The sequence below is a fragment of the Oscillospiraceae bacterium genome (assembly GCA_015065085.1).
Classification (GTDB): Bacteria; Bacillota; Clostridia; order Oscillospirales; family SIG627; genus SIG627.
This window is the reverse complement of record SVQW01000013.1, coordinates 1-57,671: the sequence shown is the minus strand read 5'-3', so window position 1 is coordinate 57,671 and position 57,671 is coordinate 1. Positions and strand designations below refer to the sequence as shown.

Here is a 57,671-nt window from a genome sequence, read left to right as displayed (position 1 = left end):
GATATGACCATGACCAGAGGAATGTTCATTACCGTTCTGGGACGTATGCACGGACTTGATACCTCCAAGTATGACGGCAATACAGGCTATGGTGACGTTCCCGCTACCGAGTATTACGCCCCATATATTCAGTGGGCGAAGAAAAAGGGTATCATGGCAGGTCTGAGCGACGTGACCTTTGCGCCCGAAGATCCCATCACCCGTGCAACAATGGCGGTTGTAATCAAAAACTATGTTGACAACAGCGGATTCAAGTTTACCATTTATTCCGAAACCGAGGGCTTTAACGACCTTGCAGGTCTCGACGAGGCTACCGTAAACGCTATCAATACCGTTAAAAATGTAGGTATTGTAGGCGGTAAGGGAGAAGGCAGATTTGATCCCAACGGCATTTCCACCCGTGCAGAAGTAGCTACCGTTATGGAGAGAGTTATAAAGGCTGTTCTGGGCGTTAATGTTCCCGCAGGAGCTTACACCAACGAATATATCGCTCGTGACCGTATACGCCTTGGTGTATGGAACTTCACAAGTGCTCTCGGAACACCCGAGGGTATGAAGGACCTTCGCGACCTTGGTATTGACCTTATTGTTCACGGCCCCGGCGGTTCTACCGGAGATGTTGTCCTCAACTATGCCGATGTATACGGTATTGAGGTATACATGCATGACTACTATACTCTTAACGCATCTCCCAAGGATGTTGATAAATTTATTGAAAATACAGATCCCAAGGTGGTTTCTGCAGGATATTCACATCATCCTTCCTTCTCGGGTCATTATATCACCGACGAGCCCGGAACGGATTACTTTGCGGCACTTGGTAAGGTAGTGGATGACTATGAAGCACAGATGCCCGGCAAGCGCGCATTTATCAATCTGCTTCCCATGTACGCAAATGCAGCTCAGCTCAAGTACGGTGCTTCTGCGGCGGCAATCGAGTACTATGATGCAGACCCCGATCTTTACAGAAAGCATTGCCAGGAATGGTTTAATTCCACCGCCACCGATTACATCTGCACCGACATTTATCCTCTCAACTGGACAGGTGCCATGAAGACAACATATAACAACTATGTTGAATCCATAAACCAGATAGCTTCGGTTGCACGCGAGGCAGGAAAGGAATTCTGGTGTTGTATCCAGACCTACGGATGGCAGGCTAATAAGCGTACTCCCGATGAATCCGAGTACAGATGGCAGTGCTACTGCATGCTGTCCTTCGGATGCACAGGTATTCTTCTGTGGCAGTATTACAGCAGTAATCCTCAGTTCCCGTCCCTTGTAGATAACATGACTCTGGAGCCTACTCAGGCATATTATGACTGTCAGCCTGTTATGTGGGAAATGAGAAACCTTTCCGATACTTACATTCAGTACAAGTATCTTGGCACCTATACTTTAAATGCAACCAAGCCGTACCAGAAGATGACGAATGAATACACCGGCTTTGACGGCATAACAGTAGAATCTGACAGTGCTCTGCTTGTAGGTTGCTTTGAACAGAAAGACGGCAGCGGTGCAAAGGCGATGACCATTGTAAATATGGAAGAATTTGAAGAATCACTTGCTGTATCAGCAAATCTCAAGGTTGACCCTGCTAAGAAGGTTACAGTCTATAACCGTGCCGAGCCTAAGGTTGTTGAACACAACGGTGAAATTGAGCTTTGGCTCAATTGCGGCGACGGATTGTTTATAACCATCGAATAATTAACAAAAAACAAAAAGGACACTTTTACAAAGTGTCCTTTTTGTTTTTTTTATCTAATGCATACAAATTATGGTGTGTCCGCTTCGCAATATGCACAAAAGATTCTGGAATGTTGAAAAGACAGCAATATGTTTTTTGGGTTTTGCGCCGAAAATGTGCTTTTTGTTGCAAAAAGATTGACATTTATATTTGTGTGTGATAGAATTTTAGTGTAAAAAAATATAATGTTATAAGGAGAAACACATGAAAAAAATCTTACTTTTTTCACTGCTTGCGGTGATACTGTGTACTGCTGTTTTTGCGGCACAGCCGGGTTATCTGTTTGCACCAAGTGATCTCAATCGTGTCGAGTATTCTAATCTCAGTAACGATTGCATCTTGCAGTATGGAGACCGTTACCTTAAAATTGTAACCGTTGAAGGTCCTGCGGAAGGTACCAACGGCGACCCTTTCATAGTTGTTGATACGGCACTTGATGCCAAATATGAGTGGATAAAGCTGCGCATTAAGAATATGTCGGATGCGAAAATGTTTGAAATGCATTTCGCGTCTGATGCCACCGGCGGAAGTATTGCAGCTGAAGCTTGCACTCATTTTCCCATTTCCGCAAGAGATACCGAGTATAAGGAATATATTTTCAACGTAAAGGAATATAATCTTGCTTCTCAGAATGTTAATGCCGACGTTAAATTGAGCGAATCAGCCTGGAGCGGCAATATTTCCAAGGTGCGTTTTGACTCTATGTGGATTGGCGAGCCTTCGGGTCAGATGCCCAAGGGAAGTGAAATGGAAATCGACTACATTGCTTTCTTTGACTCCAAAGAGGCGGCTGAGGCTTACGTTCTTCCCGAAAAGGCTGTAAAACAGCCTATACAGGCGGCTGAAAGCTGGGATGCAGCCAGCCCCAACTTCATTTTTGACAATGCTGACGAGGTTTCAAAGTGGGTTCCTGTTGGTGTTTCCGTTCAGTACGAGCTAGGCAACATGAAGATTGTTCCCACAAGCGTCGATCCTCAGATGACCCGTTCCTTTGAAACACCCTTTGCGGCTAATGATTATCCATATTTTGCACTTCGTTATAAGGCACATACTACCATTCCGAACGGCGGATTTTTCTTCATAACCGATGAGGTTACAGGCTTCTCGGGAGTTACTTATACCAACTACGATATTGATATAAGCAACAAGTGGACCAATGTTATTATGGATATGCGCGAGCAGGAACACGGAAATTGGAGAACCAACATTCACCACATCCGTCTTGATGCGGTTAACGGCACAAAGGATGACGGCGACACTCAGATGTACATCAACCGTATGGGCTTCTTTAAGAGTGCCGAGGAAGCAATGGCATTCCTCAGCGAGGGCGGCGGAGATGATTTTTCCAAGACCACCGTATTTACCGATATCGACTATAAGACAATTATTCCCGGCGGAACCGTAACCGACTCCATTAACAAAAACGAGTTTTTGCTTCAGAACACTCAAGCAGACAAAAACTCCGTTGTCACCTACACCGACGCAAACGGCAAACAGAACATTGTTGCACTCAGCTACACCAATGACTACGGCTACACCTCCTACGTTGCAAACAAGCCCGGTACATATGCAATAGGCGCAAATCATAAGGATTATGTTGATATTGCAGGACACTGGGGCGAGGGATACATAAACTTCGTTTCCGACCGTGCGCTGTTCGGCGGTACAAGCCCCACAGAATTCAGCCCCGAGGTCACCATGACCAGAGGAATGTTCATTACCGTTCTGGGACGTATGCACGGACTTGATACCTCCAAATATGACGGCAACACGGGATATGGCGATGTACCCGCAGGCGAGTACTATGCACCCTATATCCAGTGGGCAAAGGCTGAGGGTATTATGGCAGGTCTGAGCGATGTGACCTTTGCACCCGAAGATCCCATCACACGTGCAACCATGGCGGTTGTAATCAAAAATTACATTGACAACAGCGGATTTGAGTTTACCGCATACTCAGAAACAGAGGGCTTCAATGACCTTGCCGGCCTCGACGAAGCTACCGTAAACGCCATCAACTCCGTTAAGAACGTAGGCATTATAAACGGTAAGGGCGCAGGCAAGTTTGACCCCAACGGTGTTTCCACCCGTGCCGAGGTTGCCACTGTTATGGAAAGAGTTATAAAGGCCGTTCTGGGTGTTAATGTTCCTGTCGGTTCTTACACTAACGAATATATAACCCGTGACCGTATCCGTCTGGGTGTATGGAGCTTTGAGGGTGCTTTTGCTACCGAAAAGGGCATGAAGGAGCTTCGCGATCTGGGTGTTGATGTTATTCTCAACGGAAGCGCAACCGCTTCTGCTTCCACCAGAGATACAGTGCTTAACTATGCCGATGTATACGGTATAGAGGTTTACATGACCGATTACTATCAGTACGAAAAGGACTATGTCAACGTTCCTTCCGTTATTGAAAACTCCGATCCCGTAAAGGTTGCCTCGGGCTATTCCTACCATCCGTCCTTTGCAGGTCATTATATAACCGACGAGCCCGGTACGGATAACTTCCCGCTGGTTGGTTCTCTGACTGATGACTATGAGGCGCAGATGCCGGGAAAACGTGCATATTCCAATCTGCTTCCCATGTACGCAAATGCGGCACAGCTCAAATACGGCGCAGGTGCGGCGGCAATTGAGTATTATGACTCTGACCCCGACCTGTACCGCAAGTATTGCCAGGAATGGTTCAACAACACTTCTACCGATTATATCTGCGTTGATATTTATCCCTTCAACTGGGAAGGTACATTCAAGACCACCTACCGTGATTATGTTGAAAGCATCAATCAGGTTGCTACCGTTGCACGCGAGGCAGGAAAGGAATTCTGGTGCTGCATCCAGACTTACGGATGGCAGGCTAACAAGCGTACTCCCAACGAGTCTGAGTACAGATGGCAGTGCTACTGTCTCTTGTCCTTCGGATGCACGGGTATTATGCTGTGGCAGTACAGAAGCAACCCCGAATTCCCCGCACTGGTGGATGTAGGTACTCTGGAGCCTACCCAGGCATACTATGACTGTCAACCGGTTATGTGGGAAATGAGAGCGCTTTCCGATACCTTTATTCAGTATAAGAATCTCGGTGCTTTCACACATAATGCTGCTGCATCTTACCAGAAGATGAGCGGCGAATACACCGGATTTGATACTATCAAGTCTGTTACATCCGACAACTCTCTTCTCATCGGATGCTTTGAAAAGAAGGACGGAAGCGGAGCAACTGCATTTACCGTTGTAAACATGGAGGAATTCTACAGCGAGGCATCTGCTTCGGCAGTTATCGGCGTTGACCCTGCAAAGAAGGTTACCGTTTATGAAATGGGCAAGCCTGTTGAGGTTGTCAATGACGGTACTATTGAGCTTATGCTTGAGTGCGGTCAGGGTGTATTCGTAACCGTAGAATAAACGGTTATCCGCAGGGTGCAGTCTGCACCCAAAAGCAGTACAGCGTGAAAATGTAATAAAATAATCATAACGGCAAGGCTTTTAATGTGGCTTTGCCGTTATTTTATTTGAATTTCCTCATTGCTATGTATTGACAAAATACGCGATTAATGATAAAATATAGTGGATAGTAATTATTTGAGAATGGAGGCAGAAAGTTGTTAGAAAATCATGTTGGTAATGTTCAGCTGATGCAAAGGCTCAACAGACTTAAGGTTCTTAATATAGTGCGCAAGCACACCACAATTCAACGTGCCGATATTGCCAGACTTTCGGGGCTCAGTCTTTCTTCCGTAACAAATATAGTAAATTATCTTATGTCACTGGGGCTTATCCTGGACAGTGCGCGTGAAACCGAAATACACGTAGGACGCAAGGCGGCGATTCTTGAGTTCAATTATGCTGCGTACAAATTTGTTTGCTGTGCCGTTACGAAGAGCGAGATAATCACGGTATTGTGTGGTCTGGACGGCAGAATTTTTGACAAATGTCAAGCTGATATTCCCGACGGAAATGAAATAGAGGACGTTATTTGCCGTCAAACCATGGAAATAATCAATCGAAACGGCAGAGACCGTGTGTTGGCGGTAGGAATAGCTATTTCCGCAATGGTAACGGATGGCGGAAACACAGTGTTCTCATCTTCACTCGGATGCAGTCTGCACGGTTTTTACGACAGAATTATAGCTAAGGTGCAGCTCCCCGTGATTGTAGAGAATCTTAGCATAACCAACGCCGTATATTATGCAGATAAAAAAAGGTTCATCGATAAAAAGAATCTTTTGTTTATAGATTTTATAGGCGGAATAGGCGCTGTACAGCTTTTCTGCGGAGAGGTAAACCGTGCTTTCGCAGGTGAGATAGGGCATACCACCATTGACCCGCACAGTGACGAAATGTGTGTTTGCGGTAATCGCGGATGCCTTGAAAGGCTTTGCAGTGTTGAACGTCTTATGCGACTTTCGGGCGCGCATACCATTGATGATTTGGTGGAAAAATACAAAACGGGCTTCAAGCCGGCGGTTGATGCGGTGAAGGAATGCATGGAATACCTGGGTATTTCGGTTGCAAACCTTGTCGATACTCTGGGACCCGACAGAATTATACTTAACGGTGCCGATATTTTTGACAGTCACGAAATTTATGAGCTGTTTATTTCCAATGTCAAGAACCGTGCATACGGAAAGCTGGTTGAAAAAACATCCTTTACCCTTACACACATCGAAAATGTCGAAGTTATATGCGGAATGGCGCTTCATCTTTGCGATGTGGTGTTTGACATATCTTTTGATAAAGGCATAATAGAATAAAATAAACTGATATAAAGAGGAATAGTATGACACAACAGGAAAGAAATGAATTAGCCGAGCTTTTGTATCCAAAAGCTACTCTTACAACAGACGAGGTTGAACGTATGTTCCCCAAGCGTCAGCTTCCGGAGGGCGCAAGGGTAACACGTATGGCGCCCAGCCCTACGGGCTTTGTGCATTTCGGAAATCTGTTCCCGGCGCTTACCAGTGAGCGTCTTGCTCACCAGAGCGGTGGTGTTATGATTCTCAGAATAGAGGATACAGATGCTAAGCGTGCGGTAGAGGGTGCGGTTGAAATAATAATTAACTCTCTTAAGCACTATAACATTATCTTTGACGAAGGCGCTACCATGACCGAAGACATAGGTATCTACGGTCCTTATTACCAGAGCAGACGCGCCGAAATATACCAGGCTTTTGCCAAAAAGCTTATCCGCGAGGGTAAGGCATATCCCTGCTTCTGCACTGAAGAAGAGCTGGAACAGCTCCGCGCACAGCAGGAAGCTTCCAAGGAAAACTTCGGTTACTACGGAAAGTTCGCAAAGCACCGCGATATGAGCCTCGAAGAAATAAAAGCTGAACTGGCTCAGGGCAAGCCTTTTGCACTTCGCTTCAGAAGCGAAGGAAGCCTTTCCAATAAAATTCCCTTTGATGACATTATAAAAGGTCATATCGAGGTTACCGAAAACGACATTGACCATGTGCTTCTAAAGTCCGACGGTATCCCAACTTACCACTTTGCGCATGCTATTGACGACCACTTTATGGGCACTACCCATGTAATACGCGGCGATGAATGGCTTTCCACACTTCCGCTGCATCTCCAGCTTTTTGATGCACTGGGCTTTGAAAAGTTGAAATATATGCATATTTCGCCTCTTATGAAAATGGACGGCGATTCCAAACGCAAGCTTTCCAAGCGTAAAGACCCCGAGGCGGCGCTGACCTTCTATCAGGCACAGGGTTATCCCGTGTTGGCAGTGCTCGACTATGTTATGATGCTTCTTAATTCCAATTATGAGGAATGGCGCATTCAGAATCCTGCTGCGCCATACACCGATTTTGAGTTCAAGGCTGAGAATATGAGTGTTTCCGGCTCGCTGTTTGACATTGTAAAGCTTAATGACGTAAGTAAGAACATAATAAGCACCATGACATCACAGCAGGTTTATGACTATGTTGCCGACTGGGCTGATGAATATGACAAGGACTTTGCCGCACTTATAAAATCCGATAAGGACTACGCAGTTCGTATCTTCAGCATAGGACGTGGCGGCGAAAAGCCCCGCAAGGACCTTGCAATGTGGAGCGAAGCCAAGGCATATATGGGATTTTTCTACGACGAGCTTTATGAAATCACCTGTGATTTCCCTGAGAACATCTCTAAGGAAGACACAAGAAACATTCTCGAAAGCTACAAAAACATTTACGTTCAGGGCGAAACTCAGGAGGAATGGTTTGGCAGAATTACTGCTCTTGCCACCGAAAACGGCTTTGCCGCCAAGCCCAAGGAATACAAGAAGAACCCCGATGCATATAAGGGACATGTGGGTGATGTCAGCATGATACTGCGCATTGCCGTTTCCGGCAGACAGAACTCTCCTGATATGTATGAAATAATGGAAATACTGGGCAAGGAGCGTGTTATCGAGAGAATCGACAACGCACTCAAGGCTCTGTAAGAGGTGCAAAAATGGAAGAGATTAATAACTTTATACACGATATAATCGATGCTGACCTTGCCGAAGGTAAGGTTAACGAAATTCATACACGTTTTCCTCCCGAGCCTAACGGTTATCTTCACATCGGAAGCGCTAAGGCTATATGGATAAACTCCGGTACAGCGCAGAAGTACGGCGGTAAATTCAATCTGCGCTATGACGACACCAACCCTGCCAAAGAGGATGACGAGTACGTAAAATCTATATATGAAGACCTTACCTGGCTGGGCGCAGTGCCCAACGGCGGTGTTTTTTACGGCTCTGACTATTTTGATAAGTGCTATGAGTATGCCATAAAGCTTATTAAGGACGGCAAGGCGTACGTGTGCGACCTTGATGCAGATCAGATGCGCGAATACCGCGGAACCCTTACCGAGCCGGGCAAGGAAAGCCCCTACCGCAATCGCAGTGTGGAGGAAAACCTTGAACTGTTCGAAAAGATGAAAAACGGTGAGTTCCCCGACGGTTACTGTACTCTCAGAGCTAAAATCGACATGGCTTCCCCAAATATGAATATGCGCGACCCTGCCATTTACCGTATTTCCCGTGCTGAGCATCACCGTCAGGGAAACAAGTGGTGCATATATCCTCTTTATGATTATGCACATCCTATTCAGGATGCATTGGAGGGTATTACTCACTCTCTGTGTTCTTTGGAATTTGAAAACCACCGTCCTCTTTATGACTGGGTTGTGGATAATATCGGCTTTGAAAAGAAGCCTCATCAGTACGAATTTGCACGCCTTAATGTTACCTATACCGTAATGAGCAAGCGCTATCTGCGTCAGCTTGTTGAGGAAAAGATAGTTGACGGCTGGGATGACCCCAGAATGCCCACTCTTTGCGGTTTAAGACGCAGAGGCTACACCGCTCAGTCTGTCATCGAATTTGTTAAAAAAGCAGGTGTTGCCAAGGCATACAGCCTTGTTGATATAGGACTTCTGGAATTCTGCATACGCGACGAATTGAACCTTACCGCTCAGCGCCGTATTGCAGTTATGGAGCCTCTTAAAGTGGAAATAACCAACTATCCCGAGGATAAGGTGGAATACTTTGAAGTTTCCAACAACCCCAATGACGAAAACGCAGGTACACGTAAGGTCCCCTTCACGCGCGAGCTGTATGTTGAAAGAAGTGACTTCCTGCCCGAAAAAGCTCCTAAGTTTTTCCGTCTGTATCCGGGCGGTGAGGTGCGTCTTATGGGCGCGTATATCGTAAAGTGCGAGTCCTTTGACACCGACGAAAACGGCAATGTCACAAAGCTTTACTGCACTGCGGATATCGAAACCGCAAACGGCAATCCCGCCGACGGCAGAAAGATAAAGGGAACTATTCACTGGCTGAGTGCACAGCACTGCATAGACAGCGATATTATGCAGTATGACCGTCTGTTTACCGTTGATAATCTTACCGTTCTTCCTGAGGGCAAAACCTACGGCGACTATCTCAACAAGGATTCCGCAATAAAGCTTACCGGCTGTAAGCTTGAAGAGTCGCTTAAAGACGCAAAGCCCGGTGACAAATTCCAGTTTGTTCGTACCGGTTATTTCTGCAAGGACACCAAAAACCCCGATACTTTCAACAGCATTGTATCACTTAAAGAAAGCAAAAGTAAATAATGTGACCCAAAAATTATATACATTAAAGGAGATTTTATTATGTTGAGCAAGTTTAAGTACAAGGAGTTTTATTTTGAGGAACGCAAGGCAATAATCTACTATCCCAGCTGTGAGCCCAACGGCAGAATGCTTCTGAAAACCGAATATCTGTGTGCATTCCCCAACTTTGATGCGGCAATGCTGGACAGAGGCTATCATCTTATCCACATTTTCAAGGAATCCTGCTGGGCACCGGATTACGAAACCGAAAGAATGGCAAGATTTGTAAAGTACTGCGCAAATGAACTTAATGCCTCCGAAAGATGTGTTGTTGAAGGCATGAGCTGCGGCGGCTTGCAGGGCGCTAAGCTTGCAGAGCTTCATCCTGAATTGGTTGCCGTTCTGTATCTTGATGCGGCGGTTCTCAATATTCTCAGTATGGCAGGCCTTGGCGAAATTAAGTGCGATGAGGCGGATATGGTTTATATGTGGCGCGAGCTTGTTGCAGCTTACGGCGTGAACCGCTCCACTATCATCAACTTCAGAAAGAGTCCAATTGATAACATGGCTCCTTTGATAGAAAATAATATCCCCGTTATCATGCTTTACGGCGCGGCCGATAACACGGTTGTTTATGAGGAAAACGGCAAAGTGCTGGAGGATTACTACAAGGAACACGGCGGTACAATCAAGGTTATTGCAAAATCTATGTGCAAGCATCATCCCCACGGTCTTGATAATCCCGCACCTATTATTGAGTTCTGCGAAAAGCACTACAAATAAAACCTGAACATAATAAAAAGCAAGAGTGAAAATTCACTCTTGCTTCAGACTCCCGAGAAAGTCGTGATACCGCGACTTAAAAAAATTATATTTCAAAAAGACGAAAATAAATTAAAGAACAAATTAACAGCAGGTGATACATCGAATATCACCTGCTGTTTGTCGCTTTTTGCCGCTTCAAGCCCTGTCGTACCTTTGTACGCCGACAGGCTTAAATCGGCAAAATATCCCTGACTTTTCGAAAGTCTCACAGTGTGTCGATAGTTTATCGACACACTGAAGCAAGAGTGAAAATTCACTCTTGCTTTTTTCTTTTGAACAGATTATCTGTGGTGCTTTTTCTTCTGCCACATTACCCACAGAGGGCAGGCAATGAAGTTGGAGGAATAGAAACCGGAAAGCATACCCACAGCCATGGGAAGCGCAAAGTTCTCAATGGACTGGATGCCGTTGAGGAATGCGAAAACATAAATAACGGTAATTGCCGCGATGGTGGTGAAGGCTGTACCGATCGAACGGGACATGGACTGCGTAATGGAAAGATCCATCAGGTCTTCAACCGGCATTTTTGCGGCGATACCTGCGTTTTCACGGATACGGTCGTAAATGATAATGGTGTTGTTGATGGAGTAACCGATAATTGTAAGCATAACTGCTACGAAAATATCACCAACCGGAATCTTGAAAATAACGAAGGTGGAAAATACCATAATGCAGTCATGGATCAGAGCAAGAACTGCCATAACACCTGCAGAAAGACCGGAAATCTGCTTAAATCTGAACCAGATGTACAGAACTATCAGAATGGAAGCCAGTACAATAGCGATAATACCGTTACGCAGGAAGCGCGCACCGATGAAAGGTTCAACGATGTTGGTTTCGCTCAGCTCAAAGCCGTAATCCGGATAAGCTTCCATAATAGCCTTGTGGAGAGTGTCCTGTTCTTCTGCGGAAAGACCATCGTTGCCTGCAAGGTTGAGAACCAGCTTGGAATGGTCGGTATTCTCGTCGGTTGCCTGAACGGTAACGTTTCTGGAAAGAGTTTCGTTAACAAGCTTTTCGATGGAGTTTTTCTGCTGTGCATCAAGCTCGCCGTCGTAAGCGTATTTGATGATTGCACCGCCCTTGAACTGAATGTCAACGTTAACGCCGTTGATAAACAGTGCTGCAACGGAAGCGATAATGAGAACGATGGAAACGATAAAGAATATTTTTCTGCTCTTAAAAACTTTCAATGTCTTTGTATTCATTTTGCTGCCCTCCTGTTACCATACAGAACTGTGGATTGGAACGGTTTGTACAGGCTGAGAGATGTAACCATAAGGCGGGAAGCCAGAATGCCTGAAACAAAGTTGAGGATAACACCGGTAAGCAGTGTGTATCCGAAGGAGTAGATAGAGCCGGAACCGAATATCATAAGAACGATAGCAACTATCATGGTAGTTACGTTACCGTCGAGGACCGCGGTAAACGCACGTGCGTAACCGTTCTTTATAGCGGCAACGAGGCTCTTGCCAAGTCTCAACTCTTCTTTGATACGTTCTGAAATAATGATGTTTGTGTCAATGCCCATACCCAGCGCAAGAATGATACCTGCCATACCGGGCAGAGTAAGAGTGATCTGAGGAACTGAAATGAACAGAATCTGCAGAATAAGCTGAGAGATAAGACCGAGGCAGGCAACAAAGCCGGGCAGACGGTATCTGATCAGCATGAACAGCGCAATAATCACAAATGCGATAGCACCTGCGGTGAGCATTACGTTAAGCGCACCTGCACCAAGGGTGGGGCTGATGGTGCTGTAATTGGAGGATTCAAGTGCAAAGGGGAGAGAACCTGCGTTGATTTTGTCGGACAGTGCCTTTGCTTCTTCATAAGAGAAGCCGTTGGTACCGCCGGTAATCTGTGCCTGACCGCCTGCGATAGCGGTTTCAACAACGGGAGCGGAGATGAGGTTTTCGTCCATGTAAATACCGATCTGCTTACCGATGTTTGCGCTTGTCGCTTCGTAGAAAAGGCTTGCACCCTCAGAATCAAATTCCAGACCTACGGCATAACCGATATTAGCCTGCTGAACGGTACTTCTTGCAACGTTCTTACCCTCGAGAACAACGTTGTTTGCGCTGTCGCGGAAGGTGAGCATTGCTGTTTCACCCAGCTCGGCGATGGCCTGCTGAGGATTAAAATTGCTTTCACCGGATTTCCAGGGGAAACGAACGAAGATTTCCTTGTTCACTTCGTCAACCGTTATTTCACGGTCGAAAATGTTCTGGTTGTCCATTCTGGTTTCGATGATGATTCGTGCGGATTCCAGCTCTTCAAGACTTGGATCGGGATTGGGGTTTTCTTCGGTGGCCTTTGCTTTGAATACTGCTTCAACGCCGCCGCGTATGTCAATGCCGAAACGCATATCCTGTGCGCCCTTAAGGTCGAGAGAGCCAACCTTGAAGCCACATACCGCGATGGAAAGAAGAAGCAGAATAACAGCAATTACCAGGAAAAATGTCGCTTTGTTGATGTTTTTCATAATTGCTCCTTTATTTTTAAATATTTTTTAGCGTTGGTGTATGGTTGAATCGCCGGTTACTTCATTCCGTCCGCATCCATAAGGAATTTAATCCTTAAGTCTGTGGGTTTTATGAATAAGCTTATGAAAATTGTCATAAGCGTTATCAGTATTATGGAAATGAGACTTAATTTATTAAGTGAGAAAGGCAGACCTCTCAAAAGATATATCCGCGATGACGGGGGAGCGAGAGAGGTACTTTCGCTTATGGGCGGAAGAGCTGCAGAGGCACTTGCAAAAGTCACATATGATGTGACAGATAAAGAAGCCTCATAATCGTCACTTGAGGAATCAAAGCCGAAAATTACGACCGCCAAAGCGCACACGAAAAGCGCGGCAGTAAAACATATTTGCTTTTTCATGTGCTCACTCCTTGAGTTGATAAATGAAATTAAGCTTTGTAGTCTGTGGGATAGTCGAACATCCATCTCAGTCTCATGATATTAAGACGGTGTCTCATGAATGGATGGAATTTATACGCCAAAGCGCAAAGCTCAGGGGTAACTGCAATTTCCTCGATGGTTGTAACCGCGCCTGCACGCTTGAAAAGGTCAACCAGGGTGTCGTAGTCGGGCAATTCCTCTTTGATTATATTGCGTATCTCGGGCCATTTTTCTTCAAACAGCTTGGGGTCGACCTCATCTGTTACAGTGGGAGTGTTAAGCTTCATCATGTCGACGGAAAGGTTGGGACCGTATGCATCCCTGATCTCTTGCCAGTCGAGATTTTCCTTGTGAGCCTTTATGGATTCAAGCTTTGCCATTTCGTGATAGGTCTTAGCTACAATCAATGTGGCAACACCCACTTTTTTGCCATGGTAGTCTGAAATATGCCCCTCTTCCAGCTTTTTGCTTTCCCAGAAGTGGGAAATTATGTGCTCGCAGCCGGATGCCGGACGGGAAGTACCTGCCATTTTCATGGCAATACCCGTAAATATAAGAGCCTCCATAACTGCACCGGCACTTTCTTCGTTTTCGAGAGTGATTTTGTCCGCCAATGAAATTATGCGTCTTACAGCTTCACGTGTCAGATTTGCGATGTTTTCGCAGTAATACTCGCCTGTGAGTATGTTGGATACGCGCCAATCCACAAGTCCCACGCATTTTGCAATCATATCTCCGAAGCCGGCGGCTTTAAGCTCGACGGGAGCGCTTGCCAGTATTTTTGTGTCGGCAATAATGATTTCAGGCTGCTTTGCGGGACAGGTCAGCTTGAACGCGCCCTCGGTAATGGGGGAGGAGTCGGAAGCGTAGCCGTCCATTGATGGAGCAGTGCCGAAAATAGCAAATCGCTTACCCTGGCGTGCAGCGGCATAACGGCAGATATCGTCCACCGAGCCTGTGCCTATTGCAAGAATTGCATCCACATTGGGGCAAAGAGCCTCTATCTCCTTTACCTCGCGTATATCGGCAGTACGCATGTTATCGTAAATTCTGGCATCGAATACAAATCCGTGTGCCATAAGATTGTCAAGAATACCTTTGGATACGCGCATAGCGTTGTTATCGGACACGACAAGTATGCGTTTAGGAAAATCGTACTTTTCCAGAATCTCGCCCACCTTGTTAACAAGACCGCTTGCTATTTCGACGGCCTTGATGTCAACGGTGTGGGTTCTTCCGCAAGGACAGTTCTCGGTGCTTTTGAGAATTTGTGAAAGATCCATTTTTACCTCACCGGTTAATTATTTAAGCATTTCGTAAAATGCGGCTTCAGCTTCGCCAATCTTGGAAATATCCTTACCGCCGGAGAATGCGCTGTCGGGACGTCCGCCGCCGCCTCCGCCCAGAATGGGGGAGATTTTCTTGAGAATAGCGCCTGCATTTGCGCCGTTTTTAACTGCGTCCTTACCGCAAACCGCCGCAAGGGAAACCCTGCCTGGCTGAGCGGAATAAAGAACGGCAACAATGTCGGCATATTTATCTTTAAGCTTGTCGCCTGCGGTACGCAGTGAATCGGGCGCCATGCCCGGCATTTCACAGAACAGAGCCTTGAAGCTGCCTGTCTGCTGTATTTTTTCCTCAATCTTAGCAGTTTCAGCCGCCGCAATCTTGGAATTAAGCTCTTCTATTGTCCTCTTCAATTCATGCATTTCGCCCTGGAGCTGTTCTGCCTTCTTTGCAATCTCGGAGGGGTTGTTTGCCTTTAATACCTTTGCGGTGTTTATAACAAGCTGGTTTTCACTGTAATAAAGGTCAAGTACGTTTGTACCTGTGGTACCCTCAATACGGCGTACACCTGCCGCAACGGAGCTTTCGGAAATAATCTTGAAAAGACCTGCTTTTGCAGTGTTGTCAAGGTGTGTACCTCCGCAAAGCTCGGTGGAGAAGTCACCCATTTTTACCATGCGAACAGTCTTTCCGTATTTCTCACCGAACAATGCCATTGCGCCGTTTTTCTTTGCGGTTTCAATATCGGTTTCGCAGGTTTCAACGGCCATACCGCTGAGAATAGCATTATTGACAAGTGCTTCTACCTTCATAAGCTCGTCATGGCTGACAGCCTGGAAGTGAGAAAAGTCAAATCTTACACGCTCTGCGTCAACATAAGAGCCTGCCTGCTCAACATGGTTGCCCAGCACCTTTCTCAGAGCCGCCTGAAGCATGTGAGCCGCGGAGTGGTTACGCATTATAGCCGCACGTCTGTCGGCATTAACCTGAGCTTTAACAGTGTCGCCGACCTTTACGGAGCCGTTTATGATTTCGCAGATATGAATATATTTCTTGTCGGCACTCTTTTTGGTGTCTATAACGTTGAGCTGTGCGGTTGCTGTGGTGATAATACCTGTGTCGCCCACCTGACCGCCACCTTCACCGTAGAAGGGAGTTTTGTCGAGAAGAATGGAGAAATCGCCCTCGCTCACTTCGTCAACAAGCTCGTCACCGCTGATAATGGCAAGGATTTTGCCGTCATCGCTGAGATTGTCGTATCCTGTAAATACTGTTTCGGAATAGCTTTCAAGAATGTTCTTGGAAGCCTCGTTCCAGCCCGCAGTGGCACGAGCGTTTCTTGCACGTACTTTCTGCTCGTTCATAAGAGCGGTAAAGGTTTCTTCGTCTATTGTAAGTCCCTTTTCCTCAGCAATTTCGCGTGTGAGGTCGATAGGGAAGCCAAAGGTATCGTAAAGCTTGAAGGTATCTTCGCCGGAAAGCTGCTTCTTGCCGTCCTTCTGAGCGGCTTCAATAAGGGAAGAAAGAATGTTAAGACCTGCATCGATGGTGGCATTGAAGCGGTTTTCTTCGATTTCGATGACCTTTTTGATGTAATCAGTCTTGTCAACAAGCTCGGGGTAAGCGCTCTTGTTTTCGCCTATAACAACGTCGCAAAGCTCGAAAAGGAAAGGCTTATCAATGCCCAAAAGCTTTCCGTGGCGTGCCGCACGGCGCAGAAGTCTGCGCAAAACGTAGCCTCTGCCCTCGTTGGAGGGGACAACACCGTCACATATCATAAACGTTGTGCTTCTGATATGGTCGGTGATAACACGGATGGAGACGTCGTTGTCTGCATCGTCGCCGTATTTTTTGCCGCTGATGGTACAAACGGTGTCCAGAATTTTTCTTACGGTGTCAACCTCGAAAAGGTTGTCCACACCCTGCATTACGCAGGCAAGACGTTCAAGACCCATACCGGTATCTATATTCTTGTGTGCCAGCTCGGTGTAATTGCCTTTTCCGTCGCCCTCAAACTGAGAGAATACGTTGTTCCAGATTTCCATGAATCTGTCGCAGTCGCAGCCGGGTTTGCAGTCGGGAGAACCGCAACCGTATTTTTCGCCGCGGTCAAAGTAGATTTCCGAGCAGGGACCGCAGGGACCGCCGGTTGCAAGCTCCCAGAAGTTGTCGTCCTTGCCCAGTCTTACAATGTGCTCTTTGGGAACGCCCACTTTGTTTGCCCAGATGTCAAACGCCTCGTCATCTTCCTCATAGATGGAGGGCCACAGTCTGTCGGCGGGCATTTCCATTACCTGAGTAAGGAATTCCCATGCCCACATGATGGCTTCTTCCTTGAAGTAGTCGCCGAAGGAAAAGTTGCCCAGCATTTCAAAATATGTGCCGTGGCGTGCGGTTTTACCAACGCGCTCGATGTCGGGGGTTCTGATGCATTTCTGGCAGGTCGCCATTCTGCGGCGAGGCGGCTCCTTCACACCCTGAAAATAGGGCTTGAGGGGTGCCATACCTGCATTTATGAGAAGCAGAGATGCATCGTTCTGCGGAACAAGCGGAAAGCTTTCGTGGCGCAGATGTCCCTTGGATTCAAAAAAGGATAAGAATTTTTCTCTTAAATCATTAAGTCCTGTCCATTCCATAACGTAAAATTCCTTTATTCTATAAATTTTATTAACTGATTTTATGTACGGGCAAACCGCCCCACATTAAATATTACTCATAAACATTATTATACTACTATTTTAAATTTTTTTCAAGGTCTTTACATATAATAATTCAATTTTTTTCATTATTATATGCAAAAAAACGGTACGGAAGGTTATTCCGTACCGAAAAATATTAAAGGCCGTATTTTTTGATAACCATTTTTGCCAGATCGCACATGAATTTACTGCTTTCGTTTATGAACTCTTTACCGAAATTCTTGAAAAAGTTAGCGGCTTCAAAGTTGAAATTGCCCTTATAGCCTGTTTCACGCATAGCCGTAAAGAAGCTGTCCCACTTGACAACGCCAAGGTAAGGCAGTGTGTGGGAGTCAACGATGCCGTCTGTGTCATGTATGTGGAGAGTTGCAGTGCGGTCACCAAGAATACGGAGTGCTTCTGCGGGGTCGTCATCCGTAAGGCTGGTGTGTCCAACGTCAAGACAAACGTAGAAAATGCGCTCGCCTGCCATTTCGTTGAGAGTGTCGACATAGTCTGCAAGCTCGTGGGCATGGGAGCATACGGTAGCACATTTTTTATTGGTTGCAGGGTCTACCGTCCACATATTTTCGGTGCATATCTTAACTCCGCACTTTTTTGCAGTGGGGATAAGTGCCCCGTAAAGCTCCATGTTTACCGCTTTGCACTCCTCAACACCGATATCGTAAATGCGTCCCTTGGTGCAGGCGGGATGTATAATAAGATATTCACTGCCGAGTGCGGCGGTTATTTCAACGGATAAATCAAGAAGCTTGAGTATATTTGCATTTGCTTCGGGGTTGCTTGAGGTATACGACGGAAAAGGAGCATGAACCTGTCCTATCTCAATGCCAACGGTGTCGGCAACTCTTTTTATGTCGCTGAAATATTCCAGGACCTCATTTTTGGGTCTTGAATAAAGCTCGCATATCTCACCCTTTGCGGTAGGGCCGTAGTCATTGTGGGTAAACAGGGAATAGTCCAACGCGTCAAAGCCTGCGTCCTTAAAAACCTTAAGGGCGTTTTTTTCGCCGAAAAGCTTGAAATGGTAATCTGTTGATGTACTGATTTTCATACTTTTTCCTCCTTAAAGGCTATATTTATGTGTGATTTCACCGTCATCATTGGTGAAAACCGCATTTATTGAATTGCTTGTAAATTCAAATCCTGCCGCATTGTACTTGAAGTTGCGCAGATCGGGATTTGAAGCAACCACCATGGTGCAGGGCTGACCCACATGATCGAATTCTCCGCCCGGCTTTCCTACCATGTGTGCGTGCATGTGACCGCAAATCATGATATCCGGCTTTACGTTTTCTCTGAGCAGTGTGCACCACTCGCGGTAAATATCTTGCTCAATATCAAACGGCTCTTGCTGAATGTAGGAAAACGGAACATGTGAAATTACCAGCTTGTGCTTAACACCCGGCGCGGCGTACTCCGTTTCGGCGTTTTTTATTACCTGACGGATGAATTTTGTTTGCTCGTTTCTGAAATGATGACAGCAGTTGGTGTGGCCGTATGCATCATGGCTGTCGTCCTTGTCCTCGCCGCAGTCCACCAGTATGCCCCATATTGCGCCCAGACGGAATGTGAAGTAAGACCTTCCGTTATCCGTAGGAGTGTAATCGGCAAGCTTTTCGGCGTAAATACCGCGCATATCGTGATTTCCGCGGGACAGCACCACGGGAATGTTTCCGTGGGTGATGCGCTGTGCTATCTGGTAAAATGCGTCAAAATTCTCGATTTTTCCGCTGTGGTCGGGCACATCTCCGTTGAGAATGAGAAAATCTATCTTACCGCATTCCTTCATATATGTCTCGCAAGCCTTTACGGGCTGTTCCACCATGTTGTGTGCATCGGAAATGTGGTAGCATCTGGGATTTTCGGCTGTAACGGGGAAGAAATCGAAGCTTTCCTGTTCTTCCTCCTCTGTCTGGGTGAAGTAAGGCTTTCTTTCAATTATTTTGCGCCAGCAGACGGTATATTTCTTTTCTCTGTCCAAAAGCTCCATGGGAACGCTTATGCGGTGGGTGGTTACGGCAGAGCGGATAATTCCGTTGGAATGGTCGTAAAAAGTCTCTTCTCCAACTTTGACCCACATAAGGGTCTCGCAGTTGACGGGAACCATTATCTGATAAGAATCGTTTACTGCAAACACAGCAGGGCAGGTTTTCATTACGCTCATAATATACTCCTTAATTTCTTAAGCTGTGAATGGGAGCGGGGATACGTCCGCCGCGTTTAATAAATACCTCAGGAGAAGCAGTGTTTATGGGCATTATGGGTGCGGCGCCAAGAAGTCCGCCGAATTCTACACTGTCGCCTACCTTTTTGCCTATTGCGGGGATTACACGTACGGCGGTGGTTTTGTTATTTATAACTCCTATGGCGATTTCATCGGCTATAAGTGCGGAAATAACTTCTTCGGTGGTGTCGCCCGGAACAGCTATCATATCAAGACCTACCGAGCATACTGCTGTCATGGCTTCCAGCTTTTCTATGCAAAGTGAGCCACATTCTGCCGCACTTATCATGCCTGCATCCTCTGAAACCGGAATGAACGCACCCGAAAGACCGCCTACATGGCTGGATGCCATGGTTCCGCCTTTTTTGACTGCATCGTTAAGCATGGCAAGACAAGCGGTGGTACCGCAGGCGCCGGTCTTTTCAAGACCTATTTTTTCAAGTATGTCGGCAACAGAATCACCTATTGCAGGTGTGGGGGCAAGCGAAAGGTCAACTATACCGAACGGAACGCCCAGACGCTTTGATGCCTCATATGCAACAAGCTGACCCATACGGGTGATTTTGAAAGCTGTTTTCTTGATTGTGTCGGCAATTTGTGTAAGGTTGCAGTTGCCTGCCTTTTCAATAGCGCTTGCCACAACGCCGGGACCCGAAACACCTACATTTATAACGGTTTCCGGTTCTCCCATGCCGTGGAATGCACCTGCCATGAATGGGTTGTCATCCGGTACATTTGCGAACACAACAAGCTTTGCACAGCCGATGGAATTGTTGTGTGCAGTGTTCATAGCTGTCTGCTTTATAACTCTTCCCATCTGTGCTACGGCATCCATGTTGATACCTGTTTTTGTGGTGGCAACATTGATGGAGGAGCAGATTCTTTCCGTTTCGGTAAGTGCCTGAGGAACGGATTCAATGAGCGCCGCCGCACCGTTGGTATAGCCTTTGTGCACCAGTGCGGAGTAGCCTCCGATAAAGTTCACGCCCAGAGTCTGTGCGGCACGATCAAGTGTTTTTGCGATTTTTACATAGTCATCACTTGTGCATTTACCGCCCACCAGAGAAATGGGAGTGAGAGATATTCTTTTGTTTATTATGGGGATACCGTATTCCTTTTCGATGGTCTGACAGGTAGGTATGAGATCCTTTGCGGTGCGGGTGATTTTGTCGTATATGTTGTCGCACAGCCTCTTGGGGTCGTCGCTTACACAGTCGAAAAGGGAAATACCCATGGTTACGGTACGTATATCCAGATGCTCGTCCTGGATCATGTTTATTGTTTCGAGTATTTCGTTTTTATTGATACCTAACATTTTGTCAACTCCTTATTTTTAATGCGTTATTATATCTTGTGCATAGAGTTGAAGATATCTTCATGCATGGTATGTATGGAGAGATTATTCTCCTTGCCGATGTTGTTCATCATGTCAACAAAATCAGTGAAAGCCACCTTCATTGCATCTATTTCCACCAGCATTATCATGGCGAAATAATCCTTGAGAACGCTTTGTGAAATATCAATGATGTTTACGTTGTTTTCAAAGCATTTCTGGGAAACCTTTGCAATGATTCCCACACTGTCTTTACCTGTTACTGAAATTACTGCCTGCATTTTTTTCTCCTTTAACTGTTATAAACTGAGTAAAAACGATTCGAGTCGCTCAGCAATTTTTTGATGTCCCGGGTCGTTTGGGTGCAGACCGTCGGGTGCAAATTTTATTTTATTTTCTTCCACATGGGGAACTATACCGCTCGTAGCATATATGTCAAGAACGGGTACGGAATAATAACGTGCAACGCTAATCAAGGCATCTACGTATTCCGAAAGGGTTTTACCCGTTACAGCGTTGCGTCGATGAATAGGGTCTTTTTCACGCTCGCAGTGCGGAGGTGTCATAACAATGACGGTTTTGCCGATGTATTTTTTGACAAGTCCGCTCAAAAGGACATGGCATGCACCGTAAAATGTGTTTACGGTACGGTCATCAAATTCACCAAAATCCGCAGTTCCGTGAAGAAAATCGTTTATACCGCCAAATACAACCGCAAAATCCGCGTCATTGTCCATACTCGTGTAGCGTACGGAAAATGCACCGCCGTTTTGCTCCAGCTCCTGGTGAGCAATACGCGAGCCGTTTATGCCGTAGTTTACCGCTTCACCAAGTTCAAAATTGCGCTTGAGATACTGATGATATATGTTTTCGGGGCAGGACGGTCCCACCTGTCCGTAGGTGATGCTGTCGCCCAGGAAAACAAACTTCTTGCCTTTGAAATATGATTTTTCCATAATCGAACACTTCCTTTTAAAAATCGCTTGCCGTAAAGAACATTTTGATGGGCTTCACAGCCATTTCACCCTCGATTTCCATAACCTCACCCAATGCGAAAAAATTGTTTTGGCAGGTATACAGCAAAACTCTTTGACCCAGGGAGAGATTTTCTTTGATTTTCGATGTAAAAACATGAGCACCGTTGAGTGCCAGCGTAGAAAAGAAAGGGTTAAGACGTATTCTTTCAAGACCGTCAAAAAAGTCTTCAATGGATACAAGGGTCTTTTCGAGCTGTTCCTTTTCTGTTTCTTTGAGAGCTTCCAGCGTTATGCTTCCGCCAAGCTCAAATCCACCTGCTTCCAGTCTTTCCAGCGATGCCATTGCACCTCCGCATCCCAGCTTTTTGCCGATGTCGGCACAGAGGGTGCGGATATATGTCCCTTTTGAGCAGGAAACCGAAAACTCACAGAAATCCTGTCCGATTTCATGAATTTCGATGGATTCTATTACCACACGACGCGGTTCACGTTCAATTTCGCCGCCGAGTCTTGCTATTTCATAAAGCTTTTTTCCATCCTTTTTTATGGCTGAGTACATGGGCGGAATCTGCATATATTCCCCCACAAAACTCATTACCGCCTGTGTTATAACGCTTTTGTCCGGCAGAAAATCGCTTTTTGTAAGTACTTTTCCCGTGGTATCCTCGGTGTCGGTAGTGATACCCAGCTGAAGCTTTGTGCGGTACTTTTTTCCGTCACATATCATGTATTCGCTGAGCTTTACGGCGCTCCCGACAAGTATGGGAAGAACTCCCGATGCCATGGGATCCAGCGTTCCGGTATGCCCCGCTTTTTTCACGCCGAATACGCGCTTGACGATGCTTACCGCCGTCTGGGATGTAATGCCCGAGGGCTTGTATAAATTAAGTATTCCGTTCATCTTTGTATTACTGTCTCACGATACATATTGACTATTTTTTCTTCTGCCTCCTGTGCTGTTCCGCTTATTGTACAGCCCGCCGCGCGCTTGTGTCCGCCGCCACCGAAGCGTGAGCATAACAGTGCCGCATCCACATATTCCTTGGTGCGTACGGAGATTTTGAACACTCCGTCGCCCTTGGGCTTAATGGAAACAGAGGTTTCCACTGTGTCAATCTGACGGGCAAGCTGAGAAAGGCATTCCATATCTTCGTCGCTTACGCCCAGTTCTTCTTTAAGCTCGTCCGTTACGGTGCATATGCCCAGCGTGTTCCCGAAGTACATGTGAAGGTTTTCCAGGGCATATTTTTCCACCTTAAGCTGTCCCATGGACTTTGTATCAAAATGCCTGAGATTAAGCTTTGCTGCCGTTTCCCGCGGGATATAACGTGAAAGATATGCCGCTGCCAGAAATGTACTTTCGGTAACCGACTCGTACTTGAAGCAGCCCGTGTCGGTAGCAATAGCTGTGTACAGACACTTGGCAAGATATTCGTCAAATTCCGCATCCGTAAATACGGCAAATTCAAAAATTATCTCTCCACAGGCGCCTTTGTCGCTTTTCACAAACTTCACCTTGGCATCCACATTGTTTCGGGTGTGGTGGTCTATGGCACAAATTACGGGCAAATCGATTTCTGTACCTATAAGCTCGGGAGCGGCAACATCAACCGTTACGGCGCATTCGGGAGTGAACTCGGGAAAAGTAAGCTCTGTTATATAGTCAAATTTGTCGGAGATGGTGTCATTGCATACCACCTGTGCCTTTTTGCCGTTTCTGAGAAGAATATACGCAAGGGCATATGCGCTCCCGACGGTATCTCCGTCGGGCCGCGCATGGGTGATTATGCTGATGTTGTCAACCTTTTCGTCCAGAAGACATTCTTCCATACGGCTGTAAAATTCGCAGTCGGGTTCATAGCTGAAGGGTATGCTGTTCATGGCTTCTCCTTAATCATTCGTCATCATCATTCCTGATGTCCAGTGTCTTGAGAATGTTGGAAATATCAGCTCCGTGCTGAGGCGAATCGTCGAAATAAAATTTCAATTCGGGTGTAATGCGAAGATTCAGACGCATCGCAAGCTCACGGCGTATAAAGCCCGTGGCACTCTGAAGTCCCTTTTTGATTTCCTTTTCGTCGCCGCCCAGAAAGCTGTAATATACTTTTGCAAATTTCAAATCAGCCGTTACCATGGCAGAGGTTATGGTAATAAAGCTCTGTTGTATGCGCGGATCCTTAACCTCACGCAGAATGTCTGCAATTTCTCTGGCAACGCTTTCGTTAATTCTGTTTTTTCTGTAATTACCGGGCAAAATTATTCACCTGCTTTAATTTCTTCCATCATGAATGCCTCGAATACGTCGCCGATCTTGATATCGTTGTACTTTTCAAGACCTATACCGCATTCATAGCCCTGTGCAACTTCCTTGACGTCATCCTTGAAACGGCGCAGAGAGGAAATCTTGTCCTCAAAGATAACTATGCCGTCACGGACAATACGGATGCCTGCGTTACGTGTAACCTTACCGTCGGTAACATATGAACCGGCGATGGTGCCTACGTTGGGAACATGAATGGTCTGACGCACTTCAGCGGTACCCAGAATGACTTCCTTGAACTTGGGAGCCAACATACCATTGATAGCGGCGGTGATTTCTTCAATGCATTCGTAGATTATTCTGTAAGTTCTCATGTCGACCTGCTGTCTTTCGGCAGAATCGATTGCACCCTTGTCGGGACGTACGTTGAAGCCGACAATGATGGCGTTGGAAGCGGCGGCAAGCATAACGTCATTTTCACGTATGGCACCTACACCGCTGTGGATAACGCGGACGCGTACTTCCTCGTTGGAAATCTTTTCGAGAGATGCCTTGACAGCCTCGGCAGAGCCCTGAACGTCAGCCTTAACGATAATGTTAAGCTCCTTGACGCCGTCCTTTATCTGGTTGAAGAGGTCATCCAGCGATACCTTGGAGTTCTGCATGAATTCTTCCTCTTTTTCCTTGTCGCGGCGCTGCTGTGCAAGCTCTCTTGCCATTCTTTCGTCGCTTACTGCGTTGAAAATGTCGCCTGCGCCCGGAACATCGGAAAGACCAAGTATCTCAACAGGAACCGAGGGACCTGCTTCCTTAACGGTTTCACCCTTGTCATTTGTCATGGCACGGATACGTCCTACGCAAGTACCTGCAATAACGGTGTCGCCTGCATGGAGAGTACCGTTCTGTACCAGTACGGTAGCAACGGGACCTCTGCCCTTATCCAGCTTTGCTTCTATAACGATACCCTTTGCGGCACGGTTGGGGTTTGCCTTAAGCTCGGCAACCTCCGCCACGAGAAGTACGTTTTCAAGAAGGTCATCGATACCCTGCTTTGTAACTGCCGAAACGGGCACGCAGATAACATCGCCGCCCCATTCCTCGGGAACAAGTTCATATTTTGTAAGCTCTGTTTTGACATTTTCGACGTTTGCTGCAGGTTTATCTATCTTGTTGATGGCAACGATAATGGATACACCTGCCGCTTTTGCATGATTTATAGCTTCTATGGTCTGAGGCATGATACCATCATCTGCCGCAACAACCAGAATTGCGATATCGGTAGCCTGAGCACCTCTTGCACGCATTGCTGTGAACGCCTCGTGACCGGGGGTGTCAAGGAAAGTGATGTCCTTTCCGTTTATGCTTACGCGGTACGCACCGATGTGCTGTGTTATACCGCCCGCTTCGCCTGCAGTAACGTTTGCATGGCGGATAGCGTCAAGCAGAGAGGTCTTACCGTGGTCAACGTGACCCATAACGCACACAACAGGACTTCTTTCAACCAGTTCTTCGCTGGTGTCCTCGTGTTCGTCGATAAGCTTTTCCTCAATGGTGACAACAACAATCTTTTCAGCCTTTACACCGAATTCGTCCGCAACGATTGCGGCGGTGTCAAAGTCGATGGACTGGTTGAGAGTAACCATCATACCCAGAGTCATAAGCTTCTTGACAACCTGTGCGGTGGTGATATGAAGCTCACGTGCAAGGTCGGAAACTATCATCTGGTCGGGAAGAGTGATTACAGAAGGGAGCTGAGGCTTGATAGGCTCGCTCTTTTTCTTGAAGCCGGGCTTTCTGTCGGGACGGCCATTGTTCTTCTTGAATTTCTGCTTTCCGCCGTCATTGTCGCCGCGGCGTCCATCGTTCATGTGGTCAAGAAGCTTGTCATCGTATTTGGAAAGGTCTACCTCTGTACCTCTTGTATCGACAACGCGAACATTCTTGGTAACATCCGCAAAGCCCTGCGCGGTTCTGTTAATGGTGTTCTGAGGCTTTTTGGGTTGATTTTGCTGTTCGGCGGGCTTTTTGGGCTGATTCTGTTGCTGAGGCTGGCTCTTTCCTACCTTCTGGGTAAATTTGTCAATAGCGCTCTGAGGCTCGGGCTTCTTAACGGGAGGTCTGTCACCATGCACCTGCTGTGCGGGACGGTCGTTTTTCGCCTGAGTATTCTTGCTGACGTGCTGAGCCTGCTGAGGACGGTTATCCGCGGGCTTTTTGGGTTGATTCTGCTGTGCTGCGGGCTTTTTGTCGTCCTTGGAGTGAGCGGCTTTTTCCGCATTTGCGGGCATTTTTTCGGGTTGCTTGTTGGCAGACTGCTTCTTTTCGGGTACTTTTTCCTCTGACGCCTTCTTATCGGCAACAGGCTTTTCAACCGGTTTTTCTTCCTTTGCCGGATCGGGCTTTTTATCCTTCTTTTCGAGTGCGGTGTCGGGATAATTTACCTTTATCTCACCTGAAAGGTATTTGTCGATATCCTCGACGGGAGTAGCTTTGGAAAAATATTCATATGCGAAGTTTACCTCTTCGTCACGCAGAGCGGACATTCTGTTCTTAACGTCCATTCCGTTGTCCTCGAATATTTTAACCAGATCTTTGCTTTTAACGCCAAAATCTTTGGCAAGTGTGTTAATTTTGTTCTTAGTATCTGCGGACATATAATCCCACCTTATCAATCATTTTCCGTCATAACGGAGAGCTGTTTTTTTATAAGTATTTTAAAGTTTTCATCTGTTACAGCCACAGAGGTTATGAGCTTTTTGACGCCCATGGCTGCCGAAAGCGATTTCATGTCGGAGTACTCCACAAGCTCTGCTTTGTAGTACACGCAGGTGTTAACCAGCTTTTTTTTGCTTCCCTGCGAAATATCAGATGCAGCAATGACGATTTTTGCTTTACCTTTTCTTACAGCGTCCTGAACAAGCTCGGTGCCGGTGACTGTTTTACCTGCCCGTTTGGCAAGCCCGATTGAGCTTAAAACGCGGTCGGGAGCTTTTATCTCGCTATTCATCCGATGACACCTCAATCTGCTGTTCAAGCTGATTGTAAAGCTCATCTGATATCTGACATTTGAGACTGCTTTCGATACGTCGTGACTTTTTTGCCTTTATAAAGCATTCTTTTTTGTTACAGATATATGCTCCTCTGCCGGATTTTTTGCCCGTAGTGTCAACGGACAGTGTGCCGTCGGGAGCGCGCAGTACACGTATGAGGTCCTTTTTAAGTCTTGTTTCACCGCATCCTGTACAGCGCCTTTCAGGTGATTTCTTTTGAACCTGCTGCATTATTCTTCAACATCTCCGTTGCCCGAAGCTGCTTCCTGTGCCGCCATTTCAGGAGATTTGATATCTATCTTGAAGCCGGTAAGTCTTGCCGCAAGCATTGCATTCTGACCCTTTTTGCCGATTGCCAGGGAAAGCTGATCGTTGTCAACAATTACACGGCAGCACTTGGGCTCGGTAATGGTAACACTCTGAACGGTAGCGGGGGAGAGTGCCGCCTTGATGAATTCCTCCGGGCTTTCACTGTATTCGATGATGTCTATCTTTTCGCCCGCTATTTCATTCATGATGCCTGCTTTTCTCATACCCTTGGGACCAATGCAGGAGCCGATTGCGTCTACATCGGGGTCTCTGGAATAAACTGCAATTTTGGTACGGCTTCCCGCTTCACGGGAGATAGAGTGAATGATTACCGTGCCGTCGCGTATTTCGGGTATTTCAAGCTCGAACAGTCTTTTAACAAGACCGGGATTGCTTCTGGAAAGAATTACTATGGGACCTTTGGTCTCTTTCTTAACTTCGTTTACGTAAACCTTGATTCTGTCGCCCACTCTCAGATCCTCGCCGGGAATCTGTTCGTTTTTAATGAGAGTAGCCTGATTTTTGCCGATTTCCAGCACTGCGTTTCCGCTGAGGGGATCAATTTTTGTTACCATGGCGGTGAGAATGTCGTCCTTCTTGGACTCATATTCCTTAACCATAAGCTCTCTCTCGGCTTCGCGAATGCCCTGGATTATAACCTGCTTCGCAGTCTGTGCAGAGATACGTCCGAAATTCTTGGGCTTTATCTCCACATCGGCAATGTCGCCCAGCTTAAGGCGTTTGCTCACCTTGTGAGCTGCCTCGAGGGTTATTTCGGTGGCTTCATCGGTTACCGATTCAACAACCGTTTTCTGCTGATACATCTTGACGTCCTTTTTTACGGGGTCGATTACCACACGTACATTGGAGCCGTTCGGAACGTCCTTTTTGTATGCCGCCTGGAGTGCGGCTTCGACCTTCTCCAACATGTATTCCTTTGAAATGCCTTTCTCGCTTTCCAAAAGGTCCAGTGCTGTGAAAAATTCATTGTTCATATTTTTTCTCGTACCCTTATTCGGCGCTCTTTACCGAAGCACATACCGCTTCGTCAAGCTCGAATATTTTCCCTTCGTAGTTTATAGTAATAATTTTGTTTTCGTATTTTTCCAGGACTGCACGCAGACTCTTGAGCTTTACACCCTCTATTTCCTGCGGTGCAAAGAATTTTATGTCTATCTCTTTTCCCGCGTAAAGCTCATAGTGCTCGGGTCTTGTAAGCGTACGCTCAATTCCCGCTGTGGAAACCTGGAGATAGTAAAAGTCTTTGATAGGGTCTGCTTCGTCAATAATGGGGTCGATGGCATGATGTACTGTTACACAGTCGTCAATACCGATTTCCGTTCCCGGTTTGTCAATAAAAACGGTGAGATTCCAGTCTACACCTTCCTTGGAATAGTCCACATCCCACAGGGTGTAGCCCAGTTTTTCCACCGTATCGCGCACCAGAGTTTCCACCAGCCCCGCAATATTTTTAGGAGATGCAGCACTTTTTTTGTTCGCCATTAAAAACCTCCTTATAAAACTTGAAAGAGTGGCGCGAACCACTCTTTCATAATCCTATATTCTAATGTACATACATAGTATACCACAGTTTTTCAAAAAATGCAATAGTTTTTGGAAAATTTATTTATATAATAATGAAACTTATTTTTCGTCGGATGGAAAAGAGCTTTTCAGATACCTGCGGTAATTTTGGAAAGCGCAAAGCTTGATTTGCGAAAAGTGTGTGATTTTTCGGTTATGATTACAGAAAACGTATTTTTTTAAAGATTTCGCAACCTTGGGTTGCCAAAAAGATATATAAAAGTTGGTTGATATATTTTCTCGTATTTGATAATATAAATACAATATATCAAAACGACAGGAGACAAGGTATGAAATTAGGAGAAAAAATAGCACGTCTTCGTACAATTGCAGGAATGTCTCAGGAACAGCTTGCAGAAAAAACGGATGTGTCAAGACAATCTGTATCAAAATGGGAAATGAATCAGGCGCTTCCCCAGATAGATAAGGTTTTACAGCTTTGTGAGCTTTTTAATGTATCGGCTGACCAATTATTGCAGGAAAAAACAGAAATCCCCACACCATGCGCGCAAAAGCGTTCCAACCGGTATTTCGGCACGGATGGCTTCAGGGGGGAGGCAAACGTAACACTTACTTCCATGCATGCGTATAAAGTAGGCAGGTTTCTGGGCTGGTATTATTCCTCTCCGCTTTCTGGCTGTACAAAAGCGGGTTATCGACCTAAAATAGTCATCGGTAAGGACACGCGCCGCTCCAGCTATATGCTGGAATATTCCATTGTGGCAGGCATAACCGCTTCCGGAGCGGATGCGTATATGCTTCATGTAACCACCACGCCCAGCGTTTCATATGTCACCTGCCGTGAGGAATTTGACTGCGGTATAATGATAACCGCGTCTCATAACCCCTTTTATGACAACGGCATAAAGGTGATTAACCGCTACGGTGAAAAGCTGGATGACGCCACTACTGCTCTTATTGAATCATATATCGACGGGGATATGAAGGCTTTGGGTATAAACGGCGACGATCTGCCTCTCGCTTCGGGTGAAAAGCTGGGGTGTATAACCGACTACTGCTCCGGAAGAAACCGATATGTAGGCTATCTTATATCGCTTGCATCCCATTCCTACAAAAACTTCAGAATAGGTCTTGACTGCGCCAACGGCGCAAGCTGGATGATAGCAAAATCGGTGTTTGCGGCATTGGGTGCCCATACCGTAGTCATATCCGACGAGCCGGACGGAATAAACATTAATCATAAATGCGGAGCCACCGATACCGAAAGACTGTGTCGGGTCGTAAAGGAACAGCACCTTGATTTCGGCTTTGCCTTTGACGGTGACGGCGATAGATGTATTGCAGTGGATGCAAACGGAGAAGTGGTGGACGGCGACAAAATACTTTATATTCTTGCTTCACGTCTGAAAAAACGTGATATGCTTGACCGTAACACGGTGGTTTCCACGATTATGTCCAACAGCGGTTTCGTTTCAAGCCTTGAAAAAGCGGGCATTGTGAGTGAACAGACTAATGTGGGCGACAGATTTGTATACGAGCGTATGCAGGAAAAGGGCTATGCGCTGGGCGGTGAGCAGTCGGGTCATGTTATTATAAAGAAGTATGCCACAACAGGTGACGGAATTTTAACCGCAATAATGATTACGGAGGAAATTTGTGATACAAAGCTGTCTTTATCCGAGCTTGCCTCTCCTGTGATGCTGTACCCTCAGTATACGAAGAATATACGTGTCAAGGACAAGGACGCGGTGGCATCGGATAAGGGCGTAAATGAAGCACTTGCCGAGGTGGAAAAGCTTATAGACAAAAAGGGCAGGGTGCTTTTGAGAAAAAGCGGCACTGAGCCCGTTATCAGAATAATGACGGAATGCGAGAGCATGGAAAAATGTGAGGAATACGCGGACATAGTTGCCAATGCCGTTATCAAAGGAGGACATGCGGTTGAATAAGCTTGTAAAGATAAAAGAACTGTTTGATTGCAGAGTCGGATATCTTACGGAGTTTTTTGAAAAATATGAATATCCGTGGGAGATGCTCGGGCATATAAATGAGTACATTGTTCAGCTTATGGCAGAGGGTGTAAATGGCTTTACGGAAATTTCGCCCGGAGTTCTTGCGGGTGAAAATGTAAAAATATATGCAGGTGCGGTAATAGAAGCACCTGCCGTTATCGGAAGCGGTACCCATATCCGCCCCGGGGCTTTCATACGCGGTAATGTGATAACGGGGGAAAATTGCGTCATTGGTAATTCCAGCGAACTGAAAAACTGCATACTGCTGGATAAGGTACAGCTTCCTCACTATAACTATGTGGGCGATTCTGTCATGGGAAACGGTGCACATCTCGGTGCGGGTGCGGTATGCTCAAACCTCAAAGCCGATGGTGACAATGTGGTGATACACGGTGAATCGGAATACCTCACGGGAATTCGCAAGGTCGGAGGATTTGTGGGTGACGGCGGAGATGTGGGGTGCGGATGTGTTCTTAATCCGGGCACGGTCATAGGCAAGAACACTTCGGTTTATCCTCTTACCTCTCTCAGAGGAGTGTACCCTGCCGACTGTATTGTGAAGTCACAAAATGAAATTGTGAAAAGGAAAGTATAAATAATCCCCGTGGAACTGATTGTTCCGCGGGGATTAATCATTTATGCTTAGGTTTTGGGAAATTCTTTTTTGCCGTGCTTCTGAGCGCCGGCTTTTCATTGGGTTTGCTATGCGGTTTTTTTGGTGATTTTTTATTTTGAGGTATGATTTTTTTGTTTTTTGCTTCGGGTGTCGGTTTAGCTTTTTGCTGTTGTGGCTTTGCACCCTTTTGCGGAGGTACAAGGCAATTTGCACCGTAGCCTATAAGCTCCTCGCGTCCTGCCAAAACAAGAGCCTTGCGTATGAGAGCATGGTTTTCCGGGCGGTTAAACTGCAACAGCGCGCGTTGCATCTGCTTTTCCTCATAATTTTCGGGAATGTACACCTTTTTGCCGGTGAATGGGTCAAGTCCGGTGTAGAACATACAAGTGGATGCCGTTCCGGGTGTTGGGTAAAAGTCCTGTACCTGTTCGGGTGAATATCCGCTTTTTTTCAGATACAGAGCCAATTCGATGGCATCCGCCATGGTTGAGCCGGGATGGCTGGACATAAGATACGGTACAAGATACTGCTCCTTGCCGATATTCTCACACAGTGCAAAGTACTTTTCTTTGAATTTGTTGTATACCTGAATAGATGGCTTGCCCATTTCCTTGAGTACCCTGTCGGAGCAGTGCTCGGGCGCTACCTTCAGCTGACCGCTGACATGGTTTGAAACGAGCCGTCTGAAAAAGGCATCGTTTTTGTCGGCAAGCATATAGTCAAAGCGTATTCCCGAACGTATAAACACCTTTTTGACCTTGTCAACCTTTTCAACCTCATGCAAAAGACGGATGTATTCGCTGTGGTCGGCAATGAGGTTGGGACACGGCTTTGGAGTCAGACAGCGTCGGTTTTTGCACATGCCGTCGGTAAGCTGTTTTTTGCAGGAGGGATAGCGGAAATTTGCCGTAGGTCCGCCCACATCGTGTATATATCCCTTGAAATCCGGCATAGATGCTATTATACGGGCTTCCTGAACTACCGATTTTATTGAACGTGAACGCACTGTTTTTCCCTGATGGTATGCAAGAGCGCAAAAGGCGCATCCCCCGAAGCATCCGCGGTTGTGGGTGATGGAAAATTTCACTTCGGCTATTGCGGGCACACCGCCGTCCTTTTCGTAGGAGGGGTGGTAGTCTCTCATATACGGCAGGGAATATACCTTGTCAAGCTCCTCCCTTTCCAGAGGCGGCATGGGGGGATTTTGCACAAGAAGCTTTGTATCGTACCCCTCTGTGACGGCTTTGCCCGTGATATGATCATTATTTTCGTACTGAATCTTAAAAGCATCGGCATACAGCTTTTTGTCGTTTTTCAAATCGTCGTATTCACCGCAGTGAACATATTCGTAATTGGGAGTGTAGTCTCTGTCGCACAGCACAACCGTACCGCGTACATCGCGTATTTTTTTGACAGGTACGCCCTTGTCAAGCAGTGAGGCAATGCGCAGAAGAATATTTTCTCCCATTCCGTAGGTGAGAATGTCCGCACGGGAATCCACCAGCACACTTCGGCGCACCTTGTTGTCCCAGTAGTCGTAATGGGCACATCGGCGCAGAGAGGCTTCAAGACCGCCCAGAATTATGGGCACATCTCCGTATGCCTGACGTATCATATTGCAGTACACTATAACGGCGCGGTCGGGGCGGAGTCCCGGCTTTCCGCCGGGTGAATAGTAGTCATAACTGCGTTTCTTTTTTGAGGCGGTGTAATGCGCTACCATGGAGTCTATGTTTCCCGAGGTGACGAGAAACCCCAGCCGCGGCTTTCCGAAGCGCTTGAAATCATCGGTGCTGCGCCAGTCCGGCTGGGAAAGTATGGCTATTCTGAAGCCTGCGTTTTCCAGCACTCTTGAAATTATACTCACGCCGAAAGAGGGGTGGTCCACATATGCGTCACCCGTTACATATACAAAATCTACACTGTCCCACCCCAAGTCAAGACATTCCTTACGTGTGATGGGTAAAAATCCTTTGTTCATATCAAAGCTTCCAATTCATAAATCGACAAAAATAGTGTTTTTTACTTGACATACGTTATAAGTTATAATATAATTATAACATATATCAATAATAATATCAAGTACGAAAAAATAAAGAAAAGGACACGGCCATGAATAATAAACAATCCCGCACCGCCTCCTCCGCCAAAAACCGTGCCGCATTGCGCCGCATGGTAAAAAAGAGAAGAATTGCCAGACTGAGAAAGCTTGTGGGCGGTACATTTTTCTTTGTGATATTTTATGCTCTTATGATGATTTTCAGCGCTCTGATACTGCTTCTTGCAGTCAGCTGCCGTCACAGAGACCCTCAGCCCGCAGATGCTCATGTCATTGTTCACAGCGAAAAGGTGAACGAAAAAACAGGCGAAATAAAGCTTGTTGAAAACGAGGTGGACATATCTCCCATAAAGGATATTGCCCGCAGTGAACGTTCGGCGTATGTTCCTGTTTCGGCGTTTGAAATGCTGGGCGCAGATATTACCCCCGCAGGCGACCCGCTTATCAGCATTACAATAAATCTTAATGAGGTTGGCGAGTGGGCGACCTTTATGATAGATTCCGATAAGGTGAATGTGAACGGAACGGATATAACGCTTGGCGCCGTAAATGTTATACGCGACGGTGAATTGTATATCCCGCTGGACTTTTTCGAGAATCAGCTTCTTGGTGTGACCGTCACCGGCGAGGACGGCGAGTACTCTGTCAGAAAGAACGGCCTTGAGCCCGTTTCATTTGTAAATAAGCCTGCCGCGGAGACTCCGTTTATTAATGAAAGCGACTACTTTACCGATGAGCCCATAAAATTCAGATCCGATCTTTCAAGATACGAGCAGTATATGAACCCCGAAAACCACGATGATTATCTTTTCCTTGTGAACGTGAACAACCTTCTGTCAGAGGATTTTGTTCCTCATGAGCTTCGCGACGTTAAATACACCAAGCCGGACCGCGCAAAACAGCAAATGAGCCTTAATGCCCAGATGGCGGCTGATGCCATGCTTATGGAAGCCCGTGAGTACGGTTTTGACAATCTTTGGGTTACAAGTGCGTACAGAAGCTATCAGACCCAATCCTGGCTGTTTGATAACGAGGTTGAGTTGATGCGTGAAGAATATGGTGATGAATATGCCGAGGAAAAGGCGAAGGAATCGGTAAATCCCCCCGGAGCCAGCGAGCATCAGTCGGGTCTTACCGCCGATATACACACTCTTTCCACAGCTTCTCTTAAATTTGCAGGTACGCCCGCGGCAAAATGGCTGGAGGAAAACGCGCAGTATTTCGGTTTTATCCTGCGTTATCCCGAGGATAAGACCGATATAACCGGTATCATGTACGAGCCGTGGCACTTCCGCTATGTCGGACGCTACCATGCAATGCAGATAACCCGTATGGGCATGTGCCTTGAGGAATATGTTGAATATCTGGAAAATGAACGTGCAATCAGAAAGTGAGAAAGCTATGAAAAAAATAACCGAGCTTTTGAAGAACGGAAATATCGGATTGACCCCCGGGGTTGTTTCGGGAAATGAGCATGAAAATATACTGTATGTTTCCGCCTGCGATAAAATAAGCGCGGTATGTGCAGACTATACCGATACACTTTCATTCATATGGGGTGAAGGCGAAATAATATGTCGGCGCGAGTTCAAAAATATTTCGGATAAGACACTTGAGTTAAAGGAACTGACACTGGATATCGAGGGTATCACCTTTGGCGAAAATCCGCGTGACGACTATTTTTACCATAACGAAAATCCCCGTGTGTACGAAGCGATGACCTTTCCCGTTGATTTTGACCGAAACACTGTCGGAGAAGACAATTCCGATTTTGATATATGCGCCACCCGTCGCTGGGCAGACCCCGACATCATCGGCGGACGCATCGGTTCAAGTCCGTATATGTCTTTTCCTGCAATACTTCTGAGCAACTATAACACCAAAAACGGTGTTATTCACGGCACTCTTAGTCAGCAGGTGTTTTACCATAGCTATAACGTTTTGCACGTTGACGGCAAAATAAAGCTGGAGGTATTTTCCTCTTTCAGAAATACGGATTGTCTTGAAATTCAGCCCGGCGTAAGCGTTGTTGACGAATGGTATCTGGGTGTTACCGACGAGGCGGACGATATAGAGAAAATGTTCAGACCATACATAAGGGTGTTGCGTCAAAGACTGCCTCGAACGGGCGAAAATCCAAACCGCACATCACTTGTGTGGGGGAGCTGGAATGACGGCATTTTCAAGGACGTAAATGAACAGCTTATCATAAATGAAGCGAAATTTATCAAAGATAATTTCCCCACGGTAAAGTGGATTCAGCTTGATGACGGCTACACTAATATTTCAAGCTCAAGTGATGTGAACACAAACGACGGAATTTCAATGCTTTATGAGGGCGAAAACGGTCTATGCTGCGAAAAATTTCCCAACGGGCTGCGATATCTGTCGGACAAAATACGCGAAATAGGGCTTCGTCCCGCCTTGTGGATAGGGCTTTTATGCCATAATAAAACAAGGATTTTCAAGGAGCATCCCGAATGGTTCATTGATTACAGCTACCGTGTGCGTTCCATGCATCCTCTGGATGTGAGCCTGCCGCAGGTACGTGAATATATGGAAAAAGCAGTGGATGTCATGCTCAGACAGTACGGCTTTGAGGGTGTAAAGCTGGATTTCTGGAGCTATGCCTTTGAGGATAAGCACGGCCTTTACAGAAATAAGGATAAATCGGGCGGTCAGTACCGTCGGTGGTGGTTGAGCACACTGCGAAAAGCTTTGCCGAAGGACGGTTATCTTGAAATTGCCTGCGACCTTGCTCAGGGAAATCCGTTTTTGGGTGAATATGTATCCAACCATCGCTACGGAACCGACATCGGCTCGGGTAATTGGGAGCATATCAAGCCCAATTATCTGTGGGGCGTTGCCAATGTTGCAAACCACATGGGTGATATAATTATTCCCAACAGTGATTCCATAGGAATGTTCCCGGGACTTAACGAAAACGAGGCAATGTTCTGCATAAACTACTGCCTTGTGACCCATTCTATGGTGGAGATAGCGGGTAAGCTTAGTGAGGCAACCGACAAAAAACGTCTTGCCGTACTGAAAAAAGCTGTCTGCAATCCCAATAACGGTCAGGATGTGCATTTTGTAAACTTCAATTACCGTTCAAACAAATACACCGTTCCGGAAATAATGTATTTTGATACACCGCATTTTTCAACCCAATGCGATAATTCCGCTTTACCTTTGAGAACTGTGGGCATTTTCAATATTTCGGACGAAGAAAGAAGCTATACCTTCACATACAATGACCTGAAGCTGAGCGACGGCGAATATGTTCTCACCGATGTCTGGAACGGCAGTCAATATGAATTGTCCACCTTCGGAATAAATCTGCCGCCCCATTCCTCTCGGCTTTTTGCCGTGACCCAAAAGAACTCTGTTGTACTGCTGGATGCAAATATCCGTATAAACTCAGCAAAAACAGAGCAAAAAAGCATGATTCTCGAAACCGATTACGCCGTAAAGGATGCACGGCTTTACTTCAATAAGCCTGTCAGTCGGATTTTATATAACGGAAAGGACGTACCCTTCGTGCGCCAGGCGCATGAGGTTGTTTTTGACCTTGAGGGCAAGGGTACTCTCACGGTGGAGTTTTCGGGAGTTGCATGCGGTTTTTCAAAAAAACGTGTGATAGACATAATGAATGAGAATTGCAGCTGCGCAAGATAACAAAATCACCTGTCCGGATTTTCCGGACAGGTGATTTGTATATTCCGATTATGTTACTTACGCTTTTATATTGATGGTGTAGGTTGCGGTGAAGGTATTGCCGGGGGAGAGAATGTTCATGTTGCGTCTGTGTGCAAATTCGTTGTCGGTGCCGGGAACGTCGTCAGAACCGAACCAAGGCTCAAGACATACATAGGGGGCGCCTGCTTTTGCCCATATGCCGCAAGCGGGGAAGCCTGTGAAGGAAACTTCAACATACTCGCCCTTTTCGTCTGCCAGAGCAGCGGAGTAAAGCTGTGCGTTATCAAAAATAAGAACATCATTGTCAAAAAGCTCTTTTGTTACAACGGTTTCATTTGCTATGGGGTACTTGGGAGTGTCGCAAAGACCGTCCTTGAGGTTCTGGAAGTAAATATCCTTGAATCTGCTCTTGAGAATGAGCTTGTCGCCCAGCTTTGCCTTGAAACCGGGGTGCGCACCTACCTGGAAGGGCATATCAACATCGCCCTTGTTGATTACGGTGTAGGTAACGTCGATGGATTTATCTCTGAGGGTGTGTGTGAGGTAGAATTCAAAGTTGTAGGGATACATTGCAAGAGTTTCGTCGCTTGCGACTCTGCGCTGAACAAGAGTTGTGCCGTCGCAGGAAACAAGCTCGATGGGGTTCTTGCGTACAAATCCGTGAAGAGGAAGCTTGTAGGTTGTGCCCTTGTCGGTGTAGGTCTCCTTGTAGAAGCGTCCTACAACAGGGAACAGTATGGGGGAAATTCCTGTCCACCATGCGGGGTCGCCGTCAAACATAAATTCCCTTCCGCTTTTTTTGTCAACGATGGAAGTCAATTCGCCGCCGATGTCGTTGATTTCAACCTTGAGAAGATCGTTCTGGATAACTTGCATACTCATAATTTTTTACCTGTCCTTTATTTAATTTTTATTATAGTTGTTGTAAAGAAATTCACAAATTGTCTTTGTGGAATTCGGCTTACCGATAAGGGCAATATTCTTTTTCATGTTGGCGATTTTGTCGCGGAAATAGAAGAACTGATATATTACCTCGTCCAGCGGGCAGGTGTCGGTGACATACATTGCCACGCCGTTGTTTAAAAGGAATTCGGTGTTTCTGTCCTCCTGGCCGGGGATGGGGTTGACCACTATCATTGGAAGTCCCTTTGCCAGTGCCTCCGAGCTTGTAAGTCCGCCGGGCTTTGTTATTATGCAGTCGGCGGCATCCATCAATTTGTCAACATAATCGACATACCCGAGAATTGTGAAGCTTTTTGTGAATTCCATTTCATCAAGGGCTTCTTTTGCCTGCTTGTTGTTTCCGCATACAACGATTGTCTGGAAATCCACTTTTATTTCATCAAGCTGTTTTACCGTTTTTTCGATATTTCCGTAGCCCATGCTTCCGCTCATGAGAAGCAAGGTGAATTTACCCGGATCAAGACCGTATCTTCGGCGCACGGCTTGTTGGTTTTCGCGCTGTGCAAACTGAGGCTTTATGGGTATACCGAAAGGAAGTATCTGAGACTTTTTGTATCCTTTTTTAAATGCCTGAATGTTCATCAGCTCGTTTGCGGTTACTATATAATCAAGGTGGATGCCCTCTTCCCAGAAGGGATGAAATTTGAAGTCGGTGACTATACCCACTGCGGTGAATTCCGATTTGTATTTAACCTTCATAACGTCCACAATGGCGGCGGCAAAAATGTGAGTGCATATCACCACGTCGGGCTTATATACATCAGTGTATTTTTTCAGCTTTTTCGCCATTACATTGTGGGAAAGACGCATTGCGGACATATCTTCGCCGGTTTTTGTGCGTTTTTCGGCAAGTCTGTAAAACTTTGAATAGGGTTTCGGCACCATGCTGGTGGACAAAAGGTAACCCTCGGATATGGTTACGGCAAGAAGCTTGTTGAGGTATTCATAAGTGTCCAGGATACGACACTCCGTATTGGGCATCGAGTCAAATTGTGCCTTTATTGCTTTTGCGGTAGAGTTATGACCCTCACCTGCGGTAATGCTTAAAATCAGTACTTTCATTATGTGCTCCTTTCGTAAGGATTGATTAGGTTAGTGCTTTATATACTGTTACATGAGTTGTAAGTCCGCTTTCCATGGTGTCGCCTTCAAACTGTGCTACAATGCGGCGATACGGCCCTATGATATTCGCAGGCACGGTTTCATAAATACGGCTTTCGCGGAACTCATTTCCCGGGGTGTTTGCAACCTCGGCGACTATTTCATTGTGATGGTGCAGAACGGCTTTGCCGGCTGTAAATACATACGGAGCGGCACAGCATATCCCCAAATTGTGGCCGTTCAGCCTTACCTCACAGGAATGCTTGACACTGCCCATATCTATGATTACTCCGTTTTCGGGGATTTCGTCAAGATCAAAATGCATACGGTACTGCACAACTCCCGAAAAGCTTTGCCCCAGCCTGTCGCACCAGTTTCCCGGTGTACAATCGGTGAAGGGCGTATCGGGATATTCCGCTTCAAAATGGGTTGTTCCCATGAGAAAACGGTATATCGGACGCATTTTGAAGTTACCGATTACAGCAAGCATTTCACCTTTTTTGCTCGGCCGGCTTGAGGCAATATCGCCCTCCGTAATCATGTAAACCTTGCTTTCGCCGGAAGCAAGCGTCACATTTTCAGTGCCGTCGGCTCTGTAAATGTTACCGTCGGAAGCATTGAGAATATATATATTTCCCTTTTCGCCGAATTCTATATCAAAAGTATGGCTTTTTGTGTCTTCATTGGTTACGAGGTACAGTGCACAACTGTCAGATATTCTTTTGTGCACCATTATTTTCTCGTTATTTATATGGCAGATGGGGGACAATGAATCTATTTCATGCGAATAAATTACCGTTCCGCCGTTCTTTTTGAAATTTTCAAGAACATGTACGGATTTTTGCGGCATTCTTTTGCAGGTCGGTATTACCACTGCTGTGTAGCACGCACTTCCTGTCGAAAGAGAACCGCCGTTTACAACACAGGTCTCAAGAAAATCATCATCAATACAGTCAAAAGGTATATGATGCTTTTCAAGCTCGTGCCCTGTGCTGTCAAAGCTTTCAAATGCAGGCTCCATGCCGTCACCGCCCGCCCAGAAATCGTTCATTGGCATATAAAGTGCGCAGTCGATAACCGGTTTTCCTATACACATAAGGTATGACATGCGCGCCGTGTACATGTTGAAGCGGCTCAGATGCTTCCAGTGAGGCATCAGAGGGTTGAAGGACGGACCGCCCTTTACACGCCGCACACCGTCATTTTCGTAATTCAAAAGCATTATGTTTATAAGGTTTATACCGCGTACCATCTGATAGTTCATTACATACCGCATCTGTTCAAAGGTAATACCGTGGCTGTAAATTGAAAACGACTCGGATACGGCATAAGGGGAGCCTATCTGATTTGCGGCAGAAGAAGCAAATCGTGGGAAAAAGTGATTGTCTTTCCCGGGGAATATCTGACGCCAGATGGTGTCTATACCGGGGATATCAAGCCCGCGAAGCTGTCTGAGAACACTGATAAATCCGTGCTTGATGCAGTTTTTCGTCTCGTCCTCTCCGCCGAGATGACCTGCGGAAAGAAGTCCGTTTTTTCTGTACCAGTCGCGTATGGGCATAAAGTAACTTTGGAAAAACCTTTCTCCCAGAAGGTCTCTGTAATCCTGTCGTGCCCTGAGTGCATCCTCGGGCGCATCATCAAAATCAAGCAAAAAAGGAAGATAGTCGATGAGGCTGTATCCGTACTTTTTTTCAAAGCACTTTTCGATTCCTTCAAACCATCCTACATGGCTTATGGCAGGTTCGTCGGTGAACGCCACCTTCATTTGTCTGCCAAACATGTCGGACATGTATTTTTTGTACTGCTCGTGGGTCAGATTTATAAAAACGGAGGTACTTTCCTCCATACAAAGGTTGGGAAGCTCCGGCTCCCATGGACTGCAGGTATAAAAATACTCCGTTATTTTGCTTTCCGAAGCAAAGCCCTCGGAGATTCTGTTTCCGCCGCAGAATGCCGCAACGGCGTTTTCACCTGCAACATAGGGGGAAGCGGCGGTACGCTTTTCAAGATGCGCATTGCGCAGACGCGGGCACTGTGCCACCACACGGTGGTTTGCACTGCCCGAGGGCCATCCTCCTTCATCATACAGCCATAACTGCATTCCCAATTTTGCCGCGTATTCCATAGCAAAGCGGTATATTTCAAAATACTCTTTGGTAAGATAATCCGGCTCCAGATTTGTGGGACTGGTTTTCGGACGGAAATCCTTGGGCTGGGGCAGAATATATACTGTTTTTATGTTGTTTTCGAACATATAGTCCAGCTGACGCATTATTTCGTTCTTTTCCACGGGACTTGTCCAGGACCATGCAAAGGCAGGATAAAAATCCACATCCGGCATTTTAAGTTTTTCCGGGGAAAAGACACAGTTGAGCTGAGGTATTTCCGAATGAGAATATTTCATACTGCCTCCTGTAAAGGATTTTATACATAACCATTCTACACTTATTTGGGTTTAAAGTCAATAGTTTTAAAAATTATTTAAAACAAATTTTTGCCATCTCTTTCAGCCTGTCACGGGAATAATCAAAGAATTCCTCATAGCTTTTGCAAAACCTGTTAAGCGAGGGTTTGCCGTCATAAAAAGGCTCACGAAGACGTCGGCATCCCCCCATACATATATTAAAATGTCTGCACTCACGGCATTTTTCATTAATGTACAATGAACTTTGCACAAAACGTTGTGAAGTGTCGGAATTTTTCATTTGCTCAAACGAACAGTCAAATATATTTCCGAGTTTCCATTCGTCCAATGCGTAAAAGTCGCAGGGGTAAACACTTCCGTCGCTTTCCACCGTGAAATTACAGCTGCATCTGCCCATCATACCGCAACATTCTGCCGGTATACCTGCCATAATCCGCACGTAATTGTCAAAATTCCGTATGCTTATGTAGTTTCCGGACATAAAATCCGAATAGTACAAATCAAAAACGGTTTTCAGAAATACCGCATACCTTTTGGGTGTGAGTGAAAAATCATATGTATTCGAAAAAGGGTCCACCTGTGCGATGAATTGAAGATACTTAAATCCGTTTTTCTTGAAAAAGTTATATATTTTAGCTCCGTGGCGGGCAGAATAGTTGTTGACTACCGAAAGTATATTGTACTCAACACCTGCTTTATCAAACATTCTTGCGGTATCCATTACCCTTTTGTAGCTGTCGCACCGCATGAAATTGTGTATTTCGTCATATCCGTCCAACGACAGACCGATAAGAAAACCGTTGTCGTGAAAGAAACGCGCCATTTCCGTAGTGATGTCATATCCGTTGGTCTGCAACGAAAAGGACGTTTTTACATTTTTTGTGTTGAATTCCCTGCAAAGCGATACAAAGCTTTCAAAGTATTTAATTCCTGCCAGAGTAGGCTCACCGCCCTGAAAAACAAAGCTGCAGCTGCCCTCGGCGTATTCATAGGCACGTTTTACCAGCTGACGGGTGCATTTTTCATCCATTATGCCGTGTGAACGCACGGTACGGTTATCCGCCTCGTCGGTGTAAAAACAGTATTTGCATTTCATGTTGCAAAGAGAAGATGCTGGTTTTATGAGAAAAGAGGCATCGGGCACTGTATCACCTCACATTTTATAATCAGGTATATTATACACCCAAAACAGCCGCAATGCAATAAAATACGGAAATATTATTGCATTATTGGGATTTTTATGCTATAATAACGCTGAACATATATTACGTTATTACCGGGAATTTGATTTGAACTTTCCCGCACCGTACCCGGTACGGAAACATCTAAGGAGATGATACCATGAATCTTACAGCGGAAATAATTTGTGTCGGTACAGAGCTTTTGCTGGGCGACATTGTAAATACAAACGCACCCTTTATTTCACAAAGGCTGGCGCAAATAGGAATTTCACAGTATCACCGCAGTGTTGTGGGTGACAACCATCAGCGCTTCAGAGAGCTTTTGGAGCAAGCTTACAGCCGTGCGGAAATTATAATAACCTCCGGCGGTCTGGGCCCCACCTATGATGATATGACAAAAGAGACTGTGTGCGATTTTCTGGGCTGTGACACCGTAACGGACGAAGAGGCACTGGAGCGCATGAAAGCGTTTTTTAAAAAGCGCGGACGTGTCATGACGGACAATAACGTCAAGCAGGCAGTGGTGCCCGAGGGTGCTGTGGTTTTTCAGAACGACAACGGTACCGCTCCCGGAATATGCGTTGAAAATAACGGAAAATATATAATAATGCTTCCCGGTCCTCCCAGAGAGCTGGAGCCCATGTTTGAAAATCAGGTCATTCCTTATCTTATGTCCGAGCCCATGTTTGAGGACGCGGCTATAATGTCACACAGCATCCGTGTTTTCGGTGTGGGCGAGTCGAGAATAGAGGATATGCTTTATGAGCTTATGACCAAAAGCACAAATCCCACCCTTGCCCCTTACGCAAAGGACGGAGAGGTACTTCTGAGAGTTACGGCGCGTGCCCAAACCCCTCTTGCTGCCGAAGAAATTATGAAGCCCATGATAAAAGAAATATATGACACACTGGGCGATAATATATACGGCATGGATGTGGACAGTCTGCAGGAGGTTCTGGTTGAAAAGCTGACCCAAAAGGGAATGAAGATAGCTACTGCCGAAAGCTGTACCGGCGGACTTATTTCCAAGCGCATTACCGAGATTTCGGGCTCATCAGCTGTGTTTGATTGCGGAATATGCTCCTATGCCAACGCCATAAAGCATAAGGTTTTGGGAGTAAATGAAAGCGACCTTGATAAATACGGAGCTGTGTCCGAGCAGGTTGCACTGCAAATGGCCAAAGGTGTGTTAAAGCTTGCGGATGCGGATATTGCCGTTTCCACAACAGGTATTGCGGGACCGGGAGGCGCAACACCCGACAAGCCCGTGGGAACCGTTTATATAGCCGCCGTTACAAAAAATAAAGAGATCGTGCGCCGTTTTGAACTTGGCAGAGGCACGGGTGATGAAAGGGAATATATCCGACATCTTGCCGCTTCCAATGCCATCGCAATGGCGCTGGAGCTTTTAAAATGAAAGGGTGAATTATATGAGTAATATTGCCATATATCCCGGCTCCTTTGACCCGTTTACCAACGGACATCTGGATATTGTTCTCAAGGGAGCAAAGCTGTTTGACGAGGTTCATATACTTATCGGAACAAACGCCAATAAAAAAAGGGCGTACAGCAGTGAAAAAATGAAAACCGCTATTGAAAAGACGCTTTCAGACAGAAACATAACCAACTGCAAGGTTATTGTTCATGACGGTCTTGTTGCCGAATATACCCGATTTAATAAAATCGATTACATGATACGCGGATTGAGAAACAATCTTGACTACAACTACGAGGAAAACATTGCGGAAATTAACAAACTGATAAATCCCGCACTTGAATATGTATACTTCCGTGCCGAAAATGTTGCGGTGTCATCCTCGATGGTTAAAGAGCTCTACTACTATCACAAGGATGTTTCAGGCTTTGTACCCTCACCGGTGCTTGATGCAATGCAAAACGGATAATAAAAAACTGCAAGACTCATTTGAGTCTTGCAGTTTTTGTTAAAGCCGTAAAGAATTATTTGCAGTAGTTTCTGAGAATTCCTATACCCTCTACCTCTACCTCTACCACATCACCCTTTTGCATGGCAGATATGCCCGAGGGAGTACCTGTTGTAACAACATCGCCCGCAAAAAGCGTCATGCCGTCAGTGATAAATTCCAAAAGCTCACCTATGTTGTAAAGGAAAAGACTTGTGGAAGCGCACTGACGCACCTCGCCGTTTACTCTTGCGGTGACGGTAACATTGTTGGGGTCGATTTCGGTTTCCATCCAGGGGCCGAAGGGTGCAAAGGTGTCATATCCCTTTGCGCGTGTCCACTGCCCGTCCTTTTTCTGAATGTCGCGGGCGGTGACGTCGTTAAGGCAGGAGTAACCCAGTATGTACTCCTTCCAGTTCTCTTTTTTTACTTTTTTTGCCGTCTTTTTGACTATAAAGCAAAGCTCCGCCTCATGGTCAACTCTTTGGGAGGCTTCGGGAAAAACAATATCACCCTCATGAGCCGTCAGACTTGAGGAGGGTTTTATGAAAAGTATGGGCGTTTCGGGTACGGGACCGCCCATTTCCTTTATGTGCTCGCTGTAATTTTTGCCCACGGCTACTATTTTTGTAGGTACACTGGGAATTTCAAGCTTAACGCAGTCCATCGGTATGCCGTCGGAAACAGCAGAAAAATCATCGCTGTATATGTCTCCCGTCAGACGGTATATCATGCCGTCTCGTATAATACCGGTATGTGTCTCACCATTATATGTATATCGTGCGATTTTCATTTACATTACCTCTTGAAAATATTTTGAAAAAGTGGTATAATTTACACTAAACCTGCGGCTTCCAGACATGTATTGAGCTTTTGCGGGTCAACAAAGCGTCCGCCTGCAAGTACTCCGTACTGCAACGCCGCTCCCGACTGAATGTTGAGTTTTGCTATAACGTCCGATTTGCTGACGAAATCGCCCGAAGAAACACAGAGACTGTCGAGATTTGAATAGAAAGTGAAAATACCTATTCCGTGGTCGATGATTATTGTTTTACCGTAGTCTCCCAGTTCACCCGCAAACACTGCTTTGCCGTTACCCATGCTTTTTACGTCCTGTGTGTCGGATTTTGCAAGTATGAAGCAGGAATAACCTGTGTTTTCTCCGTTTTTTGTTAAAGGAGTGCCGAAGCTTATGAGCGCATCGGTGTATTCAACAGGCTGCTCGAATTTTTCGTTCCACATTTTTCCGTCGCTTACCGAAACGGCTTCAAGTACCTTTTTCAGCGAGGGCGAGGGGGTGGCGTAATCAGCTGTATAAAGCTGGTCGGGAATACTTTCGTGAAGCTCAAAGGCGAGAGTGCTTTTTACAGGCTCTGTCTGGACAAACTGGGTTATTTTGTTTCCGCTTTGGTCGGTGACGGTTAGTGTTATCTGCTGTTGCGTATCTTTATTTGAGTCGGAACAGTACATCAGCTTCACACCGTCGTTTTCGTAAAATTCGGCGGTTCCGTTTTCAAGTGTAAGCTGTTCGTCACGGGCGGTGTTATATATACTCAGTACGGTAAATTCGCCGTTTTCAAGCCTTGTGGAAGAGGCAAGACCTACCGGTGTAAGAATGTAGTTCACATCTGCCTTGTAGATTGCTTTTCCGTGATATCTTGCCGAGGAGCTTTCATACCATTCGGCAGTGAAGATGTATTCCAGTTTGGTTTTTCTGTTGTAGGTGAAGCTTTTATATTCCTCCGAGCCGTATTTTCCGCTGTAAACCGAGTCGGCACCGTCAAATATCTGCACCGACACTGCATCCGGAACAAGCTCAAACTCAATTTCTACTGTACTGCCGTCGGGCGAATAATCGTAAAGCGGTATTTTTGCGGAAGTGAAGTGCATTACATCCGATGAACGGAAATTGCCGTCGCATTTGCGGTAATTCCAGCTCATTTCAAAGGGAGCGATGTTTTCTGTTTTGCCCGATACCGTAATTTCGGCTGTTGGCGGCATATAGTATGTGTATGCCGTGGAATAGTTTTCGTCTGTCAGGAGAATTGAGGCATATTCGGGCAGAATATTTTTGTAAACCGTCTGCTTTTGTGTTGCAATGCGCAAGAGACAATCATCGGGTGAATCGGTCAGAAGTATTTCACAGGATATATCATCGCTTTTGCGGTCTATATCCAGTCTGAACACCTTGTAGCTGGACATTTCGTGTGCAGGTGTTTCAATAACTGCCGATTTTTCAAAAATGTCCGCGTACAGTTTGAAGGATTCAATATCGTAATATGTAAAGTTCTTGTTTTCCGGAGAGGTTACCGTGATGGCAACAATATTGTCCGCACTGATTTTTCCGGGATGAAAATTAATTATAACAAACAAAAGCACCAGCATCGGAATAAGTATGACCGAGGCTATGGCGGCAATGGTAAGCTTCTTTTTAGTTTTGTTTTTATGTTTCAGAGCCATAATAATTTCCTTAAAAATAATATTTATTTGATATTATAATACATTATACGCCAAAATTCAAGTCAAATTTGTAAAGGATGATGAAAATATGTTTCCTATTGTAACAAAACCCATTTTCAAAACTGCTGTGTGGGCGGGTAAAAAGCTCTCCGAATATTACGGAGTGGATTATTCCGTGTCGGAGGCATGGATGCTTTCCGTGCGTCCCAACGACAACTCTCAGGCGGTGAATGAGCCTTATGCGGGAAAAACGCTGGGCGAAATAGAGGAATACCGCGACGCATCGGAAAATTTTCCTCTGCTCATAAAGCTTATCGATGCCAATACACCTCTTTCTGTGCAGGTTCATCCCGATGATGAATACGCACATAAAAAAGGCGAGCCTTACGGAAAGACCGAAATGTGGTATATTGTTGAAGCGCAGCCGGGTGCTCAGCTTGTTTACGGACTGAAAAAAGGTGCGGACAGCGAGGCGCTTGCCAAAGCGGTAAAGGACGGCAAGACGGCTGATGTTCTTAACTATGTGGACGTAAAGGCAGGGGAGTGCTATTTTATTCCCGCAGGAATGGTGCACGCTATCGGTGCCGGTATACTTATCGCTGAAATTCAGCAGAATTCCGATACTACCTACCGTCTGTATGATTACGACCGTGTGGATAAGGACGGAAACAAGCGTCAGCTTCACATTGAGGACGCTCTTGCCTGCACCAAGCCGAATGCGGTGAGTACATACGAGTGCACTGCCCCGGTTATTGCAAAGTGTGACTTCTTTACTACCGAAAAGCACAGCTTAAAGGGTGCTGCCGGCTTTGACGGCAGGGAAATGACACATATACTTGTACTGGATGGCATCGGAAAAATAAAATACGGTGAATATACTCACAGCATTGAAAAATATTCAAGCATTCTCGCACCCAAAGGATGTGGTGAATTTATTCTTGAGGGCGATTTTGAGGTGCTTGTAACAAGAGCATAAAACAAAAAGCTCAGTGCCGACGTTAAGCCGGCACTGAGCTTTTTTAAATGTTTCCTGACATTACAAGCAGCATATCCTTTATTCTCGCAAAGTACTCGCGTATGTAATTTCTCGGGTAATACATGCGGAAATCGGAGGTTACACCGTAAGCTTCAAGCCCCATACTCCGGGCGAGGAACAAGGAACGCGCCATGTGGAAATCCTGTGTGACCACAATCATTTTCTTTGCGTTGAAAATTTCTTTTGCTCTTGCCATCGAGGCACGGGTATTCACCCCTTTGCCGTCGGTGAGTACCAAATCTTCCTTTGCGCCTTTGGCAAACGCATATACCGACATGGCGTTTATTTCGTTCTGCCCCGGTTTGTCTCCTCCGCTGAGAAGCAGGGGCACATTTCCGGAATAATGCTCATAAACCATAAGCCCCGCATCCACACGGTCAGAAAGGATTTTACTCATGGTGTTGTCGTCGATAACCTTTGCTCCGAGAACCAGTATGCAGTCGGGCGTGAAATCTTCGGGCAAGGCGTCAAGATTATTGTGGGTGATAATATATTTCTGTGCCCATGCCATCATGAATATATTTACTGCCGCACCCAGCATAAACAGTATCAGCGCAAAAAGAAAGGTATACAACAGAGTATTCTTTATCTTCTTTTTCATATTTTACACCTCAAGCTCTCTTTTTATTATAGGACGAAAACGGATAGGAATTGTTCCGCTGATATACACTAAAAATGACATGAAAAGTGTGTTAATTTTTTCACATCTGCGATTGACAAAATACAATATTTGTAGTATAATGTTATATCATCGGATTTTAAGTGAGTTTCGGGCGGTCTGTCGGATATACAGCACATTATTGAAGTGCCCGCGAATAATAGAAATACAGGAGGAACGGCTATGGAACATAAGAATTGGGACGGATTTAAAAAAGGCGTTTGGCAGGATGAAATTAATGTACGCGACTTCATTCAGCTTAACTATAAAGAATATAAAGGCGACCACGGCTTTTTGGCAAATGCTACACCTCGTACCGAGGGCATTCGCAAAAAGGTGGAGTCTCTTTTCACACTTGAACGTCAGTACGGCGGAGTTCTGGATATAGATACTGCTACCGTATCCTCTCTTACCAGCTATTCCCCCGGATATATAGACAAAGAAAACGAGCTTATTGTAGGTATGCAGACCAACCGCCCTCTCAAAAGAGGTGTCAACCCATTCGGCGGTATGAGAATGGTACGTCAGGCGTGCGAGGCATACGGCTATAAGCTGAGCAGTAAGGTAGAGGAGGAATTCCGTTACCGTACAACTCATAATGAGGGCGTTTTCCGTGCATATACGGATGAAATGCGTCAGGCGCGTAAGTGCCATGTAATAACAGGTCTTCCCGATGCTTACGGCAGAGGACGTATCATAGGCGACTACCGCCGTGTTGCACTTTACGGTGTTGACCGTCTTATTGAGGAGAAAAAGAAAGATAAGAGCAAGCTTTCCGACGGCTCATTTGACAGTGTTAAAATAAGACTGGATGAAGAGCTTTACAAGCAGATTTCCTTCCTGGGTCTCATGAAGGAAATGGCGGCGATGTACGGCTACGACATAAGCGAGCCTGCAAAGAATGCACGCGAGGCTATCCAGTGGACATATTTCGCATATCTTGCGGCAATCAAGGAACAGAACGGCGCCGCCATGTCTCTGGGCAGAGTAAGCACATTCTTTGACATTTATATAGAGCGCGATATTGAAAACGGCACTCTCACCGAAGAGGGAGCACAGGAGCTTATGGACGATTTCGTTCTCAAGCTGCGTATTGCGCGTCATCTCAGAACGCCCGAGTATAACGAGCTGTTCGGCGGCGACCCCATGTGGATAACCGAGGCAGTGGGTGGTATGGGCGAGGACGGCAGAACCCTTGTAACCAAGAACTGCTTCCGTATGCTTCACACTCTTTATACTCTCGGCTCCTCTCCCGAGCCTAACCTTACAATTCTGTGGTCTACTCAGCTGCCCGAGGGCTTTAAGAATTACTGCGCCAAGGTTTCTGCCGATACCGACTCCATCCAGTACGAGAACGATGACTTAATGCGCCCCATTTACGGCGATGATTATGCCATTGCATGCTGTGTTTCTGCAATGAAGCTGGGTAAGCAGATGCAGTTCTTCGGTGCGCGTTGCAACCTTGCAAAGCTGCTTCTTATCGCCATTAACGGCGGTTATGACACCACCAGCAATATGCATATAGGACCTCAGATGCCGGTAATGGATGTGGAAAAGCTTGAATACTCCGCTGTTATGGAGCGCTTTGACATATATATTGCATGGCTCAGCCACCTTTATGTAAACACAATGAATGTTATACACTTCATGCATGATAAATACGCCTACGAAAGAACCCAGATGGCACTTCATGATACCGATGTGGAGCGCTTCATGGCGTTCGGAATTGCGGGACTTTCTGTGGTTGCCGACTCTTTGAGTGCAATTAAGTTTGCCAATGTTCATCCCGTAAAGGACGAAAACGGCTTCATTGTTGATTTTGAAACAAACGGAAGCTTCCCCAAGTACGGAAACGATGACGACCGCGTTGACGTTATTGCCAAGGATATGGCGCACAAGGTCATTACCGAGCTTCGAAAAACAGGCACCTATCGCAGTGCGATACACACTCTTTCCGTACTCACCATTACCTCTAACGTTATGTACGGCAAGAATACAGGTGCTACTCCCGACGGACGTAAGGCGGGCGCACCATTTGCACCCGGTGCAAATCCCATGCACAACCGCGAGGAAAACGGTGCACTTGCGTCACTTAACTCTATTGCCAAAATCAGCTATGACGACTGCCGTGACGGAATTTCCAACACCTTCTCGGTTACTCCCCAGGCATTGGGCAGAACTGAGGAAGAGCGCATAGAAAATCTTGTTTCCATTCTGGACGGATATTTTGCAAAAAAGGCGCACCACATAAACGTAAACGTTCTTAATCGTGAAACACTCATGAAAGCGTATGAGGAGCCTGAGCTTTACCCGAATCTTACCATCCGTGTTTCGGGCTACGCTGTTAACTTCAACAAGCTCTCACGCGAGCAGCAACGTGAGGTTATCAGCCGTACCTTCCACGAAAGCATATGATAAAGGGTAAGGTTCATTCCATTCAGAGCCTGGGAACTCTGGACGGACCGGGAGTAAGATATGTAGTGTTTATGCAGGGCTGTGATATGCGTTGTAAATGCTGTCATAACCCCGACACCTGGTCTCATGATGGCGGAGATGAATATACTCCGCAGGAAATTTTCGAAAAAATGCTGAATTTCCGTGTTTACTTCGGAAAAAAAGGCGGTATCACACTGTCGGGCGGAGAACCGCTTCTGCAGGCACAGTTTGCACGTGAGCTGTTTTTGCTGTGCCGTGAGGCAGGTGTGAACACCTGTATTGATACGGCAGGAAGCGTGCTGGACGACAAAATAAAATCGCTTCTTGATGTATGCGATCGTGTACTTCTGGATATAAAATATACAGACGGTGATTTGTACCGCAACAACACGGGCTGTGAAATGCATAGGGTGCTGGATTTTCTCACTTACCTTGAGCAAAGCTCCATTCCCACCACACTCAGGCAGGTTGTTATTCCTACCGTTACGGATAATGAAGAAAATATTCTGAGGCTGAAAAAAATTGCCGACGCTCATAAATGCGTTGACAAAATCGAGCTTTTGCCTTTTAGAAAGATTTGTCAGGTAAAGTACGATAAAATGAATATCGTTTTTCCGTTCGGACATCTTGCCGAGCCGGATGCCAAAACAATGGAGCATCTGGAAAGAATTGCGGGTATACGAAAATAATTTTCAAAAACACACATTTTTTTCAAAAAAACTATTGACAAACCGACTTGATTGTGATATAATAATCAAGTCGAAAACATTGCGGGATTGTGTAATGGCAGCACGACAGACTCTGACTCTGTTTGTGAGGGTTCAAATCCTTCTCCCGCAGCTCAGAAAAGCACTTGCGAAAGCAAGTGCTTTTTTCGTGTGAAAAGGATTTTCGGTATACAAAAATAGTGTAGCAGTCATAAAACTACTACACTATTAAAAGTCTAACTTTTTGGGGTCACATCAGTGAAACGGGGGGATATTTTCAGCGTTTTTTTACACTTAAAATAGCATGGTTAAATCGACTTGTCAATACTGATACATCAAAATTCGATCATAAACATATCAAACATAACAAGCTCGTCCACCTTAAAGTACACTCTACCCTCGCGGTATTCGAAGGGTATCTCGGTATCGACAGAATCCTTGCCGCCAAGCTTTACCACACGACGAGGCTTGTCACAACGTACATCAATACCGAAACTGCGTACGGGAAGCAGCTCATCGGTACACATAAGGTCAATGGTGCTTATGAGTATATCGTTTTCACGTTTGAAGGTTACAAGCTCTACCTGACGCGGTGCATCGGAACGAACTGTCAATGTTTCATATCCGATAGCGCCGTCAAGTAAATTACGAAGCAGACGTCTGTGAGCACGGCGGTCATCACATTCAATTACTGCCGCAGACCAAACAACTGTACCTTTACCCAGCTTTTTGCGGATTAAACCGGGCATATCGGTAGCGATACCCGGAGGGTTTGAATGGATGGACGCAAATCTGCGCTCATTGGGGTTTGTAAACGGAAGTGTTACCGTGGCAAGTACCTCAACGTCCGAAACCTCGAGTATTGGCAGCCTTGCTTGGATGGGGAACGGATACTTTTCGTCAAAATCGCCGAAGTATGCCTTTCCTGCATTGGTAGGTGCCAGATATGTGAAGTTATGCTCGGTATAGCCCTTAAGCTTTGCGCCAAGAAGCATTTCAAGAAGCTCTTCGTCCTGCGCACCAGAAATATAGAGCACACCGCCGTTTTCGACAAAGGCCTTCAGATGCTCACGGTTTTTGTCCGATATTTCGGTGATACACGGAGCAAGCACTGCCTTATAGCCGTCAAGTTTGTGTGTTGTGTGATTTGTAACAACGCCTGCAGGCACGTTTGACTCAATAAGATTGCGCATAATGTTGACCGATGCCGACTTTGGATCGAAATCCTGATCCAACTTATTGTAGTTTCCACGCTCGCTGTAATATACACCGACCTCAGCCAAAAGATCACCCGAAAAATATTTTTCGTAAGGCATCTGGTGCTCAAACACACGTCCCACAAGCTCAAAACCTTTTTTGTTCAGCGTACCTACGGGATCTATCGCATCGATGATTAAGGAAGCTCCGTGATGAGCGGTGGGCAACAGTGTTTCGTGGATAAGCTGCTCTACTGCCTTGGAATTTGTGTGAGCCTTAAGAGATTTATCGCATCTGCTGACCATATACTCAAACGGCTGATTTGGGGTGGCGGTATAGTAATATTTCGCCGCAAATGAGTGATAGTAATTATCACCGGACAAATCACCGCCGACGTAGTCACATTCCTGTACCACAAGCTCGGTGTTGCAGTTGGCTGCAGGCATTGAAATAGCAGCTGCGCAGTTATGCTCTACCGTTACGCCGGGCATTAATTCTTTGGTGTATTCGGTGATAGTGTGGGCAAATTCGCCCATCCATCTGACACGCATACGATGAAATTCCATCCACACGGGTGAATTCCAATCCAATGCCGGAACCTGGCCGTTTGGCAGCTCCTTGCCGGATTGTTCCTTGTATTTCGCACGGCAGGCATCGCAGTCGCATACATAAGAATAAAACAGCATATCGTAGAACATTCCGTCAACTGTGAAATATTCCGCCATTTCCTTTATTTGTGCTTTGACGAACTCTAAATACTCAGGGTTGTTAGGACAGCAAAGACCATACCTGCTTCCTTCCTCATGGATGGACTTGCCGCTATGGTGCTGGATCATACGCCATTCCGGGTGATTATCCTCCTCGTATGTGTTGAAGATAAGGCTGTAGTAACCGATGACCTTGATGCCCTCGGCATGACAGAGATCAACTACCCGCTTCATCATATCCTCGCGTCCCTTGAACGCGGAGTGCATATGACCCACCTTTGTGGGGAAGTAGCAGTGTCCTGCGTGAGAGTGGAAATACAGCATTGCCGCTTGAATATGAGCGGTTTTCAGATTTCTGACGTAATCTTCGGGATCGAACTGACTAAGAAATCTTTCGTCCCAATCCTCGATATGCATATCAACGAGATTGCGTCTGTAACAGTTTTTATACCACATAATTCAGTATTTACTTTTGCAAATCAAAAGCTCCCTTTCTTAGAAATTGTGGGTGGTTTACGCATTAAAACCTTTTGCATGGTGAAATATAAACCACAAAAATTTGCCCGAATTTATTTTAGGCTTCATCTATACAAAGTTCGGGGTTTTCCGCAAAATGCTTAAGCATCACAAGGGGCTCGGTATCGGAGGTGTTGGTGATTGTAATACCTTCCTTTGCCGCCTTCTCGGTAACGAAGAACTCGTCATTCGTAAGCTCGCCGTAGCGGATGAGTGTGGGAGTTTCGATATCCCAATTACCAAATCTTCCGCGACCTTCGACAAGAATAAATCCGTATGCCGCCGCATCCTTTATTACTGCGGTCTTGCCCGGATGCACTGTAAGTCTTTTTGCTGATGCTACCTCGCATTTGTAGCATATCCATTCCTCGGTGTAGTCGGCATTATCGGTAATAACGCGGGGTTTCATGAAGCGATTCTTGGAAAAATACGGGTCGGTATTCTTCTCAAAATCCACCACATCTACAAGGTAATCGAAATTGCCGCGCTCCTCCGGAGGACAATTTTTCCACAAAAGCTCCTCGGAAACCGTGTGTCCGCCGTAAAGTACCGACTGATACATAGCATAAACATCGCTTGCAAACTGGGGCTCGTAGGTACAAAGGCTGGCGGGCGCATGAAGAACTCCCGGAGGAACGTCCCAGCCTGTGTCAAGGGTTATCTTATATGCCTGCGAAAGGTCGAGAATGTGATTGTCGCCCTTGGTAAAATTCATCAGCGCTTCCTTTAATTTTTCCTTGGTGGTTTCGGGGCGCAGACCGAAGAAGGTGTAGCCGAACTCACCCTCGTAATTGTTCATCTGCGAGGGGAAGAAGTACATTTCGGGTTTGCCTGCCTCACCGACTCTTGCCGCGTGTCCGTCACGGTGATGGATGTGATGCGGAAGCGGTCCCAGGTTGTCGAAAAACTTCGAGAACATGGGCCATTTGCCGTACTTGTTCCAAAGCTCATCGCCGATGATCTTGCCTTTAAGCTCGGATACGGCATCACGAAGGAGAATGCGCTCATTTCCGTCTTTTGAAACGATGTAGGAAAGTCCTTCATCCGCGGGAGTATCGGGACCGTTATCCGCGTGAGTTGTGGACGCGAACCAGCGCTCGTCAATGCCGCCGCGAGCCGCACCGAGTGCGTAGTAATCGTCGGGATGGAGCTTCAGTCGCTTTGCGGGACGGCAGAATGAACGTGGTACCCATGTGGGTGCAAGACGAAGCACTCCTTCGCCTTCAGTGAGAAGTTTTCTGATATTGGTCATAACAACTACCTCCATAATAATTTACTTGCCCTTATTGTATCACATGTATTATCCGAAGTAAAAGACACAAACGCTTTATAAAATAGCATTTTTGTGTTTACATATTGACTAACAGCTTGATGTGTGTTACAATAAATTCGGAGGTGGAGCAATGCTTTCGGTATCAAAAAACGAGCTTAACAAAGCTCTCGAACATTTTTACAACGTTACAGGCATCAAGATCGTTATGTATGACAGCGAACGACGTATTATCACCACATATCCGGAAACATTCGAGCCATACTGCACTGTTGTGCGTTGCGCCCCGGCGCTTAAAAAGCGTTGCCTTGGCTGCGACAATACGGGATTTGATGTGTGTGATGCCACACGCCGTCCGTACATCTACAAATGCCATATGCACATAACCGAAGCCATCGCGCCTATAATCGCCAACGGTGTTATCATCGGATATTTGCTTTTCGGGCAGGTGCTTTGCGGCGAGGACGAAAAAGCAGCATATGATTGGGCTGTTCAAGCCGCCGAGGATTTCGGCTTTGACAAAACAAATTTCCTTGATAAACTTGCGGCAATAAAGCGTGCAACACCCGAATATCTCTCGTCGGCACTTGAGATAATGTCAATGTGCGCAGGTTACCTTTATACAAGCGAAATAATTAAACAAATGCCCGACATTCTTGCCGCACAGCTTCGGGACTATATAAATGCCCACCTTTCCGAAGAGCTTTCATCGGAGCTTCTCTGCCACAAATTTTTTATATCACGTTCCAAGCTTTATAAGATATCGGTGAGCGAATTTGGCACAGGTATAATGGAGCATATAAAAAAAGAACGGCTGGAGTTAGCCGCCAGAAAGCTTGAGACCACCACAGCTCCGATATCGCATGTCGCATATGAGGTCGGTATTCCTGACACCAATTATTTTATTCGTGTATTCAAGGGAGCCTACGGCATAACCCCACGGGCATACCGAAGGAAATACCAATTTACAGAGTGATTCTGTAAGATTCTCCACTTTTTAATTTCATTATTCGGAAGAACACAGATATGTAAATTTACACCGGGCTTTTCTCAAAACAAAATGCACCGTTTTCAACTTTTTATTGAAAAACGGTGCATTTCTTGTATTCCCTGCCTGTACAAATATAAGCAGGGGATTATTGGGCTTTTTGTAGCTTAGCTAACATATTTTCAATAAAAATTCCATAAGCCGACCTTATAGCTGTTTCTTCGCCGTGTTTTTTGCGTAACATAGCACCGTACTCTTTTATATATGATTCCTGCTATTTAATTTTCCCTGCCTCGGAGAGCATGTTTTCAATAAATATCCCATATCCGCGAGTCGGGTCGTTTACGAAAACATAAGTAAATTGATGATACCTACACCTCAAAGTCCTCAACACTCAGCTAAATATAGCGGAAAAAGCCCATATTTCGGTAGATTTGAGAGCGAATTGACCTGTTCAGTTCGCTCTCTTTCTATTT

General features: G+C 46.0%; 42 protein-coding genes, 1 tRNA gene and 2 pseudogenes (1 of these 45 running past the window's edge). 18 read left to right on the top strand and 27 right to left on the bottom strand.

Annotation, left to right across the window (positions count from 1 at the left end):
* From E7588_08760 to E7588_08735, 6 genes are all read left to right on the top strand, one after another.
* On the top strand, positions 1–1,707 hold the 3' portion of the coding sequence (locus E7588_08760) for an S-layer homology domain-containing protein (protein ID MBE6689343.1). 1,497 nt of this gene lie to the left of the window's left edge; only the last 1,707 of its 3,204 coding nucleotides appear in the window; its start codon lies beyond the left edge, outside the window; it ends in the stop codon at positions 1,705–1,707.
* A 244-nt stretch (positions 1,708–1,951) separates the two neighbouring features.
* The gene (locus tag E7588_08755) at positions 1,952–5,152 is read left to right on the top strand and encodes an S-layer homology domain-containing protein (GenBank protein MBE6689342.1); all 3,201 of its coding nucleotides are present in this window, start codon (positions 1,952–1,954) and stop codon (positions 5,150–5,152) included.
* A 197-nt stretch (positions 5,153–5,349) separates the two neighbouring features.
* On the top strand, positions 5,350–6,501 hold the full coding sequence (locus E7588_08750) for an ROK family transcriptional regulator (GenBank protein MBE6689341.1): 1,152 nt from the start codon (positions 5,350–5,352) through the stop codon (positions 6,499–6,501).
* A 26-nt stretch (positions 6,502–6,527) separates the two neighbouring features.
* Positions 6,528–8,183, top strand: coding sequence for a glutamate--tRNA ligase (locus tag E7588_08745; GenBank protein MBE6689340.1), 1,656 nt, complete (start codon positions 6,528–6,530; stop codon positions 8,181–8,183).
* An 11-nt stretch (positions 8,184–8,194) separates the two neighbouring features.
* Positions 8,195–9,841, top strand: coding sequence for a glutamine--tRNA ligase/YqeY domain fusion protein (locus E7588_08740; protein ID MBE6689339.1), 1,647 nt, complete (start codon positions 8,195–8,197; stop codon positions 9,839–9,841).
* Between the two features lie 39 nt (positions 9,842–9,880).
* Positions 9,881–10,603 carry an alpha/beta hydrolase gene (locus E7588_08735; protein ID MBE6689338.1) on the top strand — a complete coding sequence of 241 codons (723 nt, stop codon included), beginning with the start codon at positions 9,881–9,883 and terminating at the stop codon, positions 10,601–10,603.
* Positions 10,604–10,926: 323 nt separating this feature from the next.
* On the opposite strand, the pseudogene secD reads toward E7588_08735, so the two are convergent.
* Positions 10,927–13,130: pseudogene (gene secD / locus E7588_08730) on the bottom strand (protein translocase subunit SecD).
* Positions 13,131–13,241: 111 nt separating this feature from the next.
* Here secD and E7588_08725 point away from each other — a divergent pair.
* The gene (locus E7588_08725; GenBank protein MBE6689337.1) at positions 13,242–13,445 is read left to right on the top strand and encodes a hypothetical protein; all 204 of its coding nucleotides are present in this window, start codon (positions 13,242–13,244) and stop codon (positions 13,443–13,445) included.
* A 115-nt stretch (positions 13,446–13,560) separates the two neighbouring features.
* On the opposite strand, the gene E7588_08720 is transcribed toward E7588_08725, so the two are convergent.
* The 15 genes from E7588_08720 to E7588_08650 all read right to left on the bottom strand — a co-directional run bounded on the left by E7588_08720 (position 13,561) and on the right by E7588_08650 (position 29,197).
* On the bottom strand, positions 13,561–14,835 hold the full coding sequence (locus tag E7588_08720) for a sn-glycerol-1-phosphate dehydrogenase (protein ID MBE6689336.1): 1,275 nt from the start codon (positions 14,833–14,835) through the stop codon (positions 13,561–13,563).
* An 18-nt stretch (positions 14,836–14,853) separates the two neighbouring features.
* Positions 14,854–17,475, bottom strand: coding sequence for an alanine--tRNA ligase (alaS, locus tag E7588_08715; protein ID MBE6689335.1), 2,622 nt, complete (start codon positions 17,473–17,475; stop codon positions 14,854–14,856).
* Positions 17,476–17,674: 199 nt separating this feature from the next.
* Positions 17,675–18,592: a sugar phosphate isomerase/epimerase gene (locus E7588_08710; GenBank protein ID MBE6689334.1), complete on the bottom strand. Its 918-nt coding sequence runs from the start codon at positions 18,590–18,592 to the stop codon at positions 17,675–17,677.
* Between the two features lie 12 nt (positions 18,593–18,604).
* Entirely contained in the window at positions 18,605–19,705 is a 1,101-nt protein-coding gene (locus E7588_08705; GenBank protein MBE6689333.1) for a hypothetical protein, read from the bottom strand.
* Between the two features lie 10 nt (positions 19,706–19,715).
* The gene (locus E7588_08700; protein ID MBE6689332.1) at positions 19,716–21,080 is read right to left on the bottom strand and encodes a PFL family protein; all 1,365 of its coding nucleotides are present in this window, start codon (positions 21,078–21,080) and stop codon (positions 19,716–19,718) included.
* Between the two features lie 29 nt (positions 21,081–21,109).
* Positions 21,110–21,379: an ACT domain-containing protein gene (locus E7588_08695; protein ID MBE6689331.1), complete on the bottom strand. Its 270-nt coding sequence runs from the start codon at positions 21,377–21,379 to the stop codon at positions 21,110–21,112.
* 18 nt (positions 21,380–21,397) lie between these two features.
* Positions 21,398–22,054 carry an SGNH/GDSL hydrolase family protein gene (locus tag E7588_08690; GenBank protein MBE6689330.1) on the bottom strand — a complete coding sequence of 219 codons (657 nt, stop codon included), beginning with the start codon at positions 22,052–22,054 and terminating at the stop codon, positions 21,398–21,400.
* 16 nt (positions 22,055–22,070) lie between these two features.
* On the bottom strand, positions 22,071–22,976 hold the full coding sequence (gene truB, locus E7588_08685; protein MBE6689329.1) for a tRNA pseudouridine(55) synthase TruB: 906 nt from the start codon (positions 22,974–22,976) through the stop codon (positions 22,071–22,073).
* The gene (locus E7588_08680; GenBank protein MBE6689328.1) at positions 22,973–23,956 is read right to left on the bottom strand and encodes a bifunctional oligoribonuclease/PAP phosphatase NrnA; all 984 of its coding nucleotides are present in this window, start codon (positions 23,954–23,956) and stop codon (positions 22,973–22,975) included. The genes truB and E7588_08680 overlap by 4 nt, the downstream gene beginning before the upstream one ends.
* Positions 23,957–23,969: 13 nt before the next feature.
* Positions 23,970–24,329 carry a 30S ribosome-binding factor RbfA gene (rbfA, locus tag E7588_08675; GenBank protein ID MBE6689327.1) on the bottom strand — a complete coding sequence of 120 codons (360 nt, stop codon included), beginning with the start codon at positions 24,327–24,329 and terminating at the stop codon, positions 23,970–23,972.
* 2 nt (positions 24,330–24,331) lie between these two features.
* Positions 24,332–26,989 carry a translation initiation factor IF-2 gene (gene infB / locus E7588_08670; protein ID MBE6689326.1) on the bottom strand — a complete coding sequence of 886 codons (2,658 nt, stop codon included), beginning with the start codon at positions 26,987–26,989 and terminating at the stop codon, positions 24,332–24,334.
* 14 nt (positions 26,990–27,003) lie between these two features.
* Positions 27,004–27,387: a 50S ribosomal protein L7ae gene (locus E7588_08665; protein ID MBE6689325.1), complete on the bottom strand. Its 384-nt coding sequence runs from the start codon at positions 27,385–27,387 to the stop codon at positions 27,004–27,006.
* On the bottom strand, positions 27,335–27,616 hold the full coding sequence (locus E7588_08660; GenBank protein MBE6689324.1) for a YlxR family protein: 282 nt from the start codon (positions 27,614–27,616) through the stop codon (positions 27,335–27,337). The genes E7588_08665 and E7588_08660 overlap by 53 nt, the downstream gene beginning before the upstream one ends.
* The gene (gene nusA / locus E7588_08655) at positions 27,616–28,689 is read right to left on the bottom strand and encodes a transcription termination/antitermination protein NusA (GenBank protein MBE6689323.1); all 1,074 of its coding nucleotides are present in this window, start codon (positions 28,687–28,689) and stop codon (positions 27,616–27,618) included. Before nusA ends, E7588_08660 begins: the two co-directional genes overlap by 1 nt.
* Before the next feature lie 16 nt (positions 28,690–28,705).
* Positions 28,706–29,197 (bottom strand): ribosome maturation factor RimP, encoded by a 492-nt coding sequence (locus tag E7588_08650; protein ID MBE6689322.1) that lies wholly within the window; start codon positions 29,195–29,197, stop codon positions 28,706–28,708.
* Between the two features lie 479 nt (positions 29,198–29,676).
* On the opposite strand from E7588_08650, the gene glmM reads away from it, so the two are divergent.
* Both glmM and E7588_08640 read left to right on the top strand, forming a co-directional pair.
* Positions 29,677–31,188: a phosphoglucosamine mutase gene (glmM, locus tag E7588_08645; GenBank protein MBE6689321.1), complete on the top strand. Its 1,512-nt coding sequence runs from the start codon at positions 29,677–29,679 to the stop codon at positions 31,186–31,188.
* Positions 31,175–31,846, top strand: coding sequence for a UDP-N-acetylglucosamine pyrophosphorylase (locus tag E7588_08640; protein MBE6689320.1), 672 nt, complete (start codon positions 31,175–31,177; stop codon positions 31,844–31,846). The genes glmM and E7588_08640 overlap by 14 nt, the downstream gene beginning before the upstream one ends.
* A gap of 37 nt (positions 31,847–31,883) precedes the next feature.
* On the opposite strand, the gene E7588_08635 is transcribed toward E7588_08640, so the two are convergent.
* Positions 31,884–33,848 (bottom strand): YgiQ family radical SAM protein, encoded by a 1,965-nt coding sequence (locus E7588_08635; GenBank protein MBE6689319.1) that lies wholly within the window; start codon positions 33,846–33,848, stop codon positions 31,884–31,886.
* Between the two features lie 131 nt (positions 33,849–33,979).
* On the opposite strand from E7588_08635, the gene E7588_08630 reads away from it, so the two are divergent.
* On the top strand, positions 33,980–35,320 hold the full coding sequence (locus tag E7588_08630; GenBank protein ID MBE6689318.1) for a hypothetical protein: 1,341 nt from the start codon (positions 33,980–33,982) through the stop codon (positions 35,318–35,320).
* A complete protein-coding gene (locus E7588_08625) occupies positions 35,280–37,604 on the top strand; it encodes a hypothetical protein (GenBank protein ID MBE6689317.1) in 2,325 nt (774 codons plus the stop codon). Before E7588_08630 ends, E7588_08625 begins: the two co-directional genes overlap by 41 nt.
* A 57-nt stretch (positions 37,605–37,661) precedes the next feature.
* Here E7588_08625 and E7588_08620 read toward each other — a convergent pair whose 3' ends face one another.
* The 4 genes from E7588_08620 to E7588_08605 form a co-directional block, all read right to left on the bottom strand.
* Positions 37,662–38,507 carry an aldose 1-epimerase family protein gene (locus tag E7588_08620; protein ID MBE6689316.1) on the bottom strand — a complete coding sequence of 282 codons (846 nt, stop codon included), beginning with the start codon at positions 38,505–38,507 and terminating at the stop codon, positions 37,662–37,664.
* Between the two features lie 21 nt (positions 38,508–38,528).
* Complete coding sequence (locus tag E7588_08615) at positions 38,529–39,650, bottom strand: glycosyltransferase (GenBank protein ID MBE6689315.1); 1,122 nt, start codon at positions 39,648–39,650, stop codon at positions 38,529–38,531.
* A gap of 25 nt (positions 39,651–39,675) precedes the next feature.
* The gene (locus tag E7588_08610) at positions 39,676–42,096 is read right to left on the bottom strand and encodes a hypothetical protein (GenBank protein MBE6689314.1); all 2,421 of its coding nucleotides are present in this window, start codon (positions 42,094–42,096) and stop codon (positions 39,676–39,678) included.
* Positions 42,097–42,169: 73 nt separating this feature from the next.
* Entirely contained in the window at positions 42,170–43,261 is a 1,092-nt protein-coding gene (locus tag E7588_08605) for an SPASM domain-containing protein (GenBank protein MBE6689313.1), read from the bottom strand.
* Positions 43,262–43,458: 197 nt separating this feature from the next.
* Here E7588_08605 and E7588_08600 point away from each other — a divergent pair, with 197 nt between their 5' ends.
* A complete protein-coding gene (locus E7588_08600; GenBank protein ID MBE6689312.1) occupies positions 43,459–44,715 on the top strand; it encodes a competence/damage-inducible protein A in 1,257 nt (418 codons plus the stop codon).
* Positions 44,716–44,728: 13 nt separating this feature from the next.
* Positions 44,729–45,202, top strand: a complete 474-nt coding sequence (gene coaD, locus E7588_08595) for a pantetheine-phosphate adenylyltransferase (GenBank protein ID MBE6689311.1) — start codon at positions 44,729–44,731, stop codon at positions 45,200–45,202.
* A gap of 55 nt (positions 45,203–45,257) precedes the next feature.
* Here the strand turns inward: coaD and E7588_08590 are convergent, their stop codons facing one another.
* Complete coding sequence (locus E7588_08590) at positions 45,258–46,013, bottom strand: fumarylacetoacetate hydrolase family protein (GenBank protein ID MBE6689310.1); 756 nt, start codon at positions 46,011–46,013, stop codon at positions 45,258–45,260.
* A 41-nt stretch (positions 46,014–46,054) separates the two neighbouring features.
* A complete protein-coding gene (locus tag E7588_08585; GenBank protein MBE6689309.1) occupies positions 46,055–47,221 on the bottom strand; it encodes a M23 family metallopeptidase in 1,167 nt (388 codons plus the stop codon).
* A gap of 547 nt (positions 47,222–47,768) precedes the next feature.
* On the opposite strand from E7588_08585, the gene E7588_08580 reads away from it, so the two are divergent.
* Positions 47,769–48,656 carry a mannose-6-phosphate isomerase gene (locus tag E7588_08580; protein MBE6689308.1) on the top strand — a complete coding sequence of 296 codons (888 nt, stop codon included), beginning with the start codon at positions 47,769–47,771 and terminating at the stop codon, positions 48,654–48,656.
* Between the two features lie 43 nt (positions 48,657–48,699).
* Here the strand turns inward: E7588_08580 and E7588_08575 are convergent, their stop codons facing one another.
* Positions 48,700–49,317 carry a YdcF family protein gene (locus E7588_08575; GenBank protein MBE6689307.1) on the bottom strand — a complete coding sequence of 206 codons (618 nt, stop codon included), beginning with the start codon at positions 49,315–49,317 and terminating at the stop codon, positions 48,700–48,702.
* A gap of 240 nt (positions 49,318–49,557) precedes the next feature.
* On the opposite strand from E7588_08575, the gene pflB reads away from it, so the two are divergent.
* The 3 genes from pflB (at position 49,558) to E7588_08560 (ending at position 52,650) form a co-directional block, all read left to right on the top strand.
* Positions 49,558–51,789 (top strand): formate C-acetyltransferase, encoded by a 2,232-nt coding sequence (pflB, locus tag E7588_08570; protein ID MBE6689306.1) that lies wholly within the window; start codon positions 49,558–49,560, stop codon positions 51,787–51,789.
* Positions 51,786–52,499: a pyruvate formate lyase-activating protein gene (gene pflA / locus E7588_08565; GenBank protein MBE6689305.1), complete on the top strand. Its 714-nt coding sequence runs from the start codon at positions 51,786–51,788 to the stop codon at positions 52,497–52,499. Before pflB ends, pflA begins: the two co-directional genes overlap by 4 nt.
* Positions 52,500–52,579: 80 nt before the next feature.
* Positions 52,580–52,650, top strand: a tRNA-Gln gene (locus E7588_08560).
* A gap of 202 nt (positions 52,651–52,852) precedes the next feature.
* Here E7588_08560 and E7588_08555 read toward each other — a convergent pair.
* The gene (locus E7588_08555; GenBank protein ID MBE6689304.1) at positions 52,853–54,877 is read right to left on the bottom strand and encodes a hypothetical protein; all 2,025 of its coding nucleotides are present in this window, start codon (positions 54,875–54,877) and stop codon (positions 52,853–52,855) included.
* A 118-nt stretch (positions 54,878–54,995) separates the two neighbouring features.
* On the bottom strand, positions 54,996–56,189 hold the full coding sequence (locus tag E7588_08550; GenBank protein MBE6689303.1) for a hypothetical protein: 1,194 nt from the start codon (positions 56,187–56,189) through the stop codon (positions 54,996–54,998).
* Positions 56,190–56,340: 151 nt separating this feature from the next.
* On the opposite strand from E7588_08550, the gene E7588_08545 reads away from it, so the two are divergent.
* Entirely contained in the window at positions 56,341–57,183 is an 843-nt protein-coding gene (locus E7588_08545; protein MBE6689302.1) for a helix-turn-helix domain-containing protein, read from the top strand.
* Positions 57,184–57,469: 286 nt separating this feature from the next.
* On the opposite strand, the pseudogene E7588_08540 reads toward E7588_08545, so the two are convergent.
* A pseudogene (locus E7588_08540) lies at positions 57,470–57,553 on the bottom strand (hypothetical protein).
* Between the last annotated feature and the right edge of the window lie 118 nt (positions 57,554–57,671).

Coding starts and splice junctions, on each gene's coding strand:
- E7588_08690 (MBE6689330.1), bottom strand. CDS start 22,054: ATGGAAAAATCATATTTCAAAGGCAAGAAGTTTGTTTTCCTGGGCGAC.
- E7588_08555 (MBE6689304.1), bottom strand. CDS start 54,877: ATGTGGTATAAAAACTGTTACAGACGCAATCTCGTTGATATGCATATC.
- E7588_08635 (MBE6689319.1), bottom strand. CDS start 33,848: ATGAACAAAGGATTTTTACCCATCACACGTAAGGAATGTCTTGACTTG.
- nusA (MBE6689323.1), bottom strand. CDS start 28,689: ATGAACAATGAATTTTTCACAGCACTGGACCTTTTGGAAAGCGAGAAA.
- glmM (MBE6689321.1), top strand. CDS start 29,677: ATGAATCAGGCGCTTCCCCAGATAGATAAGGTTTTACAGCTTTGTGAG.
- E7588_08625 (MBE6689317.1), top strand. CDS start 35,280: ATGTTGAATATCTGGAAAATGAACGTGCAATCAGAAAGTGAGAAAGCT.
- E7588_08620 (MBE6689316.1), bottom strand. CDS start 38,507: ATGAGTATGCAAGTTATCCAGAACGATCTTCTCAAGGTTGAAATCAAC.
- E7588_08710 (MBE6689334.1), bottom strand. CDS start 18,592: ATGAAAATCAGTACATCAACAGATTACCATTTCAAGCTTTTCGGCGAA.
- E7588_08590 (MBE6689310.1), bottom strand. CDS start 46,013: ATGAAAATCGCACGATATACATATAATGGTGAGACACATACCGGTATT.
- pflB (MBE6689306.1), top strand. CDS start 49,558: ATGGAACATAAGAATTGGGACGGATTTAAAAAAGGCGTTTGGCAGGAT.
- E7588_08585 (MBE6689309.1), bottom strand. CDS start 47,221: ATGCCGCCAACAGCCGAAATTACGGTATCGGGCAAAACAGAAAACATC.
- E7588_08580 (MBE6689308.1), top strand. CDS start 47,769: ATGTTTCCTATTGTAACAAAACCCATTTTCAAAACTGCTGTGTGGGCG.
- infB (MBE6689326.1), bottom strand. CDS start 26,989: ATGTCCGCAGATACTAAGAACAAAATTAACACACTTGCCAAAGATTTT.
- E7588_08615 (MBE6689315.1), bottom strand. CDS start 39,650: ATGAAAGTACTGATTTTAAGCATTACCGCAGGTGAGGGTCATAACTCT.
- E7588_08550 (MBE6689303.1), bottom strand. CDS start 56,189: ATGACCAATATCAGAAAACTTCTCACTGAAGGCGAAGGAGTGCTTCGT.
- E7588_08575 (MBE6689307.1), bottom strand. CDS start 49,317: ATGAAAAAGAAGATAAAGAATACTCTGTTGTATACCTTTCTTTTTGCG.
- E7588_08705 (MBE6689333.1), bottom strand. CDS start 19,705: ATGAGCGTAATGAAAACCTGCCCTGCTGTGTTTGCAGTAAACGATTCT.
- E7588_08745 (MBE6689340.1), top strand. CDS start 6,528: ATGACACAACAGGAAAGAAATGAATTAGCCGAGCTTTTGTATCCAAAA.
- E7588_08740 (MBE6689339.1), top strand. CDS start 8,195: ATGGAAGAGATTAATAACTTTATACACGATATAATCGATGCTGACCTT.
- E7588_08660 (MBE6689324.1), bottom strand. CDS start 27,616: ATGCAGCAGGTTCAAAAGAAATCACCTGAAAGGCGCTGTACAGGATGC.
- E7588_08735 (MBE6689338.1), top strand. CDS start 9,881: ATGTTGAGCAAGTTTAAGTACAAGGAGTTTTATTTTGAGGAACGCAAG.
- coaD (MBE6689311.1), top strand. CDS start 44,729: ATGAGTAATATTGCCATATATCCCGGCTCCTTTGACCCGTTTACCAAC.
- E7588_08600 (MBE6689312.1), top strand. CDS start 43,459: ATGAATCTTACAGCGGAAATAATTTGTGTCGGTACAGAGCTTTTGCTG.
- alaS (MBE6689335.1), bottom strand. CDS start 17,475: ATGGAATGGACAGGACTTAATGATTTAAGAGAAAAATTCTTATCCTTT.
- E7588_08695 (MBE6689331.1), bottom strand. CDS start 21,379: ATGCAGGCAGTAATTTCAGTAACAGGTAAAGACAGTGTGGGAATCATT.
- E7588_08700 (MBE6689332.1), bottom strand. CDS start 21,080: ATGTTAGGTATCAATAAAAACGAAATACTCGAAACAATAAACATGATC.
- E7588_08720 (MBE6689336.1), bottom strand. CDS start 14,835: ATGGATCTTTCACAAATTCTCAAAAGCACCGAGAACTGTCCTTGCGGA.
- E7588_08610 (MBE6689314.1), bottom strand. CDS start 42,096: ATGAAATATTCTCATTCGGAAATACCTCAGCTCAACTGTGTCTTTTCC.
- E7588_08630 (MBE6689318.1), top strand. CDS start 33,980: ATGAATAATAAACAATCCCGCACCGCCTCCTCCGCCAAAAACCGTGCC.
- pflA (MBE6689305.1), top strand. CDS start 51,786: ATGATAAAGGGTAAGGTTCATTCCATTCAGAGCCTGGGAACTCTGGAC.
- truB (MBE6689329.1), bottom strand. CDS start 22,976: ATGAACGGAATACTTAATTTATACAAGCCCTCGGGCATTACATCCCAG.
- E7588_08755 (MBE6689342.1), top strand. CDS start 1,952: ATGAAAAAAATCTTACTTTTTTCACTGCTTGCGGTGATACTGTGTACT.
- E7588_08650 (MBE6689322.1), bottom strand. CDS start 29,197: ATGGCGAACAAAAAAAGTGCTGCATCTCCTAAAAATATTGCGGGGCTG.
- E7588_08545 (MBE6689302.1), top strand. CDS start 56,341: ATGCTTTCGGTATCAAAAAACGAGCTTAACAAAGCTCTCGAACATTTT.
- E7588_08665 (MBE6689325.1), bottom strand. CDS start 27,387: ATGAGCTTTACAATCAGCTTGAACAGCAGATTGAGGTGTCATCGGATG.
- E7588_08640 (MBE6689320.1), top strand. CDS start 31,175: ATGCGGTTGAATAAGCTTGTAAAGATAAAAGAACTGTTTGATTGCAGA.
- E7588_08725 (MBE6689337.1), top strand. CDS start 13,242: ATGAATAAGCTTATGAAAATTGTCATAAGCGTTATCAGTATTATGGAA.
- E7588_08680 (MBE6689328.1), bottom strand. CDS start 23,956: ATGAACAGCATACCCTTCAGCTATGAACCCGACTGCGAATTTTACAGC.